Consider the following 57,671-nt stretch of genomic DNA (forward strand, 5'->3'; position numbering starts at 1 on the left):
GTTACTGCTTCAAAAGCATTCACAAATAATTGTGCTTGCTCTTTTGTTAATGTAAGTGGTGGTAATAAACGTACCGTGTTTTTATTTGATGATGCACCAGTGAAGATCTTATGATCAAACAATAATTTCTTTCTTAAAGGTGCCACCGCTTCATTTAACTCGATACCTAGCATCAATCCTTTTCCACGAATTTCTTTGATGGCAGGATTTGATTTCAATTGCTCCACTAACCACTCTCCTACTTCTACCGATTTTTCGATAAGGTTTTCGTCTTTCAAGACATCTAATACAGCAATACCAGCTGCACAGGCTAAGTGATTTCCTCCAAATGTTGTCCCCAACATACCGTAGGCTGCTTCGAACTTAGGAGAAATGAATACGCCACCGATAGGGAATCCATTCCCCATTCCTTTGGCCATAGTCACCACATCTGGAATAACATTGTACCACTGATGTGCGAAGAATCTACCTGAACGTCCGTAGCCTGATTGAATCTCATCGGCAATGAAAACTGCATTTTGATCATCACATAAAGTTCTGATCGTTTGCATGAATTCCTCTGTTGGTTCGTAGATACCTCCAATACCTTGGATACCTTCTACAACAACTGCACAGATTTCGTGTTGAGCAAAAGCCTCTTTTAAAGCTTCTACATCGTTAAATGGAAGAATTAAAGTATCGTGAACTGCGTTACATGGCGCCACAATATTCTTGTTATCTGTAGCAGCAACGGCTAAAGATGTTCTTCCGTGAAATCCTTTTGTGAAAGAAATGATCTTCGTTTTCTTATTGTAAAATGAAGCCAATTTGAAGGCATTTTCGTTGGCCTCTGCTCCAGAATTACATAAGAATAAATTCCAATCGTGATAACAACTTGCTTCACCTAATTTAGATGCCAATTCTTTTTGAAGTGGATTCTGAATAGAGTTAGAATAGAATACCAAATTCTCTAACTGATCAGAAAGTTGTTTTTTATAATGAGGGTGGGTATGTCCGATCGAAATCACGGCATGACCACCATACAAGTCTAGATATTTTTCGCCTTTTTCATCATATACCCAAACATCTTCACCTTTTACGGGAGTGATATCAAATAAGGGATATACATCAAATAAATTTGCCATAATAGTGATTTTTGAGTTTTAGAATGCCATTGGTTTAAGGTTCAAACCTGTCTTCTCGTCCAGTCCGAAAATTAAGTTCATGTTCTGAACAGCTTGTCCAACAGCTCCTTTCAGTAAGTTATCAATTGCTGAGGTAATCAACAATGTATCATCGTGTTTTTCGATGCTGATAAAACCTCTGTTGGTGTTCACTACTTGTTTCAAATCTAAAGGACCATCTAAAACGCGAGTGAATGCAGCATCAGCATAATAATCTTTGAAAAGTTTTACCGCTTCTTCTTGAGATAAATCTGATTTCAAATAACAAGAAGCTAAAATTCCTCTTGTGAAGTTACCTCTATAAGGAATAAAGTTGATCTTGTGGTCGAAACCATTTTGCAATTGATTTAGACTCTGACCAATTTCTAATAAATGCTGATGTTGGAAGGCTTTATAATGTGAGATGTTACTTGTTCTCCAAGTAAACGCAGTACTTGCCATAAGCTTTACACCGGCACCAGTCGAACCTGTAATCGCACTTATATGTACTTCATTGTTCAACTTCTGAGCGTCAGCCAGTGGTAATAAAGCTATTTGAATGGCAGTCGCAAAACAGCCAGGGTTGGCAATGTTTTTTGCTGACTTAATTTTGTCTTTTTGCATCTCAGGTAAACCGTAAATGAACTCACGATCTCCCAATTGCATTGATCTATTTTCTACAATTCCCTCACCTAATCTAAAGTCTTGACTTAAATCGATGATTACTGTTGATGATGGGAATGAATTGTCTTCTAAGAATTTCACCGACTCACCGTGGCCCAAGCATAAGAAAACTACGTCTGCTTCTCCAATCTCACCCGTAAAAGTGATATCGCTTTCGCCATATAAGTCTTTGTGAACTGCATGAAGTGGTTTACCTACTTGCGATCGGCTATGAACATAAGCAATATCCACTTCTGGGTGATTTAACACTACTCTTAATAATTCACCGCCTGTCATGCCGGCGCCGCCAATAATTCCAACTTTCATGATTTCTTTATACTATAAGTTTGTTGTTTCTTTTTGATGTGGATTTGAAGACTCCACTTTTAGGTTGTATCAAATTGGTTCGATAAAAAAGGATGCAGAAGAAATTCCGCACCCTTAGTGTCATACCAATTCAAGTTATCAGGTTTAAATATTATTCTGATACAGTCTCTTCGGCAGCTTCTTTCACTTTGCCAAAGATCATGTTCTGATTCGCTAAAATGGTGGCAAAACCTCTAGCATCTTCACCTGTCCATGCATTGTTCATTTCACCGTATGCACCGAATTCTGGGTTCATCAAATCAAATTTCGACTCAATACCTTCCAATTCGAAACGGTAAGGGAACAATGTCACGAATACTTCACCTGTCACATGAGATTGAGTATCTTCTAAGAATTTCTCGATGTTACGCATTACAGGATCGATCCACTGACCTTCGTGCGTTAACATACCATAGTAGTTACCCAATTGCTCTTTCCAATACAATTGCCACTTTGTAAGTGTGTGCTTCTCTAATAGGTGGTGTGCCTTGATGGTTAACACCGGGGCTGCTGCTTCAAATCCTACTCTTCCTTTAATACCAATGATAGTGTCACCCACGTGGATGTCTCTACCAATACCATAAGGAGAAGCTATTTTATTTAATTCTTGAATCGCTTGAACAGGCTTATCGTAGATCTTACCGTCGATACCTACTAATTCACCTTTTTCAAACGTCAAGCTTAATTTCTTAGGGATAGTCTCTGATACTTGCGTTGGGTAAGCTTCCTCTGGAAGTGATAATCTAGAACCCAATGTTTCTTTACCACCTACTGAAGTACCCCAAAGACCTTGGTTAATCGAGTACATCGATTTTTCCCAATCGCCTTCTACACCTTTAGAAATCAAGAAATCGATTTCGTCTTGTCTCGATAACTGATTATCTCTAATTGGCGTAATAATTTCTGCTTCAGGACAGATGATCTTAAATGCCATATCAAAACGGATTTGATCGTTACCTGCACCTGTAGATCCATGAGCGATACTGTCTGCTCCAATTTTCTTTGCATATTCAGCAATTGCTAATGCTTGGAATACACGTTCAGCACTTACACTTAGAGGGTAAGTATTGTAACGTAATGCATTACCATACACTAAATATTTCACACATTGCTCATAGAAAGTTTCTGTTTGATCTAAAGTGATATGAGAAGCCACACCTAGTTTAAATGCTTTTTCTTCAATCTCTTTTAATTCGTCATCAGAAAAACCTCCTGTTTGAACGATAGCGGTATGCACCTCTAGCCCTCTTTCCTCTGAAAGATATTTCACACAGTATGTTGTATCCAAACCACCACTGAAGGCTAAAACCACTTTCTTACTCATAGATCTTTTTCTTTTATTTGTTGTTAATTTTTTAATCTTTATTGTTGGTTCGAGTCCATTGCCGATTTATATCTCGGGTCTTTAGGATCGAAAATCATCCCTGTACACAAACAGTGCTTTCTGAAAGTGCGTTGTAGGATATCGTAGTTTACACAAGACTGACAACCTTTCCAGAATTGCTCGTCGTCTGTTAACTCAGAAAAAGTGACCGGACGGTAGCCCAATTCACTATTGATTCTCATTACAGGTAATGAGGTTGTTAAACCAAATAATTTGGCTTCGGGATATTTCTTTCTAGATAGCTGAAAAGCCTTTTTCTTAATTGCCTTCGCTAAGCCAGTACCTCTAAATTGTGGATTGACAATCAAACCAGAGTTGGCCACATATTTATTGTGTCCCCACGATTCGATATAACAAAATCCTGCAAAAGTTCCGTCGTCTGCTATCGCAATCACTCCTTTACCTTCCGCAAATTTATTTTCTATATAATCTACTGATCTTTTGGCAATACCGGTTCCTCTCGCCTTTGCAGACTCTTCTATCTGAAAACAGATATCTTTAGCATACTCTTTATGCTCTTCTAAACTCGCTTCCACAATGCTGAAGCTCGATATATGTTTCATCTCTTGAATGGTATTCTTAATAGTCATTGTTCCGCCCTAATGGGATTTAATGAAAATAGTGTTTTTCTTTTTATCTAAAAACTTAAAAGATCTACTTAGGATTTTATAACTGTAAAAAGTTGAGAACTACCTTCGCGATCGTCGATAAAAAGCAGGGTACATACCGGCCTCCATCTTATCAAAAAATAAGGTGATATTCATCCTAAATTCAGGGGCGATATGTTTGATTTTTCCTTTCATTTATTTTTTATGATGGATCAAACTTGATATTTTAAAATGATAAATTCAAGCATATCAGCATTTTATTGACACTTTTTTAATGAATTTATTTTTTCGATGACAAATTTAAAATACACAGTGTTAAATTTTGAACACCCCACTTTTAAGTGTTAAATTTTGAACAGCTGGTGAAATTTTAAAAGATCATTTCTACCAAAATAAATCACAAATAATCCTCTTATTTAAGACAGTTTTTTTCTCCTAATAGTTCTACCGAAATTTAGTATTTGTATGGGTGTTTAATTTTAAATCAGCATCAATAATTAATGAATTATTTGATGCTATATTTCAACAGTATGAATAATTAAAAATCCTCTTATTTTATCATCAACTCATCTCTTTAGAATACAAAAAAAATGTATTTCACAATTTGCAATCGGTTCCGTTTTAAACTTTAGTGAACAAGTGTTGATTATTAATCAAAAAGAAATGAAATTAAGTACTGAAATCAATTGTTATTTACCCTTTGTATAAAAAAGGAACATCAACATTGAATGAAAAGGATTCAATAATAAGCCTGAAAAATAATCTAGTCAATAAATATGAAAAGAAACAAATTCACAATTGCTGTTATCCTGTTTAGTTTAACTAGTATGCTATTTTCTTGTTCTCCATCTGAACAAGCGGATGGGCATAATGATTTTGACAAAAAAGTGTATAACAAATATCCAGCTTATGACGGTGAACTTGGCGTAGTTTACTCACCATCGAATACTACATTTAGAATGTGGTCTCCAATTGCCAAAACAGTTACTTTAAAATTTTACGATCAAGACTTAGGAGGTTCAGCAACTAAGACTGTTGAAATGAAGCCATCTGTGAAAGGAACTTGGTTTGCGAACATAGACGGCGATTTAAAAGGTAAATACTATACCTATCAAGTCACAACTGAGGAAAAAACGTTAGCAGAAACTCCTGGTACTTACGCAGTGGCTGTGGGTGCAAACGGTATGAGAGGACAGGTAGTTGATTTAGCATCTACAGATCCTCAAGGTTGGGATCAAGATAAGCGTCCTGCTTTAAAGAACTTAACTGATGCGATCTTATATGAAATCCACGTAAGAGACATTTCTATTTCTAAAAACTCAGGCATCAAAAATAAAGGTAAGTTTATTGGACTTACTGAAACAGGTACAAAAAGCCCTAAGGGTGTAAAAACAGGAATTGATCATATAGAAGAACTAGGGGTCACTCACGTTCACTTATTACCTTCTTATGATTACAAGACGGTAGATGAAACTAGATTAGACGTTCCTCAATACAACTGGGGTTACGATCCACAAAACTACAATGTTCCAGAAGGTTCTTATTCAACCAACCCTCATGATGGTGCGGTTAGAATCAAGGAATTCAAAGAAATGGTTCAAGCACTTCACAACAAAGGTATTCGTGTAGTTCTAGATGTTGTGTACAATCACACATTTAGCGGTGATGACTCTAACTTCTCCTTAGAAGTTCCGGGTTATTACTACAGACAAAATAAAGAAGGTGGCTACTCAGACGCCTCTGCTTGCGGTAACGAAACCGCTTCTGATCGTGCGATGATGAGAAAATACATGGTAGAATCGGTTTTGTACTGGGCGAAAGAATACCACTTAGACGGTTTCCGTTTCGACTTAATGGGTATTCACGATGTAACTACAATGAACGAAATCGCTAAAAGATTAAAAGAAGAAGTAGATCCATCGATCATTATTTATGGTGAGGGTTGGACAGCCAACGATTCCCCTCTTCCGGTTGATCAGAGAGCTATTAAAGCCAATACACCAAAAATGAAAGGTGTGGCTGCATTCTCAGACGATATCCGTGATGCCTTAAAAGGTTCTGTTTTCTATGATGATGAAATCGGATATGTTCAAGGAAGTACTAAATTGAACGATGCTATTAAATTCGGTATCGTAGGTTCTACGCAACACGATCAAATTGATTATAGCAAAGTCAACTACTCTAAAGCTGCATGGGCTCCTGAGCCAGATCAAACAGTTACTTATGTTTCTTGTCACGATAACCATACGTTATACGACAAACTGAAGGTATCTCAGCCAAAAGCCTCTGAAGCAGAGATCAAGAAGATGCATAAATTAACTTCGGCCATCGTGTTAACTTCTCAAGGTATTCCTTTCATCCACTCAGGTGCTGAAATGATGCGTACTAAAGGCGGTGAGCACAACTCATACAACAAGCCGGACGCTGTAAACCGTTTGGATTACGATTGGAAAGTGGAAAATAAAGACGTCTTCCAATATTATCAAGGACTAATTGATGTTAGAAAAGCACATCCTGCGTTTAGAATGACTTCAACAGAGATGATTCAAAAACATCTGAAGTTTATTGATTTCAAAGACGATCACATCATTGGTTACACTATTACAGGTCAGCCTAATGGAGAAACTTCCAATGACATTGTTGTTGTATTCAATTCGGGTAAGAAAGCGAAGAACATCGCTAAATTCATCGAAAAAGGAAATTGGAAAGTTTTAGTTGATGGTAAGAAAGCGGATGCTAAAGGTATTAAATCAACTTCATCTCCTGTTGTTGATGGTGTTTCTGCTTTGGTTCTAGTAAAATAAATATTTCTTGATATCGATTTGATATCAAATTAAGAGGGAGTTGTATCATCAACACAGGTCTTAACGCCTGGGTTGATGAGACAACTCCCTTTTTTATTTCAAGTCTTTTATATCCTCTTCTGTCAACTTTATTCCATTTTTGGAACTCACATAGACGCACCATTTAAATCTCATTCCTAAATAATCTGCAGAAGATTTAAAGGGTTTAAAAAAGTAATCTACCACCTTCTCGTCTGTACCTGTAGAAATCACCGACATGGTTTTTCCTCTAAGTAGCCTTCCTTTGTCTTTATGAATGATTAATCCATCCGTCAGGCGATCAAAAAACGTTTTCATAATGCCAGACATACTATACCAATAAACAGGTGTTGCAATGACTATATGATCATATTTCAATACTTCATCAAATACCTTGATAAAATCATCCTCCTGATTTTCGAATTGATAATCAAAAGGCAGGATTTTATATTGTTTTAAATCAACGATAGGATAGTCGAACTTATCGGCAATCAATTTAGACAATTGATAGGTATAGCCAGATGAATTTGAGCTTCCTAGAAGGATAATTCCGTTTTTCATAGCAAATCATTGATGATGAGGAGTGAGAATAAAAATTACTGAATTTAGGACATAAAAAAAAGGTCAAACCTTTACGGCATGACCTTTTTAGTATTGACTTCAAAAAATTAGTCTAAACGTAATTTTTTGTTAGCTGCATAGTTCACTTTCAATGCATTCGCCTCTCTTAATTCTTGACGAACATCAGAAATGATACCCATTTTAGCTTCTTTGTCAATTTTTAATGACATAGTAATTTTATTACCATCCTCACCTAGTTTGTCTTTCTCAGAAATAACGTGTTGAACGATCTGATCTGTAGAGATAAGTACATCGTTCACCTGAATACGAGCTTCAGTACCGTTTTTCTTATCAGTTGGTTCACCGATATAGATGTAAGACACTAATGATTTCTTCTCAAGTTTTGTTAACTCAGATGCTTGTGGCAGAGAGTTCTTTACTAAAAGCTCAGACTCACGGAAAGTCGTTGCAATCATAAAGAAGAACAAAAGCATGAAAATAATATCTGGCAAGGCTGAAGTAGGGATGTCCTGCTTCGTTTTTGTTTTTTTCTTAAACGTTGCCATAGCAAAGTATTTTTAATAAACGCCACACCTTTAAATGTGGCGTTTTATGGAATACTAATTTTATATCTCAGTTGGTTCAGCATCTGATACTTTGTAAGGAATCAAATCCTTAGCTTTATCAAGCTTTTCCTTCTGAGCTGGTTTATCTTTATCCAGATTCTGGAAATCTTCTAAAGGCAACCCAACTGCTGCTGCACGCATTTCTGCGTAAGCAAGCTTTAATTCATCTACTACCGAGATGTACATATCATATGATGTACCACGGTCAGTTTTTAATGAAATAATTGCCTTTTCAGGTGACTCAGATGATTTGGAATCTTTTCCTTGGTTAAGAACGAATTTCTTTACCATTTCTCTCATGTGACCAAGATCATTGATTTGCTCTTCTTGAGCCAAGATCATGTCTTGTGAGTTGATGATAATATTGAAAACGTTACGTTCTTTAACTTTCACATCTGTCTTTTCTGCCTTTGGAGGTAACATTACTGTTACACCCTTGTCAGATGCAATCGTTGTCGCCACCAAGAAGAAGATAAGTAAAAGGAAGGCGATATCCGCCATTGCACCACCATTGATTTCTGGTGCTTCTTTAGGCTTCTTCTTTAACATAGCTTATCCGAATGTTTTGACAATTCTTTGAATAAAATCGACTACAATAGCAACGATTGCAATACCGAACATGTAGTATGTCATATTTAATACGCCACCAATTCTCTGAGAGATTAGTGCATCAACATTAAATTTTGACATGTCTCTACCTGCGATAATTACTTCGCTATCTGCTAAAGATACGCCGATGAAATATAGTACTACCAAACCAGCAAGTGCAATAACTACAACGATAGCTGATTTAGGATCTGTTGCAATTGACATAATGAAACCTACTACAGTTAACACTAATGCCGCAATAATCAAAAATCCTGTGAAAGGTAGCAAATATTCTGTAAATATAGCTTCACCGTTCATAATTGTGTTTTTTCTAAAGTTCTACAAATACTATTTACTGTTTGTAAATAGGTGCTACTTATTTAGCAGCTACTTCGTGTTTTACTAACATATCGATTAATGATACAGAAGCATCTTCCATATCTAATACGATACCGTCGATAGTAGATACACAGTAGTTGTAGAAAATTTGAAGGATCACACCTACGATTAGACCTGCTACAGTTGTAAGAAGGGCTACTTTAATACCACCTGCTACAAGTGAAGGAGAGATATCACCAGCTGCTTCGATTGCGTCGAATGCACCGATCATACCGATTACCGTACCCATGAAACCTAACATTGGTGCCAAAGCAATAAACAATGAGATCCAAGGTAATCCTCTTTCCAATTTACCCATTTCTACTGAACCGTAAGCAACAACTGATTTCTCAACCATGTCAACGCCTTCAGAAGCTCTCATCAAACCTTGTGTAAAGATTGAAGCTACTGGACCACGAGTTGCTTTAGTTACTTCTAATGCAGAATCAACTCCACCTGAAGATAACGCCTCATCAACTTTAGCCATCAACTTCTTAGTATTAGTAGTTGATAAAGTTAATGTAATCACACGCTCAATAGCGATTGCTAAACCTAGGATAAGAGTAATCAATACTGCTCCCATAAATTCCCAACCACCTTCAATGAACTTTTGCTTCACTGCTTGTGTGTAAGTTGCCTCTTCAGCAACACCTTCTACATCGTCAGAAGAAACTTCAGTAACTGCTGAAACTTCTTCAACTGCTGCTACTTCTTCTGTTTCTGTAGCAGCCTCTTCTGTTGCTGCTTCATCTTGTGCAAATAACTGTGCTGTGTTGAATGTCAATGCACAGAAAAACATCAATAACGCGAATACTTTTTTCATAACTCTCTAACGTTCAGATCGTAATCTATCGGTAGATAAACTACGCACCGATACTGTAAAAATAAATTTGTTTGACTATCATCTGTAATCGTTGAGCAAGTTAATACTAATCTTTGAATTAGTATTCTTTTTGATAGTTTTTAACGACTACTGACTCGCAAATAAATGTATAATTAAATTTATATACAAGTGGAATTTTCGATTATAAATGCATAACTAACACTAATCACCTAAATAAATGTTATAGTTAGTTAATTTACAATGTAAGCTCACCTTTCAAAGGAATCCCAATCAGTTTTTTCACCCGATCAATATTATCATATTTTGACAGCAAACACATTAATTTTGTGAGCGCTGCCTCTGTAGTCATGTCTTTTCCACTGAGTACACCAATGCGATTTAGGGCTGCACTTGTAGCATAATGCCCTTGCATAACTGTTCCTCCGTTACATTGAGATATATTAACAACGACCACACCTTTTTTCACGGTTTCTTCCAAAAGATCTAAAAACCATTTTGTCGTTGGTGTATTACCAGAACCATAAGATTCCAACACTACACCTTTCAACCCTGGTGTATCCAACATTTGTTTTACGATAACCTCATTCATTCCTGGGAAAATCTTCAATAAGATCACATCAGATGTGATTTCTTTCATGGATTTAGCTGGACCAACAATAGGATCTTTCCAAAATGCATCTCTTTTGTACTCTATAAAGATACCTGCTTCTGCTAATGAAGGGTAATTGTAGGTTCTAAAAGCTGTAAAATTGAAATTTTGAGATTTCTTCGCTCGGTTCCCTCGAAGTAATTTACTATTAAAGCAGATACATACTTCCTGCACCAACATTTCTCCAGATTCATGTCTTTCTGATGCAATCTCTAATGCCGACATCAAATTCTCTCGGGCATCTGTACGCTTCTCTCCAATGGGTAATTGAGAACCTGTTAGAATCACAGGCTTATGTACACCATCAATCATAAAACTCAATGCAGATGCAGTAAATGCCATTGTATCTGTTCCGTGTAAAATGACAAACCCATCAAAATCATCATAAAACTCTTCTATGATTGTCCCCAATTGTACCCAATGTTTTGTGGTAATATCAGAGGAATCAATTAATGGATCTAATGATATCACTGTCAATTCGAAATCAAATGCTTTCAGTTCTGGTACAGCATCGATTATTTTCTCAAAATCGAAAGGTATTAAACTTCCCGTCTTCGGATCCCTGTCCATACCAATAGTACCTCCAGTATATATTAATAGTATGGAAGTATCTGATGCATTCGGGCCGGTGGAATTAATATTTACAGTTTTAAAATAGGTTCTTTTGGTCATGTCTCTGCTATTTAGATAAGTACTCCTCTATTGAGAATAACTTATAGGCATTCTTGTCTGTAATTTCTTCAACTTCTGATCCTGATATTCCATAAAAGTCAGCAACTTTATCACAAACATAGTTGGTATACTCAGGCTGATTTCTTTTCCCTCTAAATGGCTTAGGGGCTAAGTAAGGGCTATCCGTCTCTAAAACTAAGTGTTTGATATCAACGTGAGGGATCACTTTATCCAAACCTCCATTTTTAAATGTGGCAACTCCCCCAATGCCTAAATGGAAACCTAAATCGATTAGTTGTTTTGCTTCCTCTAGCGTTCCAGTAAAACAATGTAGAACACCAAACAGGCCTTCAGTTTTAATTTCTTCAAGCAACGAAATTGTCTCCGTCATAGCATCTCTTGCATGAATCACTAAAGGCAATTGATGTTTAACTGCGAAATCGGCTTGAATTTTAAATGCTTCTACCTGCTGTTCTTTAAATGTTTTATCCCAATAAAGGTCCATTCCCATTTCTCCAACAGCAATAAACTTTCTTTTATTTAACCACTCCTCTACTATATATAGTTCTTTTTCGAACTCTGCATTAACATGACAAGGGTGTAAACCCATCATTGATAAACATTGTTGAGGGTATTTTTCTTCTAATTCTAACATGCCATCTATAGAGGTATGGTCTATGTTTGGCATCAAAATATGTTTGATCTTATTATTGAAAGCTTCGGATAAGATTTTGTCTATATCAGTCTTAAATTTGTCTGAATATATATGAGCGTGAGTATCAATCATGTTTTAATAGTATTATTTTAGATTTGCAAATCTAATAGCTTCCTTTTAAACTGATAATGTAGTAAAATCTAATTTTTGCAATACTTATCGGTGATTTCCAAAATATTGGCTAATATTGAATTTAATTATTACGTTATTTATAGAATTCCATGAACATCGATAAAAATAATATAAAATTAACCTTATCATCATTTTATGTCATTTTAGGATTATCAACACTCCTAACAAGCAAAACATTCTGTCAGACTACTACAAACACTAGATACGAACAACCTCCTATCAAATCGGATATTGAATTTGAAAAAGGAGAAATGCTCACATATGTAGCTGGTTATGCGATGTTTGACGCTGGTCAAGCAGTTGTTAAATTAGACAAGAACATTCATGAGGTAAATGGACAGGAATGTTATAAAGTAGATGTAACAGGAAAAAGTATTGGCGTTTTTGGCTTCACTATGAAGATCCGTGATTTGTGGCAAAGTTACTTCAATACAGAAACGCTTTACCCAGCTCAATTCAATAGAGATATTCTTGAAGGATCTTATACATTAATAGAACAATTAGACTTTGACCAAGAAAATGGTAAAGTTGATGCGATGTGGCATAAAAAAGAAGATCCTCCAAAGAAGAATTACAAGGAATATGAAATGCAACCAAACACTCATGATGTCATTTCTGGTTATTATTACCTAAGAACAATTGATTATGATCAATTAGTGAAAGGTGATACGATAACTATGAATGCTTTTTGGGAAAATGAAGGCTATGATTTCAACATCATTTATTTAGGTAAAGAGAAGGTGTATACGAAGTTTGGTAGAATAGAATCATTTGTCATGTCTCCTATTATGCCAGAGAACCAACTTTTCTCAGGCACACATCCTATCAAATTTTGGGTATCTGATGATGTCAATAGAATACCACTAAAAATACAAGCTGAACTAATTGTAGGCGCTGTTAATGTTGATGTGGTGAAATACAAAGGACTTAAACAAAAACTAAAAAAGGCGAAATGATGATTTCGCCTTTGGTGTATATTCCAAAATATACTATTTGATTTCCTTCAACCTATTTGCTATTTCAATAGCAAGATCTTCTGGTGTTTTATCTTTAGCCTCGATATAGATTTGTGCCTTTTTATAATAAGGTAACCTATCTGACCGCTTATAATCAATGGATTGAAATACTTCTTCTTTAGAAGATTGCGACAATAATGGTCGAGTGCCATGTTGTCCCCAAACTCTTTCGGTTAATGCTTCTGCAGAAACATCTGTAAAAACGGTGATTCCTAAACCGTTCAACACCTCCATATTATCAAAAAAACAAGGTGCTCCCCCACCTGTAGCAATAATGCTATTTTCCGGATGAAAGTTTTGAACGATTTGTTGTTCTACTTTTCTAAAGTATTCCTCTCCTTCTTTTTCAAATATTTCGGGAATAGATCTATTTTCTTGATTTACGATTTCATCATCCATATCGTAAAAAGGCAGATCTAATTGTTCGGACAATGCTTTAGCGAGTGTCGATTTACCGCTTCCTGGCATCCCCACGAGATATATTCTCATATTCTAGTTTAGTCTAATTTTTGGATCAAGTGTAGCATAGATAATGTCTACAAAAATGTTGACCACAACAAATCCAAAAGCAATAAAGATGGTTGCCCCCATAACTACAGGTAAGTCTAGGTACTCCACTGCTTGAATGGTTTTAAAGCCCAACCCTTTCCATTTAAAAATATATTCAATAAAAAATGCACCCGCTAACATCGATGCCAACCATCCTGAAACAGCTGTAATCACTGGGTTTAAAGCATTTCTTAACGTATGAACAATAATTACTCTTATTCTACCAACTCCTTTTGCTTTGGCTGTTCTAACATAATCTTGCGACATCACATCCAACATAGAGCTTCTCGTTAGTTGAACGATAATAGCCAACGGTCTTGTGGCTAAAGTGATGGCAGGAAGAATGAGGTTTTCTAAATGTAATTGTCTACCATAAATGGGATCATTCATCCATAAAGAACCTGTCATAGGTAATCCTGTATATTCAGAAAGATAATATCCAAAAATCATAGCCATTAATATCGCTAAAACAAATGATGGCATTGATATAAATACTACCGATGAACTTACTATGATATGATCTATTTTGGTCCCATAATTTAAAGCAGCCACTACTCCTAAAAATATACCCAAAGAAGAGGCGATAATAATAGCAGCAAGTGAAAGCCAAAATGTACCTGGTAAACTTTCGATAAGGATTTCATCAACTGGCTTGTTGGTTTGGAAAGATCTCCTTAAATAAGGGAATTTAAACACCAAAGCATGATCGCCCAATGGTATCAATTTAGTGTATCTATATTTTTTTTGATTTTTCTCTGTGTCTTTTTCGACAGATATCACAGATAAATCGCTAAGATAGTTTCCGTATTGTACGATTAAAGGTTCGTCTAAACCTAATTCTTTACGAATTAAATCTCTTGTTTCTAGATCGGCGTGTTGACCGGACATTAAATCCACAGGGTCCCCAGGTAAGGCATGAAACAAGCCAAAAACAACTGTTATCACTCCTATGATTACCAGAAATCCATAAAATAATCTATTAACAATAAATTGTAGCACGCTTACTCTTGATTTAACAATTGAGAAATTACTTCACTTTTTGGGGTATCATTATGATGCCACTTCCCTAAAATTGTCCCATCCTTTACCAACAAAATTCCAGGGTTAGAACGAACGACAGCTTTAAGTACTGTTGCATCTGCATAATAATGTGGAATAGACAAACGCACTTTTCTTTTGAAAGCATCAAAATCTGTCGCATCACTAGTAATAGCTAAAGCAGATACATCATCCGAAGAAACCCCTCTAATTAAATTATTGATAGGTTCCATCGTTTCAGGTTCAATTTCAGAAACATTTTGAATAATCACTAACAACTTAGTTCCTTTTGTTGTGATTTCTGTAAAATCTTCTCCTTGTTCATTAGAAATATAATAATCAGGAATCAAAGGCTGACACTCATCTTCGTTAATTGTCTCCATTCTTACCAATTTCCAAGAAGTATCTGTTGGATAATTTTCAAACATCTTCTCCTCTCCGTCTTTTTCCATGTAATACACACTAACACATGGTTCTTGAGAGGTCATCATTTCTGATATATTATTACCAATTTTATATGGTCTAAAATCAATTGGAGGTAAATGTTGAATTGCATAATAGCACATACCAAAAGCAAACAATACCGCTACCCAAATAGAAATCTTTTTGAAGATGGAAGAATTTTCTTTTTGTAAAGACATTCCTCCTCCATAAGTACCATACGCTGAAACTCTTTTCTTACCAGGTAAAAGTTTCATTGATACCAACAACATCACTAGCAATACTAAATCTTTGGTGAATGATCCCCATGGAGTGAACTTTATTGCGTCACCGAAACATCCACAGTCGGTAACTTTATCGAAAAAGGCCGAATAGAACGTTAAGAAACCAAAGAAAATGAGTAGTAATAAGGTTAACCTGTGCATCAATTTGGCTCTGTAATTTACCAATAATGCGACACCCAGAATAAATTCAAACGAAGAGAACATTACAGAAAGAAATAGTTTCCATCCTATTAAATACAAAAAGAAGGACTCTAAAAACGGTAAGGTCGTAGAGACATCTTCTGCGAAGACATGGAAGTATTCTTCAAATTTGATAGCCGTCCCCATTGGATCAATAATTTTCACGAAACCTGATAACATGAAAATAATTCCTATAGTAGATGCTAAAATTTTTTGTAAGGCTTTCATTTGATTTTGTTGTTGCTTGTGCTAGTCTAAATATGCAGTTGAAAAAATCCCCTAATTTCAAACGAGGTTCAATGTAAAAGAATTACAGAGAACTCTGCTTTAAATATATTAATTAAGATGCAAACCCCGAAAGAATTAAGGCAAAAATAGAATAATTAATCATATCCTGATAATTAGCATCCACTCCTTCCGACACAATAGTTTTACCATCGTTTCCTTCAATTTGCTTTACTCTTAGTAGTTTCATCAAAATAATGTCGGTAATTCCAGAAACACGCATCATTCTCCAAGCCTCTCCGTAATCATGATTTTTATTGAACATCAAATTCATTGTATTCGTCGCATGCTTGTCGTAGTACTCCATTACTTCTTCTGCAGGAATCTCCATACGATCATCGTCCATCAATTCTAATTGTGTCAATGCCATCAAACAATAATTAATAATGGCAACAAATTCTCCGTTGATATCTTCATCAATTTTCTGCTCTCCTTTCTCTTGAATCGATCGGATACGCATCGCTTTGATATAGATTTGATCTGTTATGGAAGATAATCTTAAGATTCTCCATGCAGTACCATAATCAATCGTTTTTTTCTCAAATAAAGATCTGCATTCCGAAAGAACTGCTTTGAATTCTATTTCTGTTTTATTTTCTGACATTCTATATTTTTTAATGAAAGCACCTAGTAGTTTGATATGATCTAAAAAATATCAACTCTTTGATCAAAAAAATCTCCCCTTCGGTGTCCTTCGACTATTTTTCAGCTAACTTTGATGTAAAGTTACCACTTACCGTTATTAGCACAAATATAAAATGAGTAAATCAAAAAATTTATCTATAAAAATTAAAGGAACGTTACTAGATTTTAATACTCCCAAGGTAATGGGGATCATTAACGCTACCCCTGACTCATTTTATAATCAAAGTCGTAAACTTTATGTGGATGACGCAATTCAGCAAGCTGAAAAAATGCTTCAAGACGGAGCAACTATACTTGATATCGGTGGCTACTCGTCTAGACCTGGAGCAGATCATGTAAATGAAAAGGAAGAATTGGAAAGAGTACTTCCTATTATTGATCAAATCTCTTCTCAATTCCCAGAAGCTATCCTATCTATTGATACATTCAGAAGCGAAGTGGCTCGACAAAGTATTCAAGCGGGTGCAGGAATAATAAATGATATATCAGGAGGAAAATTAGACGCAAAAATGTATCAAACTGTGGCTGATCTTGACGTCCCCTACATCATGATGCACATGAGAGGAACTCCACAAACAATGCAAACGCTTACCGACTATCCAAATGGAGTGACCCACGAGGTGATGAAGTATTTTTCTGAAAGAAGAATCGAATTTATTAAAAGTGGTGCGGTAGATTTGATTATTGATCCTGGATTCGGTTTTGCTAAAACGTTAGATCAGAATTATGAATTACTTCGAGAGATGTCCACCCTACAAGCTTTAGACTGCCCAATTTTGGTCGGAGTCTCTAGAAAATCGATGATTACCAAGAAGTTAAACATCGAAGCAAAAGATGCTTTGAATGGCACTACTGTAATTAATACCATAGCTTTACAGCAGGGTGGAAATATCCTAAGAGTGCATGATGTAAAAGAAGCAGCAGAATGTGTAAAACTATTTTCAGAAACCGTTCTTTTTTAGCAGAAAGAAATTATTTTTGTATTCTAGTAGCAAGGAGAATCTTTAACCCCCTGTTTTATAAGGAAAGTTTTAGTAAAAAACTTTCTAAAAATACTGTTTTGGTCTAATTTTTTAGTTAATTGAGAGTAATAGTATTTTTGGAAGAAACTTTAAGTTTTATCCCCTACGACCCTGTTTAATTTTTACTTTTCAAGTAGTCACTCAATGTTTTTATTCAGCTTTGGCTTTTTAGAAATTAATTTCGTTGATTTTCTCGATATACTTTTCGTATCGGTGCTGCTTTTTCATTTGTATAAATTAATAAAAGGGAGTGTTGCATTAAAGATTTTCGTTGGGGGATTATCTATTTACCTTACTTACTTGGTGGTGAAGGCTACCGATATGGAGTTGCTTTCCGAAATACTAAGTCAGTTTATTGATGTTGGGGTGATTGCAGCCATCATTCTATTCCAACAAGAAATCAGAAAGTTTCTTCTTCTTATCGGAAAATCCACCGATTTCAAAAACTTCCCTTTATTTCAACTTTTCAAAACGAAAGGCAAAGGATCTACCATCAATTTAGATATTCCTTCTATTATTGATGCGATGAAAGACATGAGTAGTACCAACACAGGTGCTCTTATCGTTATTTCTAAAGACAGCGATTTATCTTTCTATGCTGAAACGGGCGATTATGTAGATGCAAAAATCTCCAAAAGGATGTTGCTCTCTATTTTCTTCAAAAACTCACCTATGCACGACGGTGCTTGTTTGATTTACAACAATCGAATCGAAGCTGCCCGCTGTATCTTACCAGTATCTGAAAACCCGAATATCCCTGCCACTATGGGACTTCGCCACCGTGCTGGTATTGGTATGACTGAAAACACAAATGCAATTGTTCTCATTGTATCTGAAGAAACAGGTCAGATGTCTTATATTCAAGGAGGTGTGATTAACCATAATATCTCAGCAATTGAATTAAGAGGTAAGATTAGGAGATATATGACGGATGATGAGGAAGAAGTGGTTGCTACTGGGCAGGTAGCAGGTAGCAGGTAGCAGGTAGAAAAGTTAACGCTCGTTTTAACTAAGAAACTAAGAACTAAGTGGAACAGTCTATTTAGTTTGAAAGAGCATCAAAAGCTCAAGATTTTATCCCAAGTGTGATTTTTTTTGAGGTAAGAAGTAAGAGGTAAAAGGTAATAGATTTGGATGATGCAAATAAGATGTTTCACTTTAATATTATTGGCCACAATACCCTAGAACTATTTGATGTTAACTTCGGTTATTATTATGTACCCGATTTAGCTATTCATCATGAAAATATCAATTAAAGCAACTATCTCCCTCATCTCCTTTTTTATCCTATTTAGTGCATTTCACAATCCATTTAATAATGACCCTAATAAGTATTTAAATCAGGGAAAAAGTTATTATCATCAGAAACAATATATTAAAGCTATTGGTGAGTTTACGATGGCTCTTAGCATTCAGGATAATCTAGCTGAAGCTTATTATTACAGAGGCCTTAGTAAGGATTTGCATGGTAAAGAAAATGGTTATTATAATCCCGATTTTTGTTATGATTTGATTTCTGCAATGAAATATGGTTTCCCCAATGCCATTAAACAATTGTATGAACGTGGTCTTTTTGAAGCAGTTCAACTAAATTATACTGTGGATAATCCTGAAAGTGTCTTATGTGTTGAGTTAGTGAATCATCAAATTTCTTCTTTTCCAGAATCAATTGATAAAATGACACATTTAATATCCATCAACTTAAATAACAACAAAATAAAAGCAATTGATGCTGATTTCTGTACTCACCACCCCAACCTTATCGCCTTAAATTTAAGTCAGAATTATATAGAAAAAGTACCTGAAGAACTCGATGAATTACAGTATTTATACGAGCTTAATTTGAGTCAGAATAAAATTAAAGAACTCCCTCACAGCATATATAAATTAACTCACCTATCTAAACTCAATTTAAGAGGAAATCAGATTACTCATGTTAGTCATCAAATTTCAGAATTGAAGAACTTGAAAGTATTGAACCTCTCGCTAAATCAATTGACCAGAATTCCAAAAGAGTTATATGATATGAAAAACTTGGAGTCATTAGATCTATCAGGTAACCTTATACCCGATAAAGAATTGAATAAATTAAAATTGGAATTAGGAAGTACACATATTATCTATTAAAAAAAGGGAATCTTTCGATTCCCTTTTTTCTAATTAATTCTTACCAGAATATTGAGATACCCACAGCTCAATAGTTCTACCGTATCTTATTTTTGGCTTAATGCCTTCTTCATCTTCTTCTGCAGAAGGATATTGTTTTACAACTGTTCCAGGTTGTAATTCTGAAGCCACATAGTGAGTGGTTCCTTTACCCAAACCTTGACCAAACAAAACGAATTCCGCATCTCCTTCTGTCATCCCCACAAGATTAGGCACATCAGTTTGAGATTTACCTAAACCATCTCCAACTACTATATCCACTTTTCCACCTCTGTGTACTTTTCTAGAAGTGATAATTTTCTTTCGCAACTTTCTATCGTACTTCTGTACAAGTTGACCTTGATATCTCACTTCTAAAATACCTTGATAACGATCTTCTACCCTAGTAATCTTACCAGGCTTCACACCAATTGTTCTCATTTTTTCGGCAGCATTCTTCAAAGAAGAAGTTAAGATATCATCCAACTTCACTAATTCTGCTTGTGAGGGATTTAACGTAAGGTAGATATTTCTATTATCTTTCACTTTATCTCCAGCTTTAGGCGTTTGTGCCAAAACTGTAAGATATGGAAGATCGGGATTATAGTTTACCGGTGCAGAATCAAATACTGTGTAACGTAAACCCGCAGACTCTAACCTTTTAATAGCATCTTCAAAAGACAAGCTATCTACATTAGGTACTGTTACTGTTTCTCCGTGTTTAGTTGCTACACTTAGATATCCTTCAAAGAATATCCACATACTCAATAAACCTGCAAAAAGTATTAAAACGATATTAATAAGTAAAGCCGAAGGTGACTCTCCAAAAATCAGTTTTTTAATTTTATTTGTATCCATAGTTATCTATCTGCTAAGCTTAGCTTCAGTTCTTTGTCTTCCGTATTCTAGAATATTATCAATAAAGTCGTAAGGTTTGTAACCGTTAATTGCTGCTTGATGGAAAATACAAGTAGCAGGAGTCATTCCCGGAAGTGAGTTGACTTCAATAATAATTGTTTCTACTCTCTTCTCCTCTTTCCAAATTCTCACAAAAGCATCGATTCTACAATACCCTTGTACATTTAGGATTTTGGCAACATTCTCCAAGTCTTTTCTTACTGCATCAGAGATCCATTTTTGCTCATCAGCATCAGGAGAAAATCTTGGTGGAGTAATGTTTTGTCCTTCTCCTGCTAAGAATTTTTCTTCAAGCGATAATATTTCACCACTTGCTAAAGCTTCGGATGGTTCAAACACTTCGTATGTACGAGTGCCATCTTCATGCCACTTTGTTAACATACCACCTGTGATCTCTAAGAAATGATCCGCATCTTTCGCACTTATCAACTCCTCAATTAAGATTTTCTGCTTACTTGGGAATTCCTCATTTTTATCAAGGTGTAATTTATTTCTTAAATCTTCGGCTACCTCTTCTTCATTTCTGAACATGGCTTCAGCAAAGAATTCTAATGTATTTCTATTCTTCACCATCACCACTGCAGAAGAACAGCCATCATCGGCAGGCTTAGCGATAAGTGGATAATTAAATTTAGATTCCACTTCATCGATCGCTGCTTTAGCATCATTTTGCCAATCTGCCTTTTGCAACAACATATGTTCAGCCACAAACACTTCTTTTTCACCAAGAATTTCTGTAGTGGCAAATTTATCAATAGTAATTTCAGAGCTATCTACATCAGAACCATTGTAAGGAATACCTTTTTCGTTCAGATGTTTCTGTACCGCTCCATCTTCACCTGGGCGACCATGCAAGGCAATAAATACTGCATCTACTCTTTCCTTTAAAGTATCATAATTTAAAGGCTTAGGATCAAAACATGCACCTGCAGCATATTTATCAGTAATTTTTGATGCTTTTTGAATTGCTTCCGTCAATACTTCATGCTTCTCTCCCGATAATGCTTGTTCAATCTTTAATTTGATATCATCCGCATTATCTTTCAACATGATATTGATCGGCAATTCATAGATCTCATGATGCTCATTACTTCCTGTCAAGAAAATAGGGATCGCCTCATATTTATGTGAAGAAGCCAACTTCTCATAGATGTTTCTACCACTTTCAACAGAAATGTGACGTTCGGATGAGTAACCACCCATAATCACACCTACTCTCCTTTTTTGTTGATCGTCTGATGACAACTGAGCAATCTGCTGATCCAACTCTTTTAATAACGGTTTAGTAACGACCGTATTCTTACCCGAGCGAATTCTACAAGCCAAAGATGTTCTGATGATGAACGTAAGGAATTGAGATGGATTCAGTCCAATTTCAGCTGCTTGATGGAAGAAGAATGATGAAGGCATCATACCTGAAGTCGTATTCGGGTCATTTAAAAATACCTCACCGCTTTCAGTTACGAATCCATCAATTCTAGCATATACATCAAATTGTAGTTTGGTGTACAACTCTTCACATTTCGATTGGATTTCTCTCACCTTTTCAATAGGAAGATCAATTGGCGTCACTTTTCTACTCATACCTGGAAGGTATTTCGAACGGTAATCAAATACTCCCTCGTTACCACGAACAATCTCTGTAGGTGGCAATGCCAAAGGTTGAGCATCTTCATCTTCTACAACAATGCAGGAGAATTCTCTTCCCTTCACATGTTGCTCAATCAATAGACGCTCTTCAGCATCCAGTGATTGATAACTCACCATATCATTCCCTTTCTCTTCTAATTCAGAAGCAAGATGATCATATAGTTCTTTTGGATTGTAAAGTATCTTTTCGCTATCACCGTTTACATAAACAGGAAGACCGATACCCAATCGCACATCGACAAAATCATGAACAAAACGCATTTTATCTTCATCAGATAAAGAAATCCATTGTTCACGTTTTACCTCCTCTATAAATAATGATTTTTTAGCTGCTGCTTGGAAAGCTTCAACGCTATCCTCTTTCACAATACTCACACCTAAAGAAGAACCTTGTCTTGGTGCTTTCACCACTAATGGCATTCCTAAAGCTTCCTTAAGAGAAGTAAAAGTTGTTGCTACTTGATCTTCTGTTAAATCGTTTGCATCGATTACTCTATAATCTGGTGTCACCAAACCAAGGTCAGAGAATAATTTCTTCTGAGTAATCTTGTCAATACCAATTGCAGAAGACAACACACCTGCACCAGAATAAGGAATACCGTACCACTCCAATAAACCTTGAAGGTTACCATCCTCTCCGTAGGGACCGTGTAATGCCAAGAAAGCAAAATCAAATAATTGACCGAAATCGTCGGGCTTAACACGTTGCCCAACCAAACTAGCCATTTCATTTAATTGTTCTTCTGATAACTTACCTAGAGATTCCACATACATTTGGAAGCCCGATAAATTAGCAGGAACACTTGGTACTGGCGGATAAAAATCACGTACAGTACCTTTATATACAAAACTCCAATCTAGATGAATGAAGTTACCTAAACTATCAACAAATATTGGAACAGGTTCGAACAATTGTTTGTCTAAGTTATCATAAACTGTTCTACCTCCTGCAAATGAGATTTCACGTTCTCGTGAAATACCTCCGAAAAAAATTCCTATTTTCATCATGACCAACAAATTTAGTAAAAAGGAGATAAGTTTTTAGTGGTGTAATTAGATTATTTAGAGTTTTTTACAAACAATCTAGAAAGATGATTTATTGAAACATTACTTTTATAAACACACTCACATATTCCTCTCGAATTTTGAGGGAATATGAAAAAAAATAAACTAAGTAATTCTAAAATTTGTTGTTTACTTTAGCTGATTCAAAATAGAACCAACCATTTATGAGGCACCTTTTCACAATTACATTATTGTTATTGATATCCTTCTCTTTATCGGCACAAACCACAGATTTTTTTGATTCCTTTATTGAGTATATGGAAAAAAATTCTGATGCGAGTGCATTTAAAGAATCGTATAAGTTTAATAAAGTCTATGAAATAGTAGAAACAAAAGGAGCCGAGCTACATCAGTTCTTCATTTATACATTTGATGATGCCCCTTATTTTGGAGTCACTCAAAAAAGCAACTCCAAAGAAATGATGGTATTTGATATTGAATCAAAAAATATCATCACCTTTTGTTTAGTGAATAATGAGCCCTACGCTATCTGCGGACCTTTCTCCTATTTTAGTCAGTTTGCTCCTACTAAAGAAGAATATGATTTCAAAAAACAAGAAACTACAGATCATAAAAAACATTTCAGAGCAGATAGCGACTCAATTACTTTAGACATTTATCTATCTAAAGAAAAAGATTTTAATAATCTACCTTTTAACGCCGCATTTTGGATGATCATCGAAGAAACAACTACTTACGATCTTCCTATTTTAGAAAAAGGTGGTCTAACAGAACTGAAGAAAACAACTACAGAAGAAAAACTTATTCACCATGCATTAGCACATCATCCTTCGAAAATTGATAAAACACTCTCTTTTGAAGGTAGAAAAATTATGGATTTTGGTGTTTTTACAGAAAAAATAAAATATGAAGAAAAAAATGATTAAATTCTTATCTAGAAAACCATTAAAGCATTACTAAACATTACATGATAGTCACCCTAACCATTATTATCACCGTACTTTTCTTTCTATTTTTTCTTTTGGTTCGATCAATTTACCAACCTGTCGGTAACATTGTATTCAACCATAGTCAGGCTAAAAACATAAATGCACAAGCATCACAATTAGAAAAACATGTCACTGCTTTATGTTCTACTACTGGATATAGAAATTATCAGAATAAAGTCGCTCAAGCAGAAGCGTTGGGTTACATCAGTAACTCATTAAAAGAATTTGGCTATGAAACCCACGAACAAAAATTTGAGGCTGTAGGGGAAGAATATGTAAATATTATTGCTTTTTATGGAAACCCTAATGCTCCAAGAATTGTTATAGGGGCACACTATGATAGTTTTGGCGATCAACATGGAGCTGATGACAATGCAAGTGGAATTGCAGGTGTTTTAGAAATTGCAAGATTATTACAAGAACATCAACCTGCTTTAAACTATTGCATAGAACTTGTTGCTTATGCTAATGAAGAAAGGCCTTTCTTTACAACAAAAGACATGGGTAGCTATGTACACGCCGCTCATAATTTTGATAAAAAAGTAGACACCAAGTTAATGATATGTCTAGAAATGATTGGTTATTTCGATGAAACAGTTGGTTCTCAAAGCTATCCGATAAAAGGTTTGGACCTATTGTACCCCAAAGCTGCAGATTTTATTGCTCTCGTGGGAGACATGAATAACCATGCTACAGTCAAGAAATTTAAAACATTAATGAAAGAAGTTTGTAATACAAGTGTCTATTCTATAAATGCACCTTCAAGTGTTAAAGGCTTAGCAAATAGCGATCATCGCAATTATTGGCACTTTAAACAGAATGCTCTTATGATTACAGATACTTCTTTTTTTAGAAACCCTCATTACCATCAAAAATCTGATTTACCAGAGACACTCAATTTTGAAAAAATGGCAGAAATTTTGAAAGGTAGTTATAATGCAATTGTAAATATTACGCTTTAACCAGTATAACCCATGGATTTTATTGAAATTTACAGAAGTGATTTCCAAACGATATCTTATACTGAATCTTTTAAGATTATAAAATCTTCTTGGAATACTCCAATTAATTTATCCGAGAAAATTTATAGAAATGAATTAACTACCTATTTGGATAAACTTATAGAGAAGAGACCTGAAAAGGTATTAGTCGATGCAATCAAAGCCTATTACCAAATGCTTCCAGAAACCCAAAACTGGTTTCACGAACGTAGCTCAAAGGTTCATAATGAGGTAAATATGCAGAAAATGGCCTGGATTGTATCTGTCGATGTCTTTTCTCAGATGACATTTGACCAAGCCGTTGAAAACCTAAATGAGGATGTTGGATTTCAATTAAAATACTTCGACAACGTAACAGAAGCAGAAAATTGGATTAACTAATTCTTGGATTAGTTATATTCATTATATATATTTGAAATTATTAACACAAACACTTTATTCTATTATTGACTATTAAAAGAACTAGCAAGTATATGAAAAAATTATTTACACTAATCGTAGTGACTTCAATAGCTTTATTAGCCTGTACAAAAGTTCACAAAACTAATCCTGAAACTTCATCTATGGATGACTTCAGAAAAAGAGAGTCTGCTTTCTACTCTTTTAAGATGAAAAAGTTGAATGGTGAAGTACTCGATTTTCAAACTTTGAAAGGTAAAAAGATCTTGATTGTAAATACTGCATCTAAATGTGGATATACTCCTCAATATGAAGCATTACAAGAATTACATGAAAAATATGGCGAAAGCTTAGTCGTACTTGGTTTCCCTTGCAATCAATTTGGTGGACAAGAACCTGGTTCTAGCGAAGACATTGCTTCTTTTTGTAAACTTAACTACGGAGTAACTTTTACAATGATGGAAAAAATCAATGTAAAAAAAGGAGATGACCAATCGCCTTTATACAGATGGTTATCTGATCCTAAGGAAAATGGTTGGAACGACGAAGCACCATCTTGGAACTTCTGTAAATATTACATCGACGACAAAGGAGAATTAAAAGATTTCTTTAATTCTAACATTAAGCCTATGGACGAAGAAGTAATTAAAGCGATATCAAAATAAATATCATTTGATTAAATGATTAAAGGTTGTTTCATGATTAATGGAGCAACCTTTTATTTTTAAAGAAATACTATGAATAAAAAAGAATTCTGGGATAATAAATATCTAAATAATAAGACAGGTTGGGATATCGGATACGCTAGCACTCCTTTAGTAAAGTATTTCGATCAAATTTCTGATAAAGATCTCTTCATTCTTATTCCCGGCGTTGGAAATGGCTATGAACTAGAATATTTATGGAAAGCAGGGTTTAAGAATGTTTATGCCATAGATTTATCAGAACAACCTATAAAAAACTTTTTAGATAGGAATCCAGACTTCCCTGAAAAACAAATTATTTGTAATGACTTCTTTGAATGGTCAATTAGCATAAAATTTGATCTAATAATTGAGCAGACCTTTTTCTGTGCTATACCTCCTGCTTTAAGGAAACAATATGTTAAGCAAACTTATCGTTTATTGAGTGAGCAAGGAAAAATTAGTGGCTTAATGTTTACGTTTCCACTAACAGAAAGTGGTCCTCCATTTGGTGGCTCAATCGAAGAATACCAAGGTTTATTCAGAGAAAAGTTCACCATAAGGAAAATGGAAGAATGTTATAACAGCATCCCTCCTAGACAAGGTAATGAGTTATTTGTCATCCTTGAGAAAAAAATTGATTAAAGTTGGCATCATGAATAAACAAATTGGTATTAAAGTATTGTGGTTAGATCAATACGCTAAATTGAAAGAAGAAAATAAGCAATTAAAGGAAGAACTAAACAGTGCTTTACATTTTTCTAAAGCACTAATTGAGGATGACAAAAGTTTTGAATTAAATGAAAATGAAAGTTCAGAACTAATGCTTTCAATTGATTCCATTCGTCAACAAAGAGAAAAGCTTAAAGTAATCGAAATGGAAAGAGGTTGGGTATCTAATGGCTTAACTAAATTCGTCGATATTTTACGTACTTCTCAAAACAGCTTAGAAGATCTTTGCGATCAGATTATCAACAATTTAGTTTCTTATCTTGGAGTTACTCAAGGTGGTTTATTTGTAGTAAACGAAAGCTTAGAAGACAGAAAAGAATTGAATTTGATCTCTGCTTATGCCTACGAAAGAAAAAAATACCTCAATAGAACAGTAAAACCTAGGGAAGGATTAGTAGGTCAGGTTTTTATCGAAAGAAAACCAATGTACCTTAAAGAAGTTCCTGAACAATACATCAATATAACTAGTGGTTTAGGAAAGGCCAGACCTACCAATTTATTTATTGCTCCTATGCTTATGAACGATGATGTTTATGGTATTATAGAGTTAGCTTCACTCAATGAAATGCCCGAATATCAAAGAGAGTTTGTACTTAAATTAGGAGAAACAATTGCCTCTACAATTGCTTCGACAAGAAACTCCGATCGAATGAAATCTCTTTTAGAAGATTCTCAGATTCAAGCAGAACAAATGAGAGCACAAGAGGAGGAAATGAGGCAGAATGTAGAAGAACTACAGGCGACTCAAGAAGAGATGCATAGAAAGCAAAAAGAGTTAGAAGCGACCAATGCAAAAATGCAACACAATGAAGGCGTTTTAACTAAAGCATTCGATAAATTAAGAACCTCCGAAGAAACTTATAAAACTCAAATCAATTCTCTCGAAGTAGAAAAATCTCAAAAAGATGAAAAAATTGAAGAATTGTTGAGAGAAATTGAGCTAAAAAACGAAGAAATTAAAAAATTAGGGGGTCAACTTTAATATTAATTCTAAACAAAGCATAGGTTATTGCAAGAAGTTGTAATAACCTATTATTTTTGCTACTTGAAAAAAATGGGTGAACTCTCATTTTCTTTTTTTTAAAAAAGTAACAAAGATTAGTGCTGCCAAAAGAAAGCAGCAATAAAATAAGTGATATATGAAAATTTCTTTAAACTGGCTAGGTAGCCTTGTAAATATAGAGGATAAAACGCCTCAAGAAATTGACGAACTATTAACAATGTCAGGCCTTGAAGTAGAAGGTATTGAAGAGGTAGAAGAAGTGAAAGGCGGACTTAAAGGTTTAGTTGTTGCAGAAGTACTTACTTGCGAACAACATCCTAATGCTGATAAATTAAGAGTTACAACTGTAGATATCGGAGCTGAAGAACCTGTACAAATTGTATGTGGTGCTCCAAACGTTGCTGCAGGACAAAAAGTGATTGTTGCCACTATTGGTACAGAACTTTATCCTTCTCCAACAGAAAGCTTCAAAATTAAGAAAGGTAAAATCCGTGGTGAAGTATCTATGGGTATGATCTGTGCTGAAGATGAAATCGGTATGGGACAATCTCACGACGGTATTATGGTATTGGATACTGATATGGCTAACGGTACTCCAGCTGCTAAATATTTCAATTTAGAAAATGATAATGTTTTAGAAATCGGTCTTACACCTAACCGTGTAGATGGTTCTTCGCATTATGGTGCTGCTAGAGACTTAAAAGTTTTATTAGACAGACCTATCCAGCAAGTGGCTAAGCCAGAACTATTAGACAGCTTTAAAGTTGATAATACTTCTGCTCCTGTACAAGTAAACGTACAAGATAGCGATGCTTGTCCAAGATATTCTGGAATAACGATTTCTGGAATCGAGATCAAAGAATCTCCAAAATGGATAAAGCAACGTTTAACTGCTATTGGCTTATCTCCAATCAACAACGTTGTCGATATCACAAATTACGTTCTTCACGAATTAGGTCAACCTCTTCATGCTTTTGATTTAGCAAAAGTAGGTGGTGAGATCAATGTAAAATTCGCTACTGAAGGAGAAGAGTTCATCACTTTAGATGAAGAGAAAAGAAAATTAAAAGGTCACGATTTGATGATCGCCAATGCTTCTGAGAACATGTGTATCGCAGGTGTATTCGGTGGTTTAGAATCAGGTGTTACTGAAGGAACTACTAGCATCTTCCTGGAGTCGGCGTACTTCCATCCAGATGTAGTGCGTAAGACTTCTCAAACACACTCGATTAAAACAGATTCTTCTTTCCGTTTCGAAAGAGGTTGTGATCCTAATATGACCATCACTGCATTGAAATATGCAGCTGCTTTAATCAAAGAATATGCTGGTGGTGAGATTTCTTCTGAGATCGTAGATATCTACCCTACTCCAATCGAAAACTTCATTATTGATGTAAAATTCAAGAATGTCAACCGTTTGATTGGTCAAGATATCCCACAAGACAGAGTCATTGAAATCTTAGAAGGTCTTGAAATTTCTATCTTGGAAAGAACAGAAGAAACAATTAAAGTTTCCGTTCCTCCTTTCCGTGTAGACGTTCAAAGAGAAGCGGATATTATCGAAGAGATTCTTCGTATTTATGGCTTCAACTCAGTAGAGTTAAGCGAATCTTTATCAGCAGATTACTTAGCCTCTTTCCCTAAGAAAGACAAGCAAGTATTACAAAGAAAAGTAACTGAAATGTTAGCAGGTTCTGGTTGTCACGAGGTGATGACCAACTCTCTAACAACATCAAAATATTCTAAAGAATTGAGTGATCTTAACGAGAACGAAAACGTTGAGATTCTTAATATCTTAAGTGCAGACCTAGACGTAATGCGTCAGTCGATGATGTTCAGTGGTCTTGAGGTGATCAACCACAACATCCGTCGTCAACAAAAGAACATCAGAATTTTTGAATTCGGTAAAACGTATCACAAAGGTGAAAACAGATATACTGAAAACGAACATCTAGCTTTATTTGTTAGTGGTACTTCTACTGATGAGTCTTGGATTAGAAAAGCAACATCTTCTGATTTCCACACTATATCATCATTAGTAGAAAAAATCTTTGACCGTTTGAACATTCAAGGTATTTCTGCTGAATATGTAAGCAACGATACTTTAGCGTATGGTCTTCAGTACTCAGCGCGTAAGAAAGTAATTGCTACTGTTGGTTTGGTACATCCTAAAGCTGCTAAAATGGCCGGTGTTAAGCAAGAAGTATTCTTCGCAGACATCAACTGGACATTATTAGTAGAAATGTACAGTGCTGATTACAAATTCAAAGAAATCCCTAAGTTCCCAGAAGTTAGAAGAGACCTTTCGATTGTATTGGATAAGAAAGCAACATTTGCTTCTATCAAACAACTTGCTCAGAAGACAGAAAGAAAACTATTGAAGAAAATCAATGTTTTCGATGTGTACGAAGGGAAACATTTAGCGGCTGATTTAAAATCGTATTCTGTAAGTTTCATCCTTCAAGATGAAAACAAAACATTAAACGATAAAGCAATTGATAAAGTGATGAATAACTTAATCAAAGCGTTTGAAACGCAATTGAAGGCAGTTATTCGTAAGTAGAAACCATAGACATGCTCTCAAATACTAGTTATTTGAGAGCATATTTTATATATTTAGTGCATGTCGAAGTCAATTCCAAATATTGGTGAAGAGTTAAAAACATTAATTGAAAAGATCAACTCGTTATCTGTTCTTTATAAAGAGGCACAGAAAGAGATTGGTATGCTTAAAGAAAATCAACAAGAAATTGATAATCAGATGGCCATCCAAGAACAATCTGATCGGCTTCAAGAGATGATTACTCAAGGCAATGATCATATTAAACAATTGTTGGAAGACAAATCTTCTTTACAAAGTGAAAGAGATGAGGCACAAAATCAAGTAGAAGGGCAAAAATCAGTTATCCAATTTTTAAATCAGGATATCCAACAATTGAGGGATACACTTGATGAAAAAGATGAGACAATTGACATCTTTAATCAACAAAAAAGAGAATTCATTAAGGAGAATCAAAAACTTAAAGATGAATTGGTTGAGCTAAGAAAAAACAGCAAATTACTTGATACTCTAAAAGAGGAAAAAGAACTGATGTTGACTGAAAAAGAGGAATTAACAACCGAAATTGAACTTTTAAATGAAGAAATTGACCGTCTTTCCAAATAGGAGGGTATAATTTTTTTAAAAATTCGATAATTCCAATTTTTTCAAGTACATTTATTTTATAAAAAGGAATTTACTCAGATCGTCATATAAACACGGTTTAATTATATATTCAAAATACGATCAATTTCACCTATTAATGGTAGGAGAAAAATCAAAACTGCAGGATAAAAATGGGACTAAGATCTCCTAAAGAAAATATCACTTTAAAGCTATGCGGAAAGGTTTATAACCTTAAAGCTACAAAATCGGAAGAACACCTTTTATTAAAGGCGGCCGATCAGCTTAACCGTATTCTTTCGGGGCAAAAACAACAGCATCCAAACGCTGATGAAAAAGATATCCTAATCATGACTGCTTTTGATCTAATTGTGCAATCCCTAACAGAACAGGATGAGCTACAAACTTCGCTTGACCGTATAAAAGTATTAAACAAACAACTTGACGAAATTCTTCCAAATAACTAGAAGATTTTTTAATATCTAGTTTTCCTTTTTTGTATATATATTTTTAAAATGTAGTTAGATAACTACGCACAGACATCTGTACGTACAAATGGAAACAACCCTAATTATAGTTATCACCGCAATTGCTGGTATCGGAATCGGTACTGCATTAGGTAGATATATGCTTGCCAAAGTGTTGAAGGGACTTGAGACAGAAGCAAGAGACAAGGCGCAGCATATCGTAGAGGAGGCTAAGAAAGACTCAGAGAGAATTAAAAGAGACAAGTTGATCGAGTCGAAGGAGAAGTTTTTGAAAATGAAACAAGATTTTGATTCAGAAACAGCGAAGAGAAGAAATCAACTTAACGTAAACGAAAACAAGCTGAAGCAGTTTGAAAACCGTTTAAAACAACAAGAATCTAAGCAGAAGCAAAAGGAAGCAAGTATTGCCAAACAATTGGAGTCTTTTAAAATGAAAGACAAAGAAATGGAAAACCGTTTCGAAGAATTGGCTATTCAAAAAGAACTTACTTTCAAAGCAAAAGAAGAAGCTGAACAACTTCGTTTAAAGCAAGTGGAGCAACTTGAAAAAGTAGCGAACCTTAAAGCAGAAGAAGCTCGTGAACAATTGATCGAAGCTTTAAAAGACGAAGCAAGAACAAAAGCCTCTATGCATATTAAGAATATCATGGAGGAGGCGAAAATGACTGCGACGAAAGAAGCTAGAAAAACAGTAATCACTACTATTCAACGTACTGCGGCTGAACAAGCAATTGAGAACTGTGTATCTGTCTTCAACCTAGAAAGTGACGAGCTGAAAGGTAAAATCATCGGTAGAGAAGGTCGTAACATTAGAGCTTTAGAAGCTAGTACTGGCGTTGAGATTATCGTTGATGATACTCCTGAAGCGATCATTATCTCTGGCTTCGATCCGGTAAGACGAGAAATCGCAAGAGTTTCACTTCACAGATTGGTAGCAGATGGTAGAATTCACCCTGCTCGTATCGAAGAAGTGGTAGCGAAGACGAAGAAGAACATCGAAGACGAGATCATCGAAATTGGTGAAAGAACTGTGATCGATTTAGGTATCCATGGTTTACACCCTGAGTTGATCAAGCTAGTAGGTAGAATGAGGTTCCGTTCTTCTTATGGTCAGAACTTGTTACAACACTCTAGAGAAGTGGCTAACCTTGCAAGCACATTGGCTTCTGAACTTGGCTTAAATGCTAAAGTAGCAAAACGTGCTGGTTTACTTCACGATATTGGTAAAGTTTGGCCAGAAGAGCCAGAAGTACCTCACGCAATCTTAGGTATGAATTTAGCTAAGAAATATGGTGAATCTGCTGAAGTATGTAACGCAGTTGGTGCTCACCACGATGAGATTGAAATGACAACATTAATTTCACCTATCATCCAAGCATGTGATGCAATCTCAGGTTCTAGACCGGGTGCTCGTCGTGAAATGATGGAATCGTACATCCAACGTCTGAAAGAACTAGAAGGTTTAGCTATGGGCTTCAAAGGGGTGCATAAGTGTTATGCAATCCAAGCGGGTAGAGAACTTCGTGTAATGGTAGACGCTGAGAAAGTGCCAGATGCAGAAGCAGGACAATTATCATTTGATATTGCCAATAAGATCGAAACTGAAATGCAATACCCTGGACAGATTAAAGTGACGGTAATCCGTGAAACTAGATCGGTTCACTTTGCTAAGTAATCGTAATCTATTAAATAGATCATAAAAAAGAGGCTGTCTCATAATTAAAAAATTGAGACAGCCTCTTTTTATTTATAGAACTCAGTACTGATAGCACTTTAATGTCTATCAAAAAAACATTATATATTATCTAGCTTATATAATTTAGATATTTTATATAAAACTAACTAGTAAGGATGGGTCTCTAAGTTAAGCGGCAATACTAATTTCTGTTCTACAGGCTTTCCGTTTTGCATGGCACACATCCATTTCGGGCATTCTGATAACAGTTCTACTACTTTTAAATCGATCGTATCATCCACACCTTTTACAATCTTTACTTCGTCTAATTTCCCATAGACAGTCACAATAAAAGATACATACACACGTCCTTTACCTTCTCGATCTATGCCATGACTATGCAAGGCACCGTGAAACCAAGTATAAAACTCCCCCATTCCACCTGGAAACTTTGCAGATACTTCTGCCATGTTATATACATGATCATGATGTAAGTCGGGATTGTTATTTTTATCAATTTCATGATTAATCAGCACCATCAATTCATCTGCGTGTAGTTTTAATTCATCCGTCATTGGATAATTAAACATATCCTCCACTTCTTGTTTTGCTTCCTTATCTAAATCTAAATAGTGATGTGCTAACGCTCGGATATACTGCAATTCTGCTGTACTCCTTGGAAGAAGAGCTATAATTTCATCTGTTTTGATTAATGCATGATCATAATCTTTGATGTCTATAAGATCATAGGCATAAGCAACATATTCCCTTGATATCTCTTCGGGCGAATGTTGGGCGTGAACAATAGTAGTTGCTGTAAGTAAGATAAAATAAATGTACAGTAGAGATTTCATAACGTTTTTGTGCTGTATAAGTATAACCTCATTTTTATTATTTTATTGTATAGAAGAAGGATCTTTTTATCTATTATTTAAAATATTGGTTTTTAGCTTTTTAAACATCTCCCTTTAAATATATTTGTCGTACTCTTTCGTCCATTTTTTCTATAGCATACCTAAGGGTTGTTCGAGACATATTTTTATAATGTTTATCAAGAAAATCTCTCTCTGCTTCTTCATCTCTTTTTCCAATTTCTTTTAGCATCCACCCTACCGCCTTATGGATCAAATCGTGATCATGTGACAAATGTTCTTCACAAAGAGCAAAAGCATCTTTATAATCATCTTTTTTAATCATATACATTGTTGCTACAATGGCCACTCTAATTCTCCAAAGATGTCCACTTCCACTTAACTCGTATAAAACTTTATTCGACATTTTCCCTTCATAGATATATCTGCCTAAAAGCTTATAACATGATGTATCTACCAAATCCCAATTATTTACGTAATCTAGATGATCCAAATAGCATTGAATTATGACATCTTGAGGAATTAGTTTTTTGGTGTAATGATGTAGCATGATAATTAAACCACACATTCTCATTTCATGATAATCGTGTTTTAATAAGTATTGTATCTCTTCAATGGAACACTCTTGATAAGCTTCTTTGGCTACAATTCTGATATTGGGCATGGACACTCCCATAAAAAGATCACCTTCTCCGTAACCTCCAGGGAAAGCTTTAAAGAATATGGGGAGTTGAACTACCTTTTTTTCTTCTACAAAAGACTCCAATGCTTGCTGTATATCTTGTATATTCTCTGTCATTTTAGTTTAGTTTTTCCTCCAACTATATCGGTATGATAACCCAATTTCTGCAAACCAAGTATCTATATTATCAGTAGGTGTATACCCTCCACCAAGGTCCAACATCAAATTATTATTGACGTAATAGGACAACCCTGTATCAAACCCAGGGTCGAAATCATTTAAGTTACCAAATAATTCAACAAATGTCCCCCATTTTTCAGATATAGATATCCCAAAGTTAAAAGTTGATGGAAGAGAATAATCCACTTCGTTTCTTCTTGGCAATACTGCTCCAAGATTCATATTGAAGGACAACCATTTATTGATTTGATTACTAGTCATGATATTAAACACCATTCCTACATTTGGTCTTTCATAATCTTTGGATACAGCTCTCAACATTAGTCTTCCTTGGAAACCAATTGCCGGCACCCAACCATCATTTTGTGTGTAATTATATCTAAAACCCAATTGAGTATTTGATACCCCACTTAGATCCAAAGAATCTACTTGTTGATTATTGATATTAATTTGATCATTTCGAAAATCAATCATTGCCTCGATATCAAATTTATCAGATAGACCGTACCTTAAAAAGGAAGTAGATAGATAAGACTGTACTTCCAAATCTGGTGATGTCTGATTATTATTTGTTGTATTTAAACCTGTTTGTACCTGAAGTACTTTCTTCCCCAATGTATTCGGAGAGAAAGTTAATCCGGGTCGATCTGTCACTAGGGTTTCTGAATATTGTGCCTTAGTTATAGAAAGAATAGATAATAATAGTAGCAGGGTAATTAAAAGTAACTTCATGAATAGTTTTTATTTCTGGGTCTTGATTTATTGAAGTTACTAATTCATAGTCGAATCCCCATATGAAATACAAAAAAATCCTTGCCGGCAAGCCGACAAGGATTATATATTTTAAATGCAATTGGACTATGGTATTAACCAGTAGCTCTAAGTGCACCTGCAATCGCGTTAATTGAAGTAAGCAATTGGAACAATACTGCCTCCACATCTTCTGGAGAACATTTATCGTCCGCTTTCATCTTACGCCATTTTTTCAACAACTTGATCTGAGTTTTGTGAAGTGGATTCAACGCTTCAGCTCTCAAGTGGCTAGAGTAGTAATGGTTGCTTCTTCTTTCAGCGAATGAAGTCTTAAGCAATGTATCCATCATTTTTCTAGTTCTTGCCAACTCATCTAACATTTTAGTAAGGATATCATCCTTCACATCTTTGTCAGTTACCATCGCAGCGTATTCTTTCATGATCTTCTCATCAGTTGCTTCTAATGATGTATCGATGTTAGTGAATACGTAACGAATTAGTGGATCGTGGTTGATCATTTCTTTCAATTGAGCGAAGTCCTCAGGACGCTCTTTCGAAAGTTTCTCTAATGTGTAACCTACACCGTACCAAGACGTCATGTTGAAACGAGCTTGGCTCCATGAGAATACCCAAGGAATTGCTCTTAGATCGGCTAATGTTCTTGTACCTGTTCTACGAGCTGGACGTGAACCAATTCTTGATGACTCGATCGCATCAATTGGAGTCGCCTCACCATAGAATTTGATGAACTTAGGATCTTCTAATAAATCAACATAGAAGTTTCTTGACTCAGAAGCTAACCAAGAAATTACTTTCTCCATTGGGTGAGAGTATTTCTTACCCATACGATCAGTAACTGTATTGGCCATAGTACCCGCCATTAATAACTCCATGTTGTATGAAGCGTTCATTTTGTTCGCATACTTTTGCTCAATTGTCTCACCTTGCTCAGTCAAACGCATGTTACCGTTTACACCACCGTGAGGTAATGCTTGGATAAACCAGTGAGCAGGACCAGCACCACGAGAAATCGTACCACCTTTACCGTGGAAGTAGTTGATATCAATACCTCTGTTATCACCCACCTCATACAATCTAGATTCAGCAAAGTGAAGTGACCATTGAGACGCTAGGATACCACCATCTTTGTTAGAATCTGAGTAACCTACCATCACCATTTGTTCTGGCTTTTCTTTACCTGCAAGTTTTCTTTGATATTCTAAAGATCTACGCGTAATAGGGTGATCCAAGAAGTTTTGCATTACTTGCGGGCTAATTTCTAAGTCTTCGATAGTTTCGAATAATGGAACTACAGGAAGCTTACAAACTAAACCTTCTGGAGTTTGCTCCATTAAACCTGCCTCTCTAGCCAATAAGTAAACAGCTACAAGGTCAGATACCGAACGAGTCATCGATACGATTAATGCACCAATACCATCCGTTCCGAAGTTATCAATATAGTTAGCTAATACTCTGTAAACAGAAGTAACAGCGTCTGCTTCTTTAGGAAGCTTAGTCGATGGATGAGTAAACGGTCTGTTTGATAACAATTCATTGTTCATGAATGCCAAACGTTTCTCTTCCGACCAAGTTAAGAATGAATCACCGTCCAACGAAGATGCGTTAAGCAATTGAGCAATTGCATTATCGTGGAAAGTAGAGTTTTGACGAACGTCCAATCTCGCTAAGTGGAAACCGAAAGTATCTAATACTCTTAATGACTCATTTAAGTAAGTGTAAGACATTCTCTTCGCTCCAAATGCCTCTAAAGAGTCTTGGAGTAATTGAAGATCAGCCTTTAATTCTGAAGCATAAGTATATCTAAACTCGCTTTCTGATAATTCAACAGCGTGCTCTCTTTTTACTTCAACTGGAAGTTTAGCAAGACAAAGGTTAACAAATTGTCTAAAAGCCTCACCTACGTTTCTTTCTAATGCATCTTTACCAGACTGACCCAATTCTTCCGCCATCTCGAAGATACGGTTACGAAGTGGTTCCGGTGCTTGATCTAAATCACATGCAATAGATAATTTTTTCACTAAGCTGAATAAAGAACGACGGATCAATACGAATGCATTCAAACGTAAGATGCTTAATGTCTCCTCTGTTACTTCATTAGTAACACCTGGGTGACCATCTCTATCGCCACCTACCCAGTTACCAAAAGATACACGAGGTCTTTGTGCTACTTGGTGAATTAAGTCTTTATCGAAACCTGCTTCACCCCAAGCTTGTTGGAAACGTTGATCTAAGATAGGTAATACCTCAGGGAATACGTTTGTTAAATAGTGAATAGCGTTTCTTCTCTCTGATGCAAGGTCTGGCTTCTCGATATAGATTTCACCAGTTCTCCAAAGAGTATCTAATATTAATTTAATTTGTGCGTTAATAGAACGTTGCTCAATTTCCGTGAACATTGTGTTCTCTCTTTGCACTAATAATAGGTATAAAGTTCTATGGTGCTCAAGTACAGTTGATCTTTTTGCCTCCGTTGGGTGAGCTGTTAAAACTGGCTCAACTTTAACTGAAGGTAAAACTTTAGCAATTTGCTCTTGAGTGTATCCTTTCTCTTTTAATGCTTTTAATCTCTCACCCCACAATCCGGTAACGCTTGAAAGTCCTTGGCTATCTTCTTTTTTACGTCTAGATTGTACCGCTCCGTTTACTTCTACCATATTCAACAATTGGAATACGATGGAGTAAAGTTGCATATACTTAACATCAAACTTCTTTAACTCATGTGTAGTTTCGTTAATCCAAGGAATAGCGTTAGCCATTTCCTCTTCTCCACTATCCATAAGTACTTCATGAAGACACTTAAGCAAAAATTCGAGATCCTCGTAAGGTTTCCCCAAATGCTTCTTCACCACTTCTAGCGCACTCAAAGGAGTAACTTTTGTAGCTTCTTTAGCCATAATAAATCTGAGATTTTAAAAATTATGAGAATATAAATTCCGATTCGATTTCTATATGCAAGAATAATATAATAATTGAAAAAAAAATGAGATTTAGATCATCAAAATGGAAAATTGTTATTTATATAAAACTATTATTTTCATCATCTCGGACCTGAATTTCTACAGTTACAAACCCATTAATCTAATTCTAATTATTTGATTTACAACACTATAATCACTCAAGTATTAATAAGGAAGATCATCATTTAATAACGATGAACAAAAAATGTCACCAGAAAACACCTTTCTTTCTATACATGACTTTTGTTATCTAGTTTTTGATTCTTAATCTATATGTAAGCTTGTATATAAATATTTACAACGAAGGATATTGTTTAGCGTTGGGAAAAGTAAATTAGTTTAAGTTAATAATTGTTTACTTTTAATTTTTCTATCTATTTATTACAATTTTATCAGATATAGATTGTTTTCCTTATAAAAAACATTGTAAATGTACTCAATCTTAATAAATAATAAAAAAAGAGGATTACATTTCTGTAATCCTCTTTGCTTTATTTCCTTGATCTACCTTTGGGCTTAGACTTTGTCTTCTTTAACCCAGATAAATATTTCAATTGAATCATTTCATCTTCGGAAAGATATCTCCACTTTCCTCTCGGAAGATCTTTTTTGGTTAAACCGGCTAATACCGTTCTATCCAACACATCTACTTGATATCCGAAATGCTCAAAGATTCTTCTTACAATTCTATTTTTACCCGAATGAAGCTCGATGCCAATTTCAGTACGATTATCATCGTTTACCGATAAACCATCTAAGAAAATTGGTCCGTCTTCTAATTCGAATTTAGGATCTCTTAAACGTTCCTCATGTTTTTCATCAAAAGGTTTGTTTAACTCTACTCTGTAGATTTTCTGAGTGTTACTCGATGGGTGAGCCACTTTAGTAGCAAATTCTCCATCGTTGGTAAATAACAATAGACCTGTTGTATTTCTATCCAATCGTCCTACGGGATAGATTCTTTCATCACAGGCGTTTTTTACCAATTGCATTACTGTTTTTCTTTCCTGAGGGTCTTTCGTTGTAGTAATAAACCCTTTTGGCTTATTGAGTAATACGTAAACGTATTTTTCTTTTTTCAGTAATTTGCCTTCGTATTCAACACGATCTTTTGGCTGTACTTTGTAGCCCATTTCTGTCACTACTTTACCATTGATCTTTATTTTACCTTCAGCAATTAACTGGTCTGCTTCTCTTCTTGAACAAACCCCTGCATTAGAAATATACTTATTTAAACGTGTTGAAGCCGATTTCGTCTTTACTTCAACTTCTTCGTCCTCTTTAAGTTTCTTGGCAACAGAAATAACGTTCTTGATATTATAAGTAGGTTTTTCAACCCCTTTTTCAAATGGACTATAAACTGTAGTTTTCAGCTTATGTTCCTTCTTTTGTTTTTCTTTCTCCTCGTTCTTTCTAGGTCCTTTCTTTTTGAAAGTGGATGAACGTTCAGATCTAAACTCCTCTTTTTGAGGCTTATTTTTGATAAACTTTTTAAAAGGGCTTAAATTTTTCTTCCCTTTATTAGGTGTATTCTTTTTCATCTTATAATTAAGAATGTAACACATGCTGCCAACACGGCAGTATTTATCCGAAAGGATTAGTTTACAAAGAACGTGAAAGTTATCTTATTGTTCATCAGAAATATGAAAACAAAACCAAAGATTAGCCTAATTCTTCAATTTTTGCCTGAACATCACCTAAAACTATTTCAACAATAGAGTTAAATTCGTTTAAATGCCCCTGTAGTACTTCTTTAGAAAGATCTTTTCCATCTTCCATTATCAAGAGTAAACCTTCTAATTCGTGATGACCTAAGTAAGCTGTACTTGATTTTAATTTATGTGCTTTCTTAGAAAATGATATAATCTCGTTATCATTCAAAAGCTCTTGTAGTTGTTTAGGAAATTCTGATAGATTTTTTTCTATCACTAATAACACAGAAAGTAAAAATTCCTCATCTCCATCAGATACATCATATAACCCTTGGAAATTAACATTATAAATCATGGTCATTTCATTTAGTTTAATGGCTAATCATTTAATAAAAAACATGTATTGATCTGTTATACATGATCATCCGCAAAAAGATTAGTTTTAGCAGCATTATTTGCAGTATGTCTAGCAAATTCCTTACCTAAATAGGCATCTATAATATAATGTGCAACATACAATAAGGGCGTAAGAAAAACGGCTATGGCAAATTTATAAATGTAATTGATGATGCCGATGGCGATTACCTGATCGATAGGCCAATTACCAAACACATAGAATGCGATAAATAAGACTACAAAAGAATCGATTAATTGAGATATTAAGGTAGAAGCTGTGGCTCTAAGCCAAATTCTTTTATTTCCTGTCCATCTACGAATAATCTGAAATGTATGGGCATCTATAAACTGACCAATTAGAAAGGCCACTAATGATCCAATGATAATTCCTAATCCTTGGATGAATATGATATTAAAGGATTCATCAATATTTAAAGGGGCTCCAGTGGAATCTTTACTATTAATATCTAACCAAAATTGAGCTGGCGGTAATTCTGTCACAAAAAAGATAGCGAAAAACACATAACTAATTAACCCCGCTGTTAAAAACGAAGCTACCTTTACTCCTTTTTTACCAAAATACTCATTAATAATATCGGTAGTAATAAAAACAACAGGCCATAATACTACTCCCGCCGATAAATTAAAATCTAAAATTAGATCACCAAAAAATTCGATTTGAGCAGGTTGTACTCCTATAAATGATTCTAGTGAAAAAATCTTACTGCCTATAATTTCTGCTACGATGGCATTGGATATAAAAATTCCACATAAAAATATGAAAAGAAGTTGGCGTTTATTTTCGCTTTTTATTAGTTGTTGACTTTCGGTCATAGTGTTAAGTAGGTTATATCGTCACCTATATATATAGTATAAATTTTAGGTGTTAACAGTCAAAAAATAGAAAAGTTTAGATTTCTGTCTCTTCAAAACTAAATAAAGTTGTTTTTAATTATACTACCTTTGAGAAAAAAAATAAAAAATGATTTCATTTTATCCCGGTCCAAGTAAGATAGAAAACAATATAGATAAATATATGCAGGACGCCTTTGAAGAAGGTATTCTTTCATGTAATCATAGAAGTGATGAGTTCATGCAATTGATGCAATCCACCATTGCTACTGTGAAAGATAAATTAGAGATTCCTAAAAATTATGAGGTATTTTTCACATCAAGCGCTACTGAATGTTGGGAAATAACCGATCAGTCTTTTCGAGAAAAAAAATTTATACATATATATAATGGTGCATTTGGAGAAAAATGGGCCAATTACAATACCAATAAGAAAGTAGAGAAATATAAATACCCTATACATAGATCTATTAGTTTACATCACTTAGATGCATTGGAGGCAAAATCTGCCGATGTATTGTGTTTGACATCTTGTGAGACATCGAATACTACCTTCATTCATTCTAAAACATTGCAGAAAATAAGAAAAAGATATCCTAAACCTCTCATATTTATTGATGCCACAAGTAGCATGTCGGGTATAAATATGGATTGGCTTTCTGCTGACTTATGGTATGCAAGTGTACAAAAATGTTTTGGTTTACCTTCTGGCCTAGCCATTATGGTTTGTTCTCCTAAAGCACTTTCTAATTTAAATCAAGAAGACAAACATTATAATAACTTATACTCTATATATAAAAACCAACAAAAACATCAAACAACGCATACACCTAATATATTAGGTATCTATTTATTAAATAAGGTGCTTCAACAACGTCCTAATATTCGAAAAGTAGAAAACGAATTAAAAAACAGGATGGAACGATTGATAAAGTTGATGCAAAAGCTCGGCTATGATTTTATTGTGCCTACAACACGTTTACGTTCACCCACTGTTTTAGGTATTAAGTCCTCGGAAGAAAAAGTGCATTTGATAAAACAAAAAGCGAAGAAAAACGGAATTACTTTAGGGAATGGATATGGGACTTGGAAACACAATACTTTTCGAATTGCCAACTTCCCAGCACACACGGAAAAAGATTTCAAAAATCTTCATGATTTCTTTAGGAAGATCGAAAAAATGTAATCTTCACCTATATCATGCATTTATAGTACAATTATTTGTTAAAACAGTTAAATTTAAACTTTAGGAACTGTGACATTCGTAATTTGTTGATCAAATGTTTTGACCTCAAAATAGTCAATAAGATATTTTAACGCTCCTTTGCAATTACTTTTTTGTAAATAAAAATATCTAGTTGTATTTTCGGGCGATGAATAATAATTAGATTTGGATTATTCGCAGCATTAAATTCGTATTCAGATGATAAGTATCTTAGGAAAATTAGGCATTATACCAGTTATCATCATATTGGTGGTATCTTTCCTAGTTCTAATTCAGTTATTCCGTTTTATTATGAATAAGGTGGGAACTGATATTATTGCAGGAAAGAAAACAGGTGAAGAAAAAAGAATTTTAGTTAAGAAATATAACGATGTAGATATATCGAAATATTCTTGGCTATTCGGTATGATCGGTATTTCTTTCTCTATGCTTGTTGTACTTGTAGCGTTGGAATTCCCTTCGTATGAAGAGCAACAATTAATGGATTTAGGTTCACTCGATTTTGAGGATGAGGAAATGGTTGACATTCCTGTAACTCAGCAACAACCACCTCCACCACCAAAAGTAACCGTTCCTCAAATTGTACAAGTACCAGATGAGGAAGAAATCGAAGACGAAATTGAAATCGATTTACCTGAAGAATTCGACGACGAAGCTGTAATCGAAGAAGCTCCTGAAGCAGAGGAAGTGGAAGAAGAAGAAGAGGCAGTTGAAGAAATTTTCGAAATTGTAGAGGACCCGGCAGGTTTCCCTGGTGGTATGGGTAAATTCTACAAGTGGGTAGGTAAGAACATGAAATACCCTTCTCAAGCTAAGCGTATGGGTGTAGAAGGTAAAGTATATGTTCAATTCGTTGTAGACAAAGACGGTACACTTACTGACATTAAGGTAGTTAGAGGTATTGGTGCAGGTTGTGATGAAGCAGCTATCAATGTCTTGAAAAAAGCTCCTAAATGGAAGCCTGGTAAGCAACGTGGTCGTCCAGTAAAACAAAGAATGGTATTACCAATCTCATTCAAGTTAGGATAATCACATCTGAAAAATATAATTAACCGATACCCGAAAAGGTATCGGTTTTTTTTATATTCGCATGTCTGTAATTCCAATTCTTAATTACACTATAGTCCCTTCCCTACTCATGAAAAACGTATTCATTCTTATACTATCCTTAACATCATTTTTTCAGCTTTCAGCACAAACCACTTCTGAAGACAGTGATAACAGCTACCTGTTTCCCATAAAACCAGGAGCAAGAAACTATTTTGCAGGTTCTATGGGAGAATTGCGAACAACACACTTTCATGGAGGTTTAGACATTAAAACTGGAGGAGTAGAAGGATGGCCCATTCATGCTGCAGCCGATGGGTACATTAGTAGAATGAAAGTATCGTCTTTTGGGTACGGTAGAGTACTATACATGATACATCCCAACGGGGAAACAACTGTTTATGCCCATCAACAAAGATTTAATGATGCGCTAGAACAATATATCGTCGACCAACAATACAAGAAAAAGTCTTTTGAGATAAACCTTGAAAACCTTCCAAAAGATCAATTTGTATTTAAGAAAGGAGACATCATAGGTTATGGAGGAAACAGTGGATCTTCTTCAGCACCACACCTTCATTTCGAAATAAGAGATAAGGAAGAGCGACCATTAAACCCTGTGGACTATGGGTTCTCTGAAGTAATTGACAACATTCCCCCTACTGTTAGAGCTATACGTTTAAAACCACTTGAAATCGATAGTAGAGTGAATGGAACTTTTGAAACTCAAAAGAAAAATGTATCAGGCCAAAGAGGAACATACAAAGTAACCTCTCCATTTTATGCTCAAGGTAAAGTAGGTATTGAAATCGATACTTATGACAGAGCTGATGGCACTTATAATAAGTACGGCATTAACGTCATTAAGGTATTTGATAACGATCGTTTGGTGTATCATCACTTAATCGATCGTATTCCATTTGATCTAAGTGCGAACATCAATACTTTCACAGACTTTGAAGCCTTCTCAAAAGAAAGAAAAAGATACCAACGTTTATATCGTTGGGACGCCAATCATTTACCCATTTATCCAAATCCAAAATTAGATGGATTCTTAAATATCAATAATGGGGAAGATCATCGGATAAGAATTGAATTATGGGATAGTTTCCAAAACAAAACAACTGTAGGTTTTCACATCAAAGGCAAGACAACAACACCAATTCGAAAAACGAAAGCAGTGAATGATGTCATCAAAGTAAAAGAAAATATTTTGATGATCTCTAGCAGTGACACATCAATAGATACATTGTATCTCAATTTCCCATTGTATAGTCAACCTCTCCCTTTAAACTACACAACAGGCACTCAGAACGTGTATTTATGGGATCTTCGACATGGAATTCCGGCTTCCTATTCCATCAATAACACCAAAAAAGAAACCTACTTGAAACACCTCATCCCATCGGGTAAACATTTTATTTATTACGATGATGAGCTATCATTCGAATTCGACAAAGAAACCCTTTTCGATAGTTTATACCTAAATATTGAAAAGATAAATAACGAAATTATCATAGGACAGAAATACCAACCTATGCATCATTCGGTGATCATCAATTACAAAGTGAAGGACTCAACACTCGTTCAACCAAAAAACTTTGTCTACAGAAAAGACCGTAAAGGAGAATGGGAATTTGTAGGTGGCACATGGAATGGAAATACCATCACTTTTAAAACCAACCGTTGGGGAACATTTGGCATCTTCCCTGAAACCACTCCCCCAAAAATCACCCCTCTAAAAAAATGGAAGCACAATCAACTCCGCTTCAAAATATCTGATGATGAATCGGGTATCGCCTCCTATGCAGCAACTCTTAATGGAGAATTTATCCTGCTAGAATACGATGCGAAGAAAGATTACCTTCAAACAAGACTGCAAGATGAGAATGCTCCTTTGAAAGGGCGTTTTGAGTTGAAAGTGGTTGATAAGGCGGGGAATGTGAGCGTTTTTAGTCAGGTAGCAGGTAGCAGGTAGCAGGTAGCAGGTAGCAGGTAGCAGGTAGCAAAATTAACGCTCGTTTTTTAAGTAAGAGGTAAAAGGTAAGAGGGAATGGTGATTTTAGGAAGGAATTAGGAGTTAGGAGTTGCTGAATTTACGCTCCTCCTCGGGCGCAAATGTTAAGCGATAGCGTCATTTGTGCCCAAATACTTTAGAGGTCTCCCGACCTTGTTTTTAGGTAATAAGTAATAACTAATAGGTAATAGGAGCTAAATTTACGCTCCTCATTACGCGGGCACTAGTCAGGAGACTAGCGCCAGTGTTTAGAATAGATCCATTTTCAATGAAAAGTTTCACCCCTTCCCTTTTACTTCTTACTTCTATAAAAAGCCCGAAAGAAATAAATTCCTGGGCTTTCGATATTATACCAAACGAAAACACCCTTTTCCCTATTAGTTATTAGTTATTACTTAAAAAAACGAGCGTAAACTCAGCAACTCCTAACTCATTGCTTTTGCCAAAAGATTCGCCGGCTTAAACACCGTCGCCACATCCCTCAACTTCTCCTTATCCATCACTTTTCTTTCTTTGATGAATTTAGTTCCAACAACATAAGCTTTGGCATTATTGATTGCATCTACTGCTAATAATTCTTCGCCTTTAAAGTACCATACGGAGAATTTGATTCCATCGCCTTCTTCTTCTCTTACTATGATTTCGTCATAGCCTTGAGAGAGCCCGACCATTTGTAGTTTCACCTCGTATTGATCCGACCAGAACCATGGAATAGTATCGTATATTTTTTCAGTTCCTGCGATATGTGCTGCAGCTACTTTTGCTTGATCCACTGCATTTTGAACAGATTCCAATCGAATCCATTGCTTATAATGTGGATTGAAATGATTGGTATTATCGCCTATGGCATAGACATTTGATAAGGATGTTTGGGTAAACTCATTTACCTTAATACCGTTATCAATTTCTAGTTGGAGTTGTTGAGCTAACGACAAATTTACGTGAACTCCTACTCCTACCATAATCATATCTGCCGTATAACTTGATCCATCTCCACAGTTTACAGTGTTTACACCCTCTTGATCTGTGGAAATACTTGTTACATTCTTGGAGGTAAGCACATCAACATCTTTATCGGTATGTAGTTTTTGGAAGAAATCTGACATGACCGGTGCAGTTACACGAGCCAATATTCTTTCTTCTCTTTCTAGTACAACTACTGATGCTCCCAATTTTTTAAGTGATGCAGCCGTTTCCAAACCAATATATCCACCACCAATAACTACGACTCTTTTCATTTCTGCTGATTTCACCCAACTCTTGATGTTACTAACATCTTGTGCAGTTCTTAAAGGATAGATATGTTTGGCTTCTTTTAATCCTTCAATAGGTGGAATAATCGGTCTTGCCCCAGTCGCTAATACCAAATAATCGTACGGTTGTTCATCACCATTCGCTAATAGAACTTTTTGATTTTCCTTTTGGATATCTGATACTTCAATTCCTAGTTGTAATGAGATATTTTCTTCCTCATAACTTTCCTTGGACTTCAAGCAATTCTCTTCAATTGGAGCATCTGCCGTTAAATAAGCTTTTGATAATGGAGGGCGATGATAGGGTAAAACCGGATCTTTATCGTACATAATGATCTCCCCTTCAAACCCTTCTTTCCTTAACGAAAATGCAAAGTTGACGCCCGCGTGACTAGCACCAACAATAACACATATTTTTTTAGACATTTTGATTTCGCAATAAGTACCTGTCTTTATCAAATGATATTAGATAGGTAGTATTATGATACAATAAGGCCATGTTTATCAAAAAATAAACATGGCCAATTAATTATTTAACAACGTTCAAAACAACGCCATCCATCGCTTCTGTTACTTGAAGCTGACAGCATAAACGGCTATACTCGTTTGCGTCATCATCAAGCTCTAACATATCCGATTCGATTTCGCTAGCCACTCCCGTTTTATCGGTATGACCTGCGTCTACTTGTACGTGACAAGTAGCACAAGAACATACGCCACCACAGTCGCCATCAATTCCTTTTACGTTGTTTTTTACTGCTAATTCCATTACTGATCCAGATGTTCCTTCTACAGTAATTTCCTCTTTATCTTTAGTTATAAACGTGATTTTTGCCATGATTCTTAAGTTTGTTGTGTATATGATTGTAAGTTGAGAAGGTCAATTCCTTTATTTTCCTTTGATATTCATCGTAATATTATCAAACCCTACCTTACGGTTGAATTCTCCCCACTCTTCGATATTTTCTTTGTAGTTTTTGATTTCAATTGATCCTACTTTATTCGCCAATGTGTTGATCAACACTTTCAGTATCTGACGAGCATGAGTAGCACCTAAACAGTTATGGTGACTAAAACCAAAAGCTACGTGAGGATTGATTTTACGATCCAATACTACTTCGTTAGGGTTCTCAAATGCTGCTGAATCTCTGTTGGCAGAAGCCCAACACATTGATACTCTAGAGTCGTTTTTAATAGCATGCTCACATACTTTCGTATCTTCCGTAACCACACGTCCCATATGCGTTAATGGAGAGAAGTAACGTACCAATTCCTCTACTGCCTTTCCTACAATCTCCGGCTCTTGACGTAATCTTTCTAATGATTTAGGATGTTCAGCGAAGTAAGCCAAAGAGTTTGTCACCGCATTAATAACAGTATCACGACCACCTGCAAAGGTTAAGATCATTACCCCTTTCACCTCTTCTTTTGTCATCTTCTTTCCATTCACTTCAGATGATAATAATAGAGAGTATAAATCATCAGAAGGATTTTCTGCAGCACGATCAATTTGCTCGTCCAAGTAATCGAATAAGATATTGGCCTTATCTGCATCAGTAGATGATTCTTCACTTCTAAAAACGTGAACACCCCATCCGATCCAAGTCTCGGCCTCTTCGTAAGGAATATTCAATAATAAAGTCAGACATCTTGATTGAAGCTTTAGAGAGAAGTCAGACACCACTTCGATATCATCTTTTGCGATCACCTCATCGACCAACTCTTCAATAATTTTGGTCATCTTCGCTGTATATTCTTCCTCTAACGGACGCTTAAACCAAGGTTCCACAAGGTTTCTATAATCTTTATGTTCTGGCGGATCTACCTCAAAAGGAATCTGACGAATATCTCTAATCGCCACCTCAGATGGTACCACAATTCTACCTGGAGTCGCTCCAGAAATAAAAGTCTTCCAATTGTGTGCAGTTTTTCTCACGTCTTTCAAACGTAATAGCATAGTCACAGGATCGTTCTGATCGTCGATATCTCCATACCCTCTCTCAATTCTAGCTTGCTCAAACGGGTCAGGAAACTCACTTGTTTTCACTTTCTTCTGTGTTTCTGTTTGGTGTTCCATAATACTAAGAGTAATGATAATTTATTGCATACCTACAGACGCATGTAACCATAGCATATCAGATAATTCTAAATAAGATATGATGATGAGAATGTAGTTCTACTTTAGTGTTTAATTCGTTTGGAAAAATTGATGCCTTCCGATAAAACATCAAATTCTAAAAAGTGTAGCAAATACTACTATTACAAAGTAAGGGGGTTTGAAATCAACTCAAGTTCTTTATTTTGGTCAATTTGTAATGTATTTTATCAATCAACAATAAACTAAGATGGAATTTGAGGCAGAATAAGATAGGAATTGAGATAAGAGGTAAGAGGGAAGAGGGAAGAATTAAGAGGGAAAAGGTGAAACTAAGGAACTAAGAAACTAAGGGAGATGGAATTAGGAGTTAGGAATTAGGAATGCTGAATGTTCGTGGACTGGCTCAAGTGTTTAGCGAAGCGACACTTGTGTCTATAAACTTTAGAGGTCTCCTGACCTCGGTTTAAGTAATAGGGAATAAGTAATAACTAATAGGTGCTGAATTTACGCTCCTCATAGTCAAATTAGGAACTAGGAATTAGGAGTTAAGAATTCTGAATTTACGCTCCTCATAACGCGGGCACTAGTCAGGAGACTAGCGCCAGTCATACAAAAAGAATATTTCTTAAAACTTTACTCCCCTACTAACCACCTAACATTTCACGTTTTTCATTTTTAACTTTTCATTTTTAATTTAAAACCGCTTTTCATTTTTAATTTCCCCCCTAAAGCTTTTCACCAAACCAAGCCGCACCTTTCCCCACAGCCAACGTCACTTCCTCTTCTTGGTCGTAGAAGTTGAATTGTTGCATTGGAGAACCTAGATCGGTATCAAGCCAGATGAGTTCTTTGTCTGATGTGTCGATTTTCTCGAAAAAGTTTTTGGTGTATTGAGGAAGTACACAACCGTCTGAGTGGATCATTAACGTTGGAGCAGTCAATTTTTCTGCGAAAGGCATTGGGTCTAATGTCAACCAATCTTCCCAAGACATCACAGCGAATTTATCGTTACTCCATTCTTTAATACCACCTCTTTCTGGGTTTAAATAGTAATCGTATTCACCGTACATCGCTGCAGCGGTATTTGTTGTTGAGATCGTTTCGATGTATTCTACTTCCCCATCCTCAGCAAATTTCTTTTTAGCGGCTCTTGCTGCACTTATTTTTTCTTGTACACCTTCTTCTCCACCGTAGAATAGTTTTACAGCTTCGTCATCGTGTAACCATGATGCAGCCGTTACTACAGATTTGATGCGTTTATCTTGAGCAGCAGCCATTAATGTGTACATTGATCCTGCACAAACAGCAAACGCTCCGATTTTAGTATTATCTACTTCTGCTAATGTTTCTAAGTAGGAAACAGCATTTCTAATATCTTCTACTTTAGTTGTTGGGTTCTCCCAAAAGCGAGGTGATCCTTCACTTTCTCCAAAGTTTCTAAAATCGAAGGCTAAAGTGATGAAGCCTTTTTCTGCGAATTTCTTTGCATATAACCCTGCCATTTGTTCTTTAACTGTGGTCCAGCTTCCCACAGAAATGATGGCTGGATAAGTTTTCCCCTCTTCATAGTTTGATGGGTAAAATAAGTTACCTACTAAATTTAATCCTTCGCTTTTAAAGTTGATGTTTTTCATTGTTGTTGTGTTTTTTTGATAATAAGAAATTGATAAATAGATTATTTAATTTGATCGAGTAATCCGAAGCCTCTAGCAGCTACGATAGGGTTAAATATCTCCACATACTCTTTGATTTTGCCCTCTTCATCAAATTGGAAAGTGGCATAGTAGTCGTTATTGTACCATCCTGCATCATTCTTCAATTTGATTTTGCCTTCGAACTTTACGAATACAAATGACGGATCTTCCATTGCAAATAGCTTTTCGATAGGAAATTCCATTGCTTCGAAATTAGAGAATACAGGTTCCCAATACGATCGAACGCCTTCTTTACCTTTTGTTCCTTCAGGAAAAAGTCCTGAATGGTAAGGGTTGATATGTTCTCCATCTTCAGCGAATAAATCGACTAACGCTTCCAATTGATAGTCTTCTAAAGCTTTAAAGAATGCTTTAGTGTTCTCTTTATTTCTTTCAGCAATATTCATGAGGTTATATATTTAGGTGATTATGCATTTACGTTTTTCATTGCTAATTCTGGTAATGAAGTATTACCATCTTGATATTTAAAATTGAATTTCATCTTGGTTACTCTCCAATTGTCATTTTCTTTTTCTAACTCGAAATTGTATGAACCTACCACTGTCCAAACATTCCCTTCCTCAGATTCTAAATAATGAGTAGCTGTTCCATAGCAAAAGACCTCGGCCTTATCACCTAAATCTTTTGTCATGCCATTGCCAATTTGATGATGTGTATGAGTAAATCCAGGTAAGATCGTTTTCCATCCCTCAATAATTTGAGAGGGTGATAAAGTCACAGCCGGATTGCCATTCATTGATGAGTAATCAAGCACTACTTTATCAGCAAAAATCTTTTCTAATTTCTCCCATTCCCTAGCGTCTGTCGAGATGAACAATTGATGTATAGTTTCTAAAATAGCATTCATAATTCAAATGTTTTAATCATTCAAAATCAAAGAGTTAAACTTCAATTTCGTACTATTGTTATTTTTGACATTACAAATGTAGAGGGTTGAATCCTAGATGAATTTATGATTTCAAATCAAAAAGTTTGAATTTCAAAGGTTATGGATTTTTGCGGTATTTTAGAGGTGTGGTTCCAGTGTTTTTCTTAAAGAAAGTACTAAAATTATTCGGCGATTCGAAGTGTAGCTTGTATGCAATTTCTTTCACAGAAGCTGTTGTTTGTACCAACTCCGATTTCGCCAATTTTATCAAATGGTGATGGATGTGATTGATCGCTGACTTTCCTGTGATTCCTTTCACCACCGCATTTAAATGATTTGGGTGGATATTTAATTTCTCCGCATAATAAGTGGGTGAGTGTAGATTAGCAAATTTTTCCAATTCAGCCTCAGGGTAAAAACTCACCTTTATCAATTTCTGAAAACGTGATAATAAAGTAATATCCGCTTTCCTAATTTTATCTTCCGTCTCCTTTACATCCTCTCGATTATTCAAAATTCTCCTCAGCTTATTTAAGAGCAAAAGAATATAGGTTCTGATAAAATCGAACTTATCCTCGTGATCACTCAAATACTCCTCCTTAATGTCTTCATAAATGGATAAAATACCAGGAAGATCCTTCTGTTCAATTTCAAAAGGAATAGACTCATCGATCTTTAAAAAAGGGTACTCATCCAAAAGCGTATCAAACAAACGACTCTTTGATAAAAAGTCCTGAGACATCATCACGTAATAACCCGACCAATTCGGAAAAATATCCCATGAAGTAATCTGAAAAGGAGAATTAAAAAATACCGTCACTCCTTCTGGAAAATCTTTATGATATCCAGAAATCGCCTTTCCATCTCCATCCGCCTTAATCGCAATAGCATAAAACTCATGTCGAAACGAAGGCATATTCGACTTCACCTTCCCCATATTTTCCTCAAAACTTCGAATATCAAAATGAGGGTGCTTGGGAACGTCGATGCCAATAGCAGAGCAATAGGTAGAAATGGTTTTAAAGTGATGCAATTTCTGAATTAGGAACTAGGAGTTAGGAATTAGGAGTTTTGGTTCTCCACTTCGAAAATGAAGTTAAAAAATAAAGTAGTAGGTAGCAAGAAAAGGTAGTAGGTAGCAGGTAGCAGGTGCTGAATCTACGAGTACCCTGGCGCAAGTGTTTAGCGCAGCGACACTTGTGCCCATAAACTTTAGAGGTCTCCTAACCTTGGTTTAAGTAATAGGTAATAAGGAATAACTAATAGGGCTGAATTTACGCTACTCATAGTCAAATTAGGAGTTAGGAGTTAGGAATTCTGAATTTACGCTCCTCATAACGCGGGCACGGGTTAGGAAACCCGCGCTAGTTATTGTACTTAATTTCTTTATTAACCCATGTAAATCCCTCCCACAAACCACTCAACATTTCACGTTTTTCATTTTTAACTTTTCATTTTTAATTAAAAAACAGAGCGTAAATTCCGAACCTACTACCTGCTACCTGCTACCTGCTACCTGCTACCTGCTACCTGCTACCTGCTACCTGCTAAAGTATTTCTATACATCTTCCGAAACCCCAACGGCGAGTACCCCTTAAACTTTTTAAACTGTTGGTAGAAGAAAGGAAGACTTTCATACCCGCAGGTATATCCAATTTCCGCCACCTGCATATCCGTTTCCAATAATAATCGACTCACACGGTTGATACGATATTCGTTGAGGTAAACGAAGAAAGGGCGCTGCATATTTTTAGAGAAGAATCTGGAGAATGATTGCTCGGTCATGCTTAGTTCTTCGGCGATTTCGGAGAGTTTAATTTTTCTTGAGAAGTTTTGTTCCACAAAGTTTTGAACTACTTCAATTCGATTATTGGTATCTTTAGATGATTCGTAGGAATAGGACTCCCCTGCTAAAGCCTGTCTTTCTTTAAGTTGATGTAATTCACCTAATAAGGATATAAACTTTGAATACCTTTCCCAATGATTAGCATTGATAATAGCTAACATCTTTTCCTTCACGTTGATAGAATCCGCATTCTTAAAAAAAATCCCCCTTTCCACATTCTTAAATGCATATTTGATATCGGAAAATGAGAAAAGTGGTTCAATTAGTTCTTTTGGCCATTGCAGTACCAAAGATTCTACATTGTCTTCGTGTGTAGAATCGTCCTTCCAACAATGAGGAAGGTTAGGACCAATTAATACCAATTCGCCCGGTTGGTAATCAGATACATTGTTTCCGACATATCTACTTCCAGTACTTTTAATAATGTAAGTCAGTTCGTACTCCGGGTGCAAATGCCATGGAGTTACGAATCGTTCATTGGTATATTTAAAAGCTCTAAGTGTGGATTCATCCTGAGTGATGACCTTTTCTAAAATGGCCTTCATAGATTAAAAAGTTATGTATATATAGTAGTGTTGTTTCACTTCATTCGTTTGATACGCAAAATACATAACTTTTCAATCAAAATAAAGAACAACATGATAGAATAAATGATGTTCATTTGTAAAACGAGGAAACTATTTTTTTATAAATAATGTACTCCCAAACTTTTTGATGCATGATTCCATGATCAATTTTCGAGGAAATTTTTTGTTGAAATCATGAATGGACACTAACATAATAACAAATATATACTCGCGCTATGAGCATTATATCAAAAGCTGCTATTGGCACCGGTAATGGAAACTTTATTATCGACACTATTGAGGTGGGTGAACCTCTTGCAGATGAAGTACTTGTAAAGGTAAAAGCTGCAGGTTTATGTCACACTGACCACGACTCATTAAATTGGGGAAAGTCGATTGTATTGGGACACGAAGGTGCTGGTATCGTAGAAAAAGTAGGAAATGAAGTCACTCACCTAAAACCTGGCGACAAAGTTATTCTTAATTGGGCAACACCTTGTAAAACTTGTTTCCAATGCCAAGATGGCAATCAACATATTTGTGAAACCAACTCTCCTGTAACAGCCGGAGGCAATGGTTATACACCTGGACACGCACATTTAGAAGGTACAAAATACGAAGGAGAAGCGATCGAGCGATCATTCAACATAGGTACGATTGCAGAATATACTTTAGTGAAGGCATCGGCTTGTGTAAAGTTGGATTCAGATATGCCAATGTCATCTGCTAGTATCATTAGCTGTGGGGTAATGACAGGTTATGGTTCTGTAGTCAACACGGCGAAGCTTCAAGCAGGAACTTCTGCTGTAGTTTTAGGGACAGGAGGTGTTGGTCTGAACGTTATCCAAGGAGCTCGTATTTCTGGAGCAGCAAAGATTATTGCTGTAGATATCAACCCTGAGCGTTTAGAAATGGCCATGCAATTCGGTGCCACTCATACCATCCTAGCTGAAAAAGATGATATCGGATTGATGAAAGCATCGGAGTTAGTCAAAGAAATGACAGACGGTAGAGGTGCCGATTATGCTTTCGAATGTACTGCAATTCCAGCACTTGGAGCCGCTCCTCTTGCCATGGTTAGAAATGCTGGTACGGCGATTCAAGTAAGTGGTATCGAAGAAGAAATCACGATTGATATGCGATTATTCGAATGGGATAAAGTCTACATCAACCCACTTTATGGTGGTGCAAGACCTGAAATCGATTTCCCTAAGTTGGTCAACTTATACAACAAAGGCGACTTGATGTTGGATCAGATGATCACAAGAACTTATCCACTAGAAAAATTAGGTCAAGCATTCGACGACATGCTTGCGGGTAAAAATGCTAAAGGAGTAATCGTATTTGAATAATGGCTGAATCAAAATTTAGAACAACAGAACTTTCGGACCCTCGTTTCGAAATGGACGGTCTACGTTTCATCACGGTAAAGACCGATAATTTAAAAGGTAGAGGAGATATTTGTGTTTGGGTACCCGAGGGTGATCATCAAGATTTACCTATCGTAACTCTTCTGCACGGCGTTTATGGCAGTGCATGGATTTGGGCCATGATGGGTGCGGCACATATCACTACCAAAAGATTAATTGATGAAGGTAAGATTGCTCCTTGTGTTTTAGCAATGCCTTCGGATGGACTTTGGGGTGATGGATCGGCTTACAACGATCACGATGGCTTCAGCTTCGAGAAATGGATTGCAGAAGATGTCCCTCAAGCGGTAAGAGAGAATATTCCCCAAGTATCTGATGAATCAAAGTTATTTATCTCTGGCCTTTCGATGGGTGGTTTTGGTGCCCTTAGAATTGGAGCGAAATACGGACATCAGTATACTGGAGTAACTGGACATAGTTCGATTACAGAAATCGAGCAAATGAAAATATTTGTGGAAGAACCGGTAGATTTTTACCGTCAGGCGGATAGAGAAAATGAAGATGTATTTACGGCAGTTATCAACCATAAAGACACCTTACCTCCTTTCCGTTTTGATTGTGGGGAAACCGACGAATTGATTGAATACAATCGTAAACTTCATGCTGATTTAGAAGCAGCAGGAATTCCTCACGAATACGAAGAATTTAAAGGTGGACACCAATGGGAGTATTGGCAAGAACATCTTGCTGATACACTTGTTTTTTTTAATAGAATAGACGTACCTGTAGAATAGGTACACCATGTTCCAATTTGAGTAGGCGTGTTGTCCTACTCTATTTTGTAGGGACTTATGTACGGACGTTGCACTGCAACGTCCCTACTTTTTTATAGAAATCAGCAAACTGTTTCTTAAATTGTAACACCCTACAAGCAATAAAAACACTATGAAATCTACTACCGAAAAAAGACACATCTCTGCAGTTGGCCCTGTAGAGTTTACAGATATACGACTAAAAGCTCCTCAAGATTATGCTGCAGGATTACCTGCCGTAAAAATAGCTTTGGGTCATGCAATGAAAGAAATGGGATTGGCTAAATCCATTGCCACTTTAGCAAAAATGAATCAAAAAGGTGGATTTGACTGTCCAGGCTGTGCTTGGCCTGATCCAGATCACCGATCAAATTTAGGTGAGTTTTGCGAGAATGGAGTGAAAGCGATTGCAGAAGAAGCCACCAACAAAAGAGTAAATATCGATTTCTTCAAAAAGTATTCAGTAGAAGAAATGTCGCATTGGACTGATTTTGAAATTGGCAAAAGCGGTCGTATCACAGATCCAATGATCCTTAGAGAAGGAAGCACACATTACGAACCTATCTCTTGGGAAGAGTCTTTTAAAATCATTGCCCAAGAACTAAAATTATTAGATCATCCCGATCAAGGTATTTTTTATACTTCAGGAAGATCGAGTAACGAAGCCGCTTTTCTATATGGTCTATTCATTCGAGCTTTTGGAACCAACAATATGCCCGATTGCTCCAATATGTGTCACGAATCAAGTGGTGCGGCTCTGTTCCAAACATTAGGTATCGGTAAAGGATCAGTCACTTTAGACGACTTCGGAGATGCCGATGTTGTGATGGTTATTGGTCAGAATCCGGGAACCAATCACCCTAGAATGTTATCCGCTTTAGAAAAATGTAAAGACAATGGAGGGAAAGTAGTCACCATCAATCCACTTCGTGAAGCGGCTTTGGTACGATTTAAAAATCCACAAGAACCTAAAGGAATTATTGGTGGAGGAACGGCCATAACAGATC

General features: G+C 35.7%; 53 protein-coding genes (2 of these 53 only partly in view). 21 read left to right on the plus strand and 32 right to left on the minus strand.

What is annotated here, in order from left to right; genetic code table 11:
• The 4 genes from MY04_RS10255 to MY04_RS10270 form a co-directional block, all read right to left on the minus strand.
• Positions 1-1,124 carry the 5' portion of an aspartate aminotransferase family protein gene (locus MY04_RS10255; protein ID WP_066209365.1) on the minus strand. The gene continues 16 nt to the left of window position 1, outside the view, so the window shows 1,124 of its 1,140 coding nt (coding positions 1-1,124); its start codon is at positions 1,122-1,124; its stop codon lies off the left edge, out of view.
• 18 nt (positions 1,125-1,142) lie between these two features.
• Positions 1,143-2,132: an N-acetyl-gamma-glutamyl-phosphate reductase gene (gene argC, locus MY04_RS10260; protein WP_066209368.1), complete on the minus strand. Its 990-nt coding sequence runs from the start codon at positions 2,130-2,132 to the stop codon at positions 1,143-1,145.
• Positions 2,133-2,283: 151 nt separating this feature from the next.
• Positions 2,284-3,495, minus strand: coding sequence for an argininosuccinate synthase (gene argG, locus MY04_RS10265; protein ID WP_066209370.1), 1,212 nt, complete (start codon positions 3,493-3,495; stop codon positions 2,284-2,286).
• Positions 3,496-3,533: 38 nt separating this feature from the next.
• Positions 3,534-4,118 (minus strand): GNAT family N-acetyltransferase, encoded by a 585-nt coding sequence (locus MY04_RS10270; protein WP_066213194.1) that lies wholly within the window; start codon positions 4,116-4,118, stop codon positions 3,534-3,536.
• Positions 4,119-4,939: 821 nt separating this feature from the next.
• On the opposite strand from MY04_RS10270, the gene pulA reads away from it, so the two are divergent.
• Positions 4,940-6,967, plus strand: a complete 2,028-nt coding sequence (gene pulA, locus MY04_RS10275) for a type I pullulanase (protein ID WP_066209371.1) — start codon at positions 4,940-4,942, stop codon at positions 6,965-6,967.
• Positions 6,968-7,060: 93 nt separating this feature from the next.
• On the opposite strand, the gene MY04_RS10280 is transcribed toward pulA, so the two are convergent.
• From MY04_RS10280 to MY04_RS10310, 7 genes are all read right to left on the minus strand, one after another.
• Entirely contained in the window at positions 7,061-7,546 is a 486-nt protein-coding gene (locus tag MY04_RS10280; RefSeq protein WP_066209373.1) for a flavodoxin family protein, read from the minus strand.
• 107 nt (positions 7,547-7,653) lie between these two features.
• Positions 7,654-8,112, minus strand: a complete 459-nt coding sequence (locus tag MY04_RS10285; protein WP_066209375.1) for an ExbD/TolR family protein — start codon at positions 8,110-8,112, stop codon at positions 7,654-7,656.
• Positions 8,113-8,172: 60 nt separating this feature from the next.
• The gene (locus MY04_RS10290; protein WP_066209376.1) at positions 8,173-8,721 is read right to left on the minus strand and encodes an ExbD/TolR family protein; all 549 of its coding nucleotides are present in this window, start codon (positions 8,719-8,721) and stop codon (positions 8,173-8,175) included.
• 3 nt (positions 8,722-8,724) lie between these two features.
• A complete protein-coding gene (locus MY04_RS10295) occupies positions 8,725-9,078 on the minus strand; it encodes a hypothetical protein (RefSeq protein ID WP_066209378.1) in 354 nt (117 codons plus the stop codon).
• 58 nt (positions 9,079-9,136) lie between these two features.
• Positions 9,137-9,961, minus strand: coding sequence for a MotA/TolQ/ExbB proton channel family protein (locus tag MY04_RS10300; RefSeq protein WP_066209380.1), 825 nt, complete (start codon positions 9,959-9,961; stop codon positions 9,137-9,139).
• Positions 9,962-10,217: 256 nt separating this feature from the next.
• Complete coding sequence (locus MY04_RS10305; protein WP_066209382.1) at positions 10,218-11,303, minus strand: asparaginase; 1,086 nt, start codon at positions 11,301-11,303, stop codon at positions 10,218-10,220.
• A gap of 7 nt (positions 11,304-11,310) precedes the next feature.
• Entirely contained in the window at positions 11,311-12,090 is a 780-nt protein-coding gene (locus MY04_RS10310) for a TatD family hydrolase (RefSeq protein ID WP_066209384.1), read from the minus strand.
• 149 nt (positions 12,091-12,239) lie between these two features.
• Between MY04_RS10310 and MY04_RS10315 the strand changes: the two genes are divergently transcribed.
• Entirely contained in the window at positions 12,240-13,106 is an 867-nt protein-coding gene (locus MY04_RS10315; RefSeq protein WP_066209386.1) for a DUF3108 domain-containing protein, read from the plus strand.
• A 33-nt stretch (positions 13,107-13,139) separates the two neighbouring features.
• Here MY04_RS10315 and MY04_RS10320 read toward each other — a convergent pair whose 3' ends face one another.
• The 4 genes from MY04_RS10320 to MY04_RS10335 all read right to left on the minus strand — a co-directional run bounded on the left by MY04_RS10320 (position 13,140) and on the right by MY04_RS10335 (position 16,547).
• Positions 13,140-13,655 carry a shikimate kinase gene (locus tag MY04_RS10320; RefSeq protein WP_066209387.1) on the minus strand — a complete coding sequence of 172 codons (516 nt, stop codon included), beginning with the start codon at positions 13,653-13,655 and terminating at the stop codon, positions 13,140-13,142.
• A gap of 3 nt (positions 13,656-13,658) precedes the next feature.
• Positions 13,659-14,714, minus strand: a complete 1,056-nt coding sequence (locus MY04_RS10325) for an ABC transporter permease (protein WP_066209389.1) — start codon at positions 14,712-14,714, stop codon at positions 13,659-13,661.
• A 2-nt stretch (positions 14,715-14,716) separates the two neighbouring features.
• On the minus strand, positions 14,717-15,886 hold the full coding sequence (locus tag MY04_RS10330) for a BT_3928 family protein (protein ID WP_066209391.1): 1,170 nt from the start codon (positions 15,884-15,886) through the stop codon (positions 14,717-14,719).
• A gap of 112 nt (positions 15,887-15,998) precedes the next feature.
• Positions 15,999-16,547 (minus strand): DUF1599 domain-containing protein, encoded by a 549-nt coding sequence (locus MY04_RS10335; RefSeq protein ID WP_066209393.1) that lies wholly within the window; start codon positions 16,545-16,547, stop codon positions 15,999-16,001.
• A 154-nt stretch (positions 16,548-16,701) separates the two neighbouring features.
• On the opposite strand from MY04_RS10335, the gene folP reads away from it, so the two are divergent.
• The 3 genes from folP to MY04_RS10350 all read left to right on the plus strand — a co-directional run bounded on the left by folP (position 16,702) and on the right by MY04_RS10350 (position 19,737).
• Complete coding sequence (gene folP / locus MY04_RS10340) at positions 16,702-17,550, plus strand: dihydropteroate synthase (RefSeq protein WP_066209394.1); 849 nt, start codon at positions 16,702-16,704, stop codon at positions 17,548-17,550.
• A gap of 204 nt (positions 17,551-17,754) precedes the next feature.
• Positions 17,755-18,591, plus strand: a complete 837-nt coding sequence (gene cdaA / locus MY04_RS10345) for a diadenylate cyclase CdaA (protein WP_066209396.1) — start codon at positions 17,755-17,757, stop codon at positions 18,589-18,591.
• A 258-nt stretch (positions 18,592-18,849) separates the two neighbouring features.
• Complete coding sequence (locus MY04_RS10350; RefSeq protein WP_066209397.1) at positions 18,850-19,737, plus strand: leucine-rich repeat domain-containing protein; 888 nt, start codon at positions 18,850-18,852, stop codon at positions 19,735-19,737.
• 33 nt (positions 19,738-19,770) lie between these two features.
• On the opposite strand, the gene MY04_RS10355 is transcribed toward MY04_RS10350, so the two are convergent.
• Together MY04_RS10355 and MY04_RS10360 are read right to left on the minus strand one after the other, a co-directional pair.
• The gene (locus MY04_RS10355; protein ID WP_066209398.1) at positions 19,771-20,613 is read right to left on the minus strand and encodes a PASTA domain-containing protein; all 843 of its coding nucleotides are present in this window, start codon (positions 20,611-20,613) and stop codon (positions 19,771-19,773) included.
• 6 nt (positions 20,614-20,619) lie between these two features.
• On the minus strand, positions 20,620-23,331 hold the full coding sequence (locus tag MY04_RS10360; protein WP_066209399.1) for a D-alanine--D-alanine ligase family protein: 2,712 nt from the start codon (positions 23,329-23,331) through the stop codon (positions 20,620-20,622).
• Positions 23,332-23,552: 221 nt separating this feature from the next.
• Here MY04_RS10360 and MY04_RS10365 point away from each other — a divergent pair, with 221 nt between their 5' ends.
• The 10 genes from MY04_RS10365 to rny all read left to right on the plus strand — a co-directional run bounded on the left by MY04_RS10365 (position 23,553) and on the right by rny (position 33,482).
• A complete protein-coding gene (locus MY04_RS10365) occupies positions 23,553-24,275 on the plus strand; it encodes a hypothetical protein (protein WP_066209401.1) in 723 nt (240 codons plus the stop codon).
• A 41-nt stretch (positions 24,276-24,316) separates the two neighbouring features.
• Complete coding sequence (locus tag MY04_RS10370) at positions 24,317-25,300, plus strand: M28 family peptidase (RefSeq protein WP_066209404.1); 984 nt, start codon at positions 24,317-24,319, stop codon at positions 25,298-25,300.
• Positions 25,301-25,312: 12 nt separating this feature from the next.
• Positions 25,313-25,720, plus strand: coding sequence for a hypothetical protein (locus MY04_RS10375; protein ID WP_066209406.1), 408 nt, complete (start codon positions 25,313-25,315; stop codon positions 25,718-25,720).
• A 92-nt stretch (positions 25,721-25,812) separates the two neighbouring features.
• Positions 25,813-26,403 (plus strand): glutathione peroxidase, encoded by a 591-nt coding sequence (locus MY04_RS10380; protein WP_066209408.1) that lies wholly within the window; start codon positions 25,813-25,815, stop codon positions 26,401-26,403.
• Positions 26,404-26,475: 72 nt separating this feature from the next.
• Positions 26,476-27,066 (plus strand): methyltransferase domain-containing protein, encoded by a 591-nt coding sequence (locus tag MY04_RS10385; protein ID WP_066209410.1) that lies wholly within the window; start codon positions 26,476-26,478, stop codon positions 27,064-27,066.
• 10 nt (positions 27,067-27,076) lie between these two features.
• Positions 27,077-28,135: a GAF domain-containing protein gene (locus MY04_RS10390; RefSeq protein WP_158297650.1), complete on the plus strand. Its 1,059-nt coding sequence runs from the start codon at positions 27,077-27,079 to the stop codon at positions 28,133-28,135.
• Positions 28,136-28,292: 157 nt separating this feature from the next.
• Complete coding sequence (gene pheT / locus MY04_RS10395; protein WP_066209413.1) at positions 28,293-30,719, plus strand: phenylalanine--tRNA ligase subunit beta; 2,427 nt, start codon at positions 28,293-28,295, stop codon at positions 30,717-30,719.
• 60 nt (positions 30,720-30,779) lie between these two features.
• Positions 30,780-31,322: a hypothetical protein gene (locus tag MY04_RS10400; protein WP_066209415.1), complete on the plus strand. Its 543-nt coding sequence runs from the start codon at positions 30,780-30,782 to the stop codon at positions 31,320-31,322.
• Positions 31,323-31,492: 170 nt separating this feature from the next.
• Positions 31,493-31,786 carry a cell division protein ZapA gene (locus MY04_RS10405; protein WP_066209416.1) on the plus strand — a complete coding sequence of 98 codons (294 nt, stop codon included), beginning with the start codon at positions 31,493-31,495 and terminating at the stop codon, positions 31,784-31,786.
• A gap of 88 nt (positions 31,787-31,874) precedes the next feature.
• Positions 31,875-33,482 (plus strand): ribonuclease Y, encoded by a 1,608-nt coding sequence (rny, locus tag MY04_RS10410; protein WP_066209419.1) that lies wholly within the window; start codon positions 31,875-31,877, stop codon positions 33,480-33,482.
• A gap of 167 nt (positions 33,483-33,649) precedes the next feature.
• On the opposite strand, the gene MY04_RS10415 is transcribed toward rny, so the two are convergent.
• The 7 genes from MY04_RS10415 to MY04_RS10445 form a co-directional block, all read right to left on the minus strand.
• On the minus strand, positions 33,650-34,336 hold the full coding sequence (locus MY04_RS10415) for an energy transducer TonB (RefSeq protein WP_066209422.1): 687 nt from the start codon (positions 34,334-34,336) through the stop codon (positions 33,650-33,652).
• A 100-nt stretch (positions 34,337-34,436) separates the two neighbouring features.
• On the minus strand, positions 34,437-35,153 hold the full coding sequence (locus tag MY04_RS10420; RefSeq protein ID WP_066209423.1) for a DNA alkylation repair protein: 717 nt from the start codon (positions 35,151-35,153) through the stop codon (positions 34,437-34,439).
• A gap of 6 nt (positions 35,154-35,159) precedes the next feature.
• Positions 35,160-35,948 (minus strand): transporter, encoded by a 789-nt coding sequence (locus tag MY04_RS10425; RefSeq protein ID WP_066209425.1) that lies wholly within the window; start codon positions 35,946-35,948, stop codon positions 35,160-35,162.
• A gap of 134 nt (positions 35,949-36,082) precedes the next feature.
• Positions 36,083-38,884 carry a phosphoenolpyruvate carboxylase gene (locus tag MY04_RS10430; RefSeq protein WP_236941066.1) on the minus strand — a complete coding sequence of 934 codons (2,802 nt, stop codon included), beginning with the start codon at positions 38,882-38,884 and terminating at the stop codon, positions 36,083-36,085.
• Positions 38,885-39,438: 554 nt separating this feature from the next.
• A complete protein-coding gene (locus MY04_RS10435; RefSeq protein WP_101958141.1) occupies positions 39,439-40,488 on the minus strand; it encodes a pseudouridine synthase in 1,050 nt (349 codons plus the stop codon).
• Between the two features lie 121 nt (positions 40,489-40,609).
• Positions 40,610-40,960: a hypothetical protein gene (locus MY04_RS10440; RefSeq protein WP_066209427.1), complete on the minus strand. Its 351-nt coding sequence runs from the start codon at positions 40,958-40,960 to the stop codon at positions 40,610-40,612.
• A gap of 50 nt (positions 40,961-41,010) precedes the next feature.
• Positions 41,011-41,829 carry a queuosine precursor transporter gene (locus MY04_RS10445; RefSeq protein WP_066209429.1) on the minus strand — a complete coding sequence of 273 codons (819 nt, stop codon included), beginning with the start codon at positions 41,827-41,829 and terminating at the stop codon, positions 41,011-41,013.
• A gap of 148 nt (positions 41,830-41,977) precedes the next feature.
• On the opposite strand from MY04_RS10445, the gene MY04_RS10450 reads away from it, so the two are divergent.
• From MY04_RS10450 to MY04_RS10460, 3 genes are all read left to right on the plus strand, one after another.
• Positions 41,978-43,033, plus strand: coding sequence for an aminotransferase class V-fold PLP-dependent enzyme (locus MY04_RS10450; protein ID WP_066209431.1), 1,056 nt, complete (start codon positions 41,978-41,980; stop codon positions 43,031-43,033).
• Positions 43,034-43,270: 237 nt separating this feature from the next.
• Positions 43,271-44,101 carry an energy transducer TonB gene (locus tag MY04_RS10455; RefSeq protein ID WP_066209433.1) on the plus strand — a complete coding sequence of 277 codons (831 nt, stop codon included), beginning with the start codon at positions 43,271-43,273 and terminating at the stop codon, positions 44,099-44,101.
• A 109-nt stretch (positions 44,102-44,210) separates the two neighbouring features.
• Entirely contained in the window at positions 44,211-46,097 is a 1,887-nt protein-coding gene (locus tag MY04_RS10460) for a M23 family metallopeptidase (RefSeq protein WP_066209435.1), read from the plus strand.
• A gap of 464 nt (positions 46,098-46,561) precedes the next feature.
• Here the strand turns inward: MY04_RS10460 and MY04_RS10465 are convergent, their stop codons facing one another.
• The 8 genes from MY04_RS10465 to MY04_RS10500 form a co-directional block, all read right to left on the minus strand.
• A complete protein-coding gene (locus MY04_RS10465) occupies positions 46,562-47,815 on the minus strand; it encodes an NAD(P)/FAD-dependent oxidoreductase (protein ID WP_066209436.1) in 1,254 nt (417 codons plus the stop codon).
• Between the two features lie 103 nt (positions 47,816-47,918).
• Positions 47,919-48,227 carry a 2Fe-2S iron-sulfur cluster-binding protein gene (locus MY04_RS10470; RefSeq protein WP_066209438.1) on the minus strand — a complete coding sequence of 103 codons (309 nt, stop codon included), beginning with the start codon at positions 48,225-48,227 and terminating at the stop codon, positions 47,919-47,921.
• A 51-nt stretch (positions 48,228-48,278) separates the two neighbouring features.
• Complete coding sequence (locus MY04_RS10475) at positions 48,279-49,466, minus strand: cytochrome P450 (RefSeq protein WP_205958178.1); 1,188 nt, start codon at positions 49,464-49,466, stop codon at positions 48,279-48,281.
• 746 nt (positions 49,467-50,212) lie between these two features.
• A complete protein-coding gene (locus tag MY04_RS10480; RefSeq protein WP_336234610.1) occupies positions 50,213-51,166 on the minus strand; it encodes an alpha/beta hydrolase in 954 nt (317 codons plus the stop codon).
• A complete protein-coding gene (locus tag MY04_RS10485) occupies positions 51,163-51,588 on the minus strand; it encodes a nuclear transport factor 2 family protein (RefSeq protein WP_066209442.1) in 426 nt (141 codons plus the stop codon). The genes MY04_RS10480 and MY04_RS10485 overlap by 4 nt, the downstream gene beginning before the upstream one ends.
• Positions 51,589-51,608: 20 nt before the next feature.
• A complete protein-coding gene (locus MY04_RS10490) occupies positions 51,609-52,049 on the minus strand; it encodes a nuclear transport factor 2 family protein (RefSeq protein WP_084005835.1) in 441 nt (146 codons plus the stop codon).
• Between the two features lie 139 nt (positions 52,050-52,188).
• Positions 52,189-53,103 carry a helix-turn-helix domain-containing protein gene (locus MY04_RS10495; protein ID WP_066209444.1) on the minus strand — a complete coding sequence of 305 codons (915 nt, stop codon included), beginning with the start codon at positions 53,101-53,103 and terminating at the stop codon, positions 52,189-52,191.
• 500 nt (positions 53,104-53,603) lie between these two features.
• Positions 53,604-54,461, minus strand: coding sequence for an AraC family transcriptional regulator (locus tag MY04_RS10500; protein ID WP_066209446.1), 858 nt, complete (start codon positions 54,459-54,461; stop codon positions 53,604-53,606).
• Positions 54,462-54,718: 257 nt separating this feature from the next.
• Here MY04_RS10500 and MY04_RS10505 point away from each other — a divergent pair, with 257 nt between their 5' ends.
• From MY04_RS10505 to MY04_RS10515, 3 genes are all read left to right on the plus strand, one after another.
• On the plus strand, positions 54,719-55,834 hold the full coding sequence (locus tag MY04_RS10505) for a Zn-dependent alcohol dehydrogenase (RefSeq protein ID WP_066209448.1): 1,116 nt from the start codon (positions 54,719-54,721) through the stop codon (positions 55,832-55,834).
• Positions 55,834-56,646, plus strand: a complete 813-nt coding sequence (locus tag MY04_RS10510) for an alpha/beta hydrolase (protein ID WP_066209450.1) — start codon at positions 55,834-55,836, stop codon at positions 56,644-56,646. The genes MY04_RS10505 and MY04_RS10510 overlap by 1 nt, the downstream gene beginning before the upstream one ends.
• 151 nt (positions 56,647-56,797) lie before the next feature.
• Positions 56,798-57,671: the 5' portion of an FdhF/YdeP family oxidoreductase gene (locus MY04_RS10515; protein ID WP_066209452.1), read on the plus strand. 1,412 nt of this gene lie beyond the right edge of the window; 874 of the gene's 2,286 nt are visible here — the first part of the coding sequence; the start codon lies at positions 56,798-56,800; its stop codon lies off the right edge, out of view.

It is taken from the genome of Flammeovirga sp. MY04, from assembly GCF_001682195.2.
GTDB classification, from domain to species: domain Bacteria; phylum Bacteroidota; class Bacteroidia; order Cytophagales; family Flammeovirgaceae; genus Flammeovirga; species Flammeovirga yaeyamensis.

Excerpts from the sequence above, each read along its gene's own strand:
- MY04_RS10405 (WP_066209416.1), top strand. The coding sequence starts at position 31,493 with ATGGGACTAAGATCTCCTAAAGAAAATATCACTTTAAAGCTATGCGGA.
- MY04_RS10280 (WP_066209373.1), bottom strand. The coding sequence starts at position 7,546 with ATGAAAAACGGAATTATCCTTCTAGGAAGCTCAAATTCATCTGGCTAT.
- MY04_RS10465 (WP_066209436.1), bottom strand. The coding sequence starts at position 47,815 with ATGTCTAAAAAAATATGTGTTATTGTTGGTGCTAGTCACGCGGGCGTC.
- pheT (WP_066209413.1), top strand. The coding sequence starts at position 28,293 with ATGAAAATTTCTTTAAACTGGCTAGGTAGCCTTGTAAATATAGAGGAT.
- MY04_RS10360 (WP_066209399.1), bottom strand. The coding sequence starts at position 23,331 with ATGATGAAAATAGGAATTTTTTTCGGAGGTATTTCACGAGAACGTGAA.
- MY04_RS10425 (WP_066209425.1), bottom strand. The coding sequence starts at position 35,948 with ATGAAGTTACTTTTAATTACCCTGCTACTATTATTATCTATTCTTTCT.
- MY04_RS10270 (WP_066213194.1), bottom strand. The coding sequence starts at position 4,118 with ATGAAACATATATCGAGCTTCAGCATTGTGGAAGCGAGTTTAGAAGAG.
- MY04_RS10510 (WP_066209450.1), top strand. The coding sequence starts at position 55,834 with ATGGCTGAATCAAAATTTAGAACAACAGAACTTTCGGACCCTCGTTTC.
- MY04_RS10470 (WP_066209438.1), bottom strand. The coding sequence starts at position 48,227 with ATGGCAAAAATCACGTTTATAACTAAAGATAAAGAGGAAATTACTGTA.
- MY04_RS10290 (WP_066209376.1), bottom strand. The coding sequence starts at position 8,721 with ATGTTAAAGAAGAAGCCTAAAGAAGCACCAGAAATCAATGGTGGTGCA.
- MY04_RS10330 (WP_066209391.1), bottom strand. The coding sequence starts at position 15,886 with ATGAAAGCCTTACAAAAAATTTTAGCATCTACTATAGGAATTATTTTC.
- folP (WP_066209394.1), top strand. The coding sequence starts at position 16,702 with ATGAGTAAATCAAAAAATTTATCTATAAAAATTAAAGGAACGTTACTA.
- MY04_RS10415 (WP_066209422.1), bottom strand. The coding sequence starts at position 34,336 with ATGAAATCTCTACTGTACATTTATTTTATCTTACTTACAGCAACTACT.
- MY04_RS10490 (WP_084005835.1), bottom strand. The coding sequence starts at position 52,049 with ATGAATGCTATTTTAGAAACTATACATCAATTGTTCATCTCGACAGAC.
- MY04_RS10400 (WP_066209415.1), top strand. The coding sequence starts at position 30,780 with ATGTCGAAGTCAATTCCAAATATTGGTGAAGAGTTAAAAACATTAATT.
- MY04_RS10335 (WP_066209393.1), bottom strand. The coding sequence starts at position 16,547 with ATGTCAGAAAATAAAACAGAAATAGAATTCAAAGCAGTTCTTTCGGAA.
- MY04_RS10445 (WP_066209429.1), bottom strand. The coding sequence starts at position 41,829 with ATGACCGAAAGTCAACAACTAATAAAAAGCGAAAATAAACGCCAACTT.
- MY04_RS10430 (WP_236941066.1), bottom strand. The coding sequence starts at position 38,884 with ATGGCTAAAGAAGCTACAAAAGTTACTCCTTTGAGTGCGCTAGAAGTG.
- MY04_RS10365 (WP_066209401.1), top strand. The coding sequence starts at position 23,553 with ATGAGGCACCTTTTCACAATTACATTATTGTTATTGATATCCTTCTCT.
- MY04_RS10285 (WP_066209375.1), bottom strand. The coding sequence starts at position 8,112 with ATGGCAACGTTTAAGAAAAAAACAAAAACGAAGCAGGACATCCCTACT.
- MY04_RS10370 (WP_066209404.1), top strand. The coding sequence starts at position 24,317 with ATGATAGTCACCCTAACCATTATTATCACCGTACTTTTCTTTCTATTT.
- MY04_RS10475 (WP_205958178.1), bottom strand. The coding sequence starts at position 49,466 with ATGGAACACCAAACAGAAACACAGAAGAAAGTGAAAACAAGTGAGTTT.
- MY04_RS10390 (WP_158297650.1), top strand. The coding sequence starts at position 27,077 with ATGAATAAACAAATTGGTATTAAAGTATTGTGGTTAGATCAATACGCT.
- MY04_RS10305 (WP_066209382.1), bottom strand. The coding sequence starts at position 11,303 with ATGACCAAAAGAACCTATTTTAAAACTGTAAATATTAATTCCACCGGC.
- MY04_RS10315 (WP_066209386.1), top strand. The coding sequence starts at position 12,240 with ATGAACATCGATAAAAATAATATAAAATTAACCTTATCATCATTTTAT.
- MY04_RS10300 (WP_066209380.1), bottom strand. The coding sequence starts at position 9,961 with ATGAAAAAAGTATTCGCGTTATTGATGTTTTTCTGTGCATTGACATTC.
- MY04_RS10500 (WP_066209446.1), bottom strand. The coding sequence starts at position 54,461 with ATGAAGGCCATTTTAGAAAAGGTCATCACTCAGGATGAATCCACACTT.
- MY04_RS10375 (WP_066209406.1), top strand. The coding sequence starts at position 25,313 with ATGGATTTTATTGAAATTTACAGAAGTGATTTCCAAACGATATCTTAT.
- MY04_RS10435 (WP_101958141.1), bottom strand. The coding sequence starts at position 40,488 with ATGAAAAAGAATACACCTAATAAAGGGAAGAAAAATTTAAGCCCTTTT.
- MY04_RS10385 (WP_066209410.1), top strand. The coding sequence starts at position 26,476 with ATGAATAAAAAAGAATTCTGGGATAATAAATATCTAAATAATAAGACA.
- MY04_RS10350 (WP_066209397.1), top strand. The coding sequence starts at position 18,850 with ATGAAAATATCAATTAAAGCAACTATCTCCCTCATCTCCTTTTTTATC.
- MY04_RS10380 (WP_066209408.1), top strand. The coding sequence starts at position 25,813 with ATGAAAAAATTATTTACACTAATCGTAGTGACTTCAATAGCTTTATTA.
- MY04_RS10450 (WP_066209431.1), top strand. The coding sequence starts at position 41,978 with ATGATTTCATTTTATCCCGGTCCAAGTAAGATAGAAAACAATATAGAT.
- MY04_RS10295 (WP_066209378.1), bottom strand. The coding sequence starts at position 9,078 with ATGAACGGTGAAGCTATATTTACAGAATATTTGCTACCTTTCACAGGA.
- argC (WP_066209368.1), bottom strand. The coding sequence starts at position 2,132 with ATGAAAGTTGGAATTATTGGCGGCGCCGGCATGACAGGCGGTGAATTA.
- MY04_RS10505 (WP_066209448.1), top strand. The coding sequence starts at position 54,719 with ATGAGCATTATATCAAAAGCTGCTATTGGCACCGGTAATGGAAACTTT.
- pulA (WP_066209371.1), top strand. The coding sequence starts at position 4,940 with ATGAAAAGAAACAAATTCACAATTGCTGTTATCCTGTTTAGTTTAACT.
- MY04_RS10310 (WP_066209384.1), bottom strand. The coding sequence starts at position 12,090 with ATGATTGATACTCACGCTCATATATATTCAGACAAATTTAAGACTGAT.
- MY04_RS10320 (WP_066209387.1), bottom strand. The coding sequence starts at position 13,655 with ATGAGAATATATCTCGTGGGGATGCCAGGAAGCGGTAAATCGACACTC.
- MY04_RS10455 (WP_066209433.1), top strand. The coding sequence starts at position 43,271 with ATGATAAGTATCTTAGGAAAATTAGGCATTATACCAGTTATCATCATA.
- MY04_RS10485 (WP_066209442.1), bottom strand. The coding sequence starts at position 51,588 with ATGAATATTGCTGAAAGAAATAAAGAGAACACTAAAGCATTCTTTAAA.
- rny (WP_066209419.1), top strand. The coding sequence starts at position 31,875 with ATGGAAACAACCCTAATTATAGTTATCACCGCAATTGCTGGTATCGGA.
- MY04_RS10460 (WP_066209435.1), top strand. The coding sequence starts at position 44,211 with ATGAAAAACGTATTCATTCTTATACTATCCTTAACATCATTTTTTCAG.
- MY04_RS10420 (WP_066209423.1), bottom strand. The coding sequence starts at position 35,153 with ATGACAGAGAATATACAAGATATACAGCAAGCATTGGAGTCTTTTGTA.
- cdaA (WP_066209396.1), top strand. The coding sequence starts at position 17,755 with ATGTTTTTATTCAGCTTTGGCTTTTTAGAAATTAATTTCGTTGATTTT.
- MY04_RS10355 (WP_066209398.1), bottom strand. The coding sequence starts at position 20,613 with ATGGATACAAATAAAATTAAAAAACTGATTTTTGGAGAGTCACCTTCG.
- MY04_RS10440 (WP_066209427.1), bottom strand. The coding sequence starts at position 40,960 with ATGACCATGATTTATAATGTTAATTTCCAAGGGTTATATGATGTATCT.
- argG (WP_066209370.1), bottom strand. The coding sequence starts at position 3,495 with ATGAGTAAGAAAGTGGTTTTAGCCTTCAGTGGTGGTTTGGATACAACA.